The organism is Rhizobium nepotum 39/7, from assembly GCF_000949865.1.
Taxonomy (GTDB): Bacteria; Pseudomonadota; Alphaproteobacteria; order Rhizobiales; family Rhizobiaceae; genus Agrobacterium; species Agrobacterium nepotum.
Window position 1 is genome coordinate 57672 of record NZ_JWJH01000013.1, and the last position, 57384, is coordinate 115055.

A 57384-nucleotide genomic window follows, 5' to 3' on the forward strand; every position below is an offset into this window, starting at 1 on the left:
ACTGGCGGCCATCACCGATGCAGGGCAGCGAGTTGATGCCTTCCTTTAGCAGATAATCCGGCGCGCGCATGTTCACCACTTCCGCCGCACCCGGATAACCGATGGGGCCGGCGCCACGCATGAACAGGACGGTGTTGGCGTCGATGCCAAGCGACGGGTCGTCGATGCGGTGATGGTAATCTTCCGGACCGTCGAACACCACGGCGCGGCCTTCGAAGGCTTCCGGATCGTTCGGGTTGGAGAGGTAGCGGTTGCGGAACTCTTCCGAGATCACGCTCGTCTTCATGATGGCGGACGAGAACAGGTTGCCGCGCAGAACGCGGAAACCGGCACGCTCCTTGAGCGGCTGGTCGAAGGGACGGATGACCTTTTCGTCCTCGATGATGGCGCCACGGCAGTTGTCGCCAATGGTCTTACCGTTGACGGTCATCGCGTCTTCCTTGATGAGCCCCTGGGTCATCAGCTGGTTGACGACCGCCGGAACGCCGCCGGCATGGTAATAATCCTCACCGAGATATTCGCCGGCCGGCTGCAGGTTGACGAGCAGCGGCACATCTTCACCATAGGTCTGCCAGTCATCGACAGTCAGTTCGACGCCGACGTGGCGCGCAAGGCCGTTCAGATGGATCGGCGCGTTGGTGGAGCCGCCGATGGCCGAGTTAACGCGGATGGCGTTGATGAAGGCATCCTTGGTCATGATGTCAGACGGCTTCAGGTCTTCCTTGACCATTTCGACGATGCGCAGGCCAGTGAGATAGGAAATTTCCTGACGGTCGCGGTAAGGCGCCGGAATAGCGGCGGAACCCGGAAGCTGCATGCCGAGCGCTTCGGCGAGCGAGTTCATCGTCGTCGCCGTACCCATGGTGTTGCAATAACCGGTGGAGGGCGCGGACGAGGCGACGAGTTTGACGAAGCCCTGATAATCGATCTCGCCCTTGGCCAGAAGTTCGCGCGCCTTCCAGACAATGGTGCCGGAACCGGTGCGCTCGCCACGGAACCAGCCGTTCAGCATCGGGCCGACGGAAAGGGCGATGGCCGGAATGTTGACGGTGGCCGCCGCCATAAGACAGGCAGGCGTGGTCTTGTCGCAGCCGATGGTCAGAACAACGCCGTCGAGCGGATAGCCGTAAAGCACTTCCACGAGGCCGAGGTATGCGAGATTGCGGTCAAGACCCGCTGTCGGGCGCTTGCCGGTTTCCTGGATCGGATGCACCGGAAATTCGATGGCGATGCCGCCCGCTTCACGGATGCCTTCGCGCAGGCGATGCGCCAGCTCCAGATGGTGGCGGTTGCAGGGCGAAAGGTCCGAGCCGGTCTGCGCAATGCCGATGATCGGGCGGTCGGACTGAAGCTCGGCCTGGCTCAGACCGAAATTCATGTAACGCTCGAGATAAAGCGCCGTCATATCCGCATTGGCGGGGTTGTCAAACCACGCGCGCGAACGAAGCTTGCCTTGGGTTGCGGGCAGATTGTCGGATTTGGTCATGATGCGGTCTCCAGCCGGAAGTGGCCAACGGTAAAATATTACGAAATGCGACAAGCTTATGTTGTGCGCAAGGAAAATGGAATCAGCGTCTCGGAATCACGCATAACCGACAGAGCAGGCCCAGACGAGTGAATTGGGGCTGTTCTTCAGTTTTAGCCGAATATTTTTCGGTGCTTACGACCATACCGGCGCTGCGCAACGACCTCTCCCTCCCTGCCTTGCCGGATTGCGGCTGGCCCCGTGGCCCCACAATCCGTCACGACCTGACTTGCATATTTGTATTACTATTAGATAGCGTCGCGGCCTGTCAAGCCGGATCAGGGCTCATTATGGGCTGGTTCCGAGAGATGGAAAAATAAGAAGAATTTTCATAAGCAATTGATTTATTACAGCATATTATCAATATCCAATAGAGCGGATGTGATACGAATTGAAAATCCGCTAAAAAACCCCTTTTCAAGAGTATTACTATATGCTCATAGTGACGCCGTCACGCTGACATCATTTCTGGGAGGATAAGATGAGAAAAGCTCTTGCGGCAATCACTGTCGCCGTTTCCGCATGCCTTGCATCCAGTGTTTCCGCACAATCGCTGACCGTCGGCTTCTCGCAGATCGGCTCCGAATCTGGATGGCGCGCCGCTGAAACCACCGTCACCAAACAGCAGGCCGAAAAGCGCGGCGTCACGCTGAAATTCGCCGACGCACAGCAGAAGCAGGAAAATCAGATCAAAGCCGTTCGCGGCTTCATCGCGCAGGGCGTCGATGCGATCCTGATCGCACCTGTCGTCGCAACCGGCTGGGACGCCGTGCTGAAGGAAGCAAAGGAAGAAAAAATCCCCGTCATCCTGCTCGATCGCCAGATCGAGGCTCCGGACGATCTTTATCTGACTGCGGTCACCTCGGATCAGGTACATGAAGGCAAGGTCGCCGGCGACTGGCTCGTCAAGGATGTCGGCGCGAAGGACTGCAAGGTCGTCGAGTTGCAGGGTACGACCGGTTCTTCGCCTGCCATCAACCGCAAGAAGGGCTTCGAGGAAGCCATCGCTTCGCACAAGAACATCAAGATCGTGCGCTCGCAGACGGGTGACTTCACCCGGACCAAGGGCAAGGAAGTGATGGAAAGCTTCATCAAGGCCGAAGGCGGCGGCAAGGATATCTGTGCCGTGTACGCCCATAATGACGACATGGCCGTCGGCGCGATCCAGGCGATCAAGGAAGCCGGCCTGAAGCCCGGAAGCGACATCAAGGTCGTGTCCATCGACGCCGTGCCTGACATCTTCAAGGCTATGGCCGCCGGCGAAGCCAATGCGACGGTGGAACTGACGCCAGACATGGCCGGCCCGGCTTTCGACGCTCTCGAAGCCTATCTGAAAGACAAGAAGGCACCGCCGAAGTGGATTCAGACCGAATCCAAGCTCTACACAGCGTCTGACGACCCGATGAAGGTCTACGAGGCGAAGAAGGGTCTGGGTTACTAATAACCTTTTCTTCGGAAGGAGCGGCGCGTCATGCGCGCCGCCCCATCACAGCTTCTTTCATGCAGGGCCTGCGCAATGTCCGAAACGGCACCACTTCTGGAAGCACACGCCATCGGTAAATCCTTTTTGGGGATCACGGCGCTGGACGGCGTCGATTTTTCGCTCGGGCGCGGTGAAATCCACGCGCTTCTCGGCGAAAACGGCGCGGGCAAATCAACACTCATCAAAATACTGACCGGCGTTTACCACCGCGACAGCGGCTCGATCTTTCTGGAGGGCGGCGAGATATCGCCCACCAATGTTGGCGAGGCGCAGGCGCTTGGCATCGGCACGGTCTATCAGGAAGTGAACCTTCTCGAAAACCTGACCGTTGCCGAAAATCTCTTTCTCGGCCGCCAGCCACACCGCTTCGGGTTGATCGACCGGGCCTCGATGCAGAGACAGTCGCAGGCGCTGCTTTCCCAATACGGGCTTTCGATCGACGTCAACGCCCTGCTTTCCAGCTATTCCGTCGCCATCCGCCAGATCATCGCCATCGCCCGCGCCGTCGATCTTTCCGGCAAGGTCCTGGTGCTGGATGAGCCGACGGCCAGCCTTGATGCCCATGAGGTCGAGATGCTGTTCGGCGTGCTGAGGAACTTGCGCGCGCGCGGCATCGGCATCGTCATCATCACCCACTTCCTCAACCAGGTCTACGATATCGCCGACCGGGTAACGGTTTTGCGCAATGGCCGCCTCGTCGGTACGCGCGACATCGGCAACCTGCCGAGGTCCGAACTCATCGCGATGATGCTGGGCCGCGAGCTTCAGCACATCACCCACGAACATCAGGCGACTGACGATACGGTTGCCGAGGGCGAACCGCCGATCCGTTTCGAAGGCTACGGAAAACGCGGCAGCATCGCCCCTTTCGATCTCGACATACGCCCCGGCGAGATCGTCGGTGTCGCCGGTCTTTTGGGCTCGGGCCGAACCGAAACGGCTTTCCTGCTGTTCGGCATCGACAAGCCCGATACCGGCAAGGCCACGATAGACGGAAAGACCGTCGCTCTTTCTTCGCCAGAAGCCGCGATCACCGCCGGCTTCGGTTTCTGCCCTGAGGAGCGCAAGACGGACGGTATCATCGGCGACTTTTCCGTGACCGACAATATTGCGCTGGCGCTTCAGGCCCGTCAGGGCTGGGCGCGGCCGCTTTCGCGCCGGCAGAAGGTGGAACTTGCCGAAAGCTTCATCAAATCGCTCGACATCCGCCCAGCCGATCCCGAGCGGCCGATAAAATTCCTGTCCGGCGGCAACCAGCAGAAGGCCATTCTGGCGCGCTGGCTCGCCACCCACCCCCGGCTTCTGATCCTCGATGAGCCGACCCGCGGCATCGATATCGGCGCCCATGCGGAAATCCTCAAAATGATCGAAAAACTCTGTACCGAGGGTATGTCGCTTGTGGTCATCTCATCCGAACTGGAAGAACTGACTGCCGTTGCCCACCGCGTCGTCGTGCTGTCGGACCGCCGCCATGTCGGCGAATTGAAGGGTAGCGATGTAACCGCCGACAACATCATGCGGGCGATTGCGGATGCTGCCCGCACGGAGGCGGCGTGATGGTGGGTGTGACACGACGGCTGAAAAGGCTTGCTCCCCAGCTTGCGGCACTTTTCGTCATTCTGGCAGCGATTACAATCATTTCGCCCGGTTTCCTCCATGTTTCGTTCCAGAACGGCAGGCTTTACGGCAGTCTGGTGGATATTCTCGTGCGCGCAGCACCCGTGGCACTGCTGACCATCGGCATGACGCTGGTGATCGCAACCAAGGGCATCGATCTGTCGATCGGCGCGGTGATCGCCATCTGCGGCGCGGTGGCGGCAACGCTCATCAGCAACGGCCATTCCATACCCACTGTCATCGCCATCTCGCTTGCTGTCGGCATCGCCTGTGGTCTGTGGAACGGGGTGCTGGTCGCCCTTCTCGATATTCAGCCGATCATCGCCACGCTGATCCTGATGGTGGCAGGACGCGGTATCGCCCAGCTCATCACGGAAGGCGTCATCCTCACCTTTAACGATGACGGCTTCTCCGCCATCGGCTCCGGCTCCTTTGCAGGCATTCCCCTGCCCGTCATCATCTGGGTGGCGGTGGCTCTGCTGATCGGCGCTTTGGTGCGCAAAAGTGCGCTCGGCTTTCTGATCGAGGCCACCGGCATCAATCGCCGCGCGGCAGCGCTTGCCGGGGTGCGGGCGCGCTTCTTGCTGTTTTTCGTCTACGCCGTTTCCGGTCTCTGCGCGGCAATCGCCGGCATGATCGTGACCGCGGATATTCGCGGCGCGGATGCCAACAATGCCGGGCTGTGGCTGGAACTGGACGCCATATTGGCGGTGGTGATCGGCGGCACATCGCTGAATGGCGGCCGTTTCTCCATCACCGCCTCCCTGATCGGCGCGCTCATCATCCAGACCATCAATACCGGCATTCTGGTCTCCGGTTTCCCGCCGGAATTCAACCTCATCATCAAGGCGGGCATCATCATGGTGGTACTGACGCTACAATCGCCAGCTATCATGGCGGTTCTGGGCTTCGTCAGAACGCGCAAGCCGCATGCAAAACCGGCCGCCACAAACGGGATGACCAAGGAAGGAACCGCGCGATGATCCACAGCCGCAATCTGCCGTTCCTCACCACACTGACGATTTTCGTAATCGCCTATCTCCTTTGCGTGCTGCAATATCCGGCGATCCTGTCGACACGGGTGATCGGTAATCTTCTGACCGACAACGCCTTTCTCGGCATAGCCGCCGTGGGCATGACCTTCGTCATCCTGTCGGGTGGCATCGATCTGTCCATCGGCTCGGTCATTGCCTTCACCAGCGTCTTCGTGGCGGTGATGGTCGGCACCTATAATATTCACCCGCTGCTGGCCTTCGCCATCGTGCTTGTGGTTTCGACGCTGTTCGGCTGCCTGATGGGGGCGATGATCCGCTTCCTGTCGATCCCGCCTTTCGTGGTGACGCTGGCGGGCATGTTCCTGGCGCGCGGCGCCGCCTATCTGATCTCCACGCAATCCGTGCCGATTTCTCACCCATTCATCGATGCGATACAGGGCTTTTATTACCGCTTTCCCGGCGGCGGCAGGCTGACCGCACTTGCCATGGTCATGCTTGTTGTTTTCGCAGCCGGCATGCTGATCGCCAGCCGAACCCGCTTCGGCGCCAATATCTATGCGCTTGGCGGCAACCCGCAATCGGCGGAGCTGATGGGCGTGCCGATCGGGACAACGACAATCGGCATCTACGCGCTTTCGGGCTTCCTTTCGGGCCTCGCCGGCATCGTCTACACGCTCTACACCTCCTCCGGTTATTCGCTGGCGACAGTGGGCGTGGAGTTGGACGCCATCGCGGCCGTCGTCATCGGCGGCACGCTTCTGACAGGCGGCACAGGGCTGGTGGCGGGAACCTTAATCGGCCTTTTGATTCAGGGCCTGATCCAGACCTACATCGTTTTCGACGGAACGCTTTCCTCCTGGTGGACGAAAATCGTTATAGGCGTGCTGCTTTTCGTCTTCATCGTGTTGCAGCGCGCAATCATCTGGTATTCAAACAGGAGACTGGCCGGACCACATCCGGCATAACCGTAAACGGAGGCTTTATTGGGGTTGCTCGAAACGACGATAAGCGGACGAAAACGCCGAAACAGCCACGCGCATGTGGTGTCCGAACTCGGCAGCGCCATCGTCTCGGGCAAGATTGCGGAAGGTTCCCTGCTACCCAATGATGCCGAGCTTTCTTTGCGTTTCGGGGTTTCGCGCACCGTGCTGCGCGAGACGATGAAGACACTGGCGGCCAAGCGGTTGGTTGAACCCAAGGCCAAGGTCGGCACCCGCGTTCTCGACCGTTCGAGCTGGAATTTCTTCGACCCGGATGTGCTGGGCTGGCGCTGCGAAGCCGGAATAGACCAGGAATTCGTCACGCATCTGGCGGAAATCCGCCTCGCGCTCGAGCCGGCAGCGGCTGCCGCAGCCGCCTTGCAGGCCTCGAATGACGATATCGTTTCCCTTTACGTCATCGTCGCCAAGTTCGACAATCCGCAGCATACGCCGGAAACCATCGCCAAGGTCGACCTCGAATTCCACCTTGCCGTAGCGCATATGTCCGGCAACCCGTTCATGCGTTCGGCGAGCGGCCTTATCGAAGCAGCACTCGCCATCTCCTTCCAGCTTTCGTCCCCGGCCTCGTCGCCTGGAACGATCGCCGAGATCGCCGCCAACCATCTGCGCATCGTGCACGCCATCGCCGCACGTGATGCCGATGCCGCCGTCAAGGCCATGCGCCATGTGATCGAAGTCGGCAAGGACCGGACGTGGAAGGCAATCAAGACTCCCTGAAGGTGAAAAGATAAAGATCTCTCCTTTCGCCATAAGTTCAGGCCCGCACGAATGCGGGCCCTTTTCTCTCGGCAAGCATCTTACCCCTGCGACGCCTCGACCTGCGGCACCACGCCACGGCGCGACGCCATGAGCGATGCGCCGAGGAGCGCTGCGATCGCCACGAAGACGAAGACCATGGTTGCGCCATGAAGGTCGATCAGCAACCCGCCCAGAATCGCACCGCTGGAAATGGCGATCTGGAAGGTGGTGAGCAACAACGCGCCGGCGCTTTCGGCCTCGTCAGAGGCAACCCTCGTGATGAAGCTCTGCACGCTGACCGGAAGTGCGCCGAAGGCGAAACCCCATGAAGCGATGGCAACGCCCGCAACGACGGGAGATGCACCCGCAATCACCAGAACAGAAGCGGATGCGGCAATCAGCGTAGCGGCGAATGTCACCGCCCATGCCGTGTTTTTCTCGGCGAGGAAACCGCCGAAGAGATTGCCGAAGAAACCGCCGATACCGTAGACCAGAAGAACAAGCGAGATTGCCTCGACGCCAAGCTGCGGCACGTTTTCCAGAAACGGACGGACATAGGTGAAACCAGCAAAGTGCCCTGCGACGATCAGCAGCGTCGTCAGAAGACCGATCCTGACCTGTGGGCGCTGCAACAGCCGGAACATGGTGGAAAGACCGGGCGCACCGGCAGGCGGCAGCGAAGGAATGGTCAGCAATTGCACGAGAAGTGCGAGGACGCCGAGCACGCCGGCAACGACGAAGGCCGACCGCCAGCCGAGAGTAGCCCCAAGCCACGCTCCGACAGGTGCCGCGCAGACGGTGGCGACCGAAACGCCGGTGAGGATGATGGCCATGGCGCGCGGCATCTTATCGAGCGGCACGAGCCTCAACGCCAGCGCCGCCGACATGGCCCAGAAACCGCCAAGGCCGATGCCGAGCAGAACGCGCGATGCGAACAACATGAAAAGACCGTTGGCAAAGGCGGCAAGAGCACTGGAGATGATCAGCAACGTAGTCAGACCGAGCAGGGTCCAGCGGCGATCGATACTGCGCGTGCCGATGACAACGCCGGGACCGGCAACTGCTGCGACTAGCGCAGTAACGGTGATGGATTGCCCGGCAAGACCGGAGCTGATGGAAAGATCGGCCGACAACGGCGTCAGAAGGCTGACCGGCAGAAATTCCGCCGTTACCAACCCGAAGACGCCGAGCGAAAGCGAAACCACAGCGGCCCACTTCGCATCCGGTTCCTTGGTGCGCGGCACATATTCAAGTTCGTTGATTGTCCGGTTGTTCACGAAAATCTCCTGATGCGCATTCTGGGAATGCACCCTGAAACGGAATGACAAAGCGACGAATCTGGTGGGAGCCCGGTTCGTCACCTCCAAATCGATACCTGCAAGCTACGCGTGACAGGCCGGCGTTTCCATGCTAGAAAATCCATATTCCTTAACTAAACGTCCGAATTTGCGAGATGCCATGAACGATGCCCTGACGGAAATGCTGCGCGGTTTGCGGCTTGACGGCGTGGAATACGGCCGCTGCCGCATGGCGACACCCTGGGCCACGGCCTTTCCCGAACAGGAGGCGGCGCGGTTTCATTTCATCGGCGTCGGACAGGCGAAACTGCGCAAACCTTCCGGGGAATGGCTGACGCTGACATGCGGCGATGCGGTGCTTCTGCCCCGCGGTCATGCCCATGTGCTGGGAAGCGGCGAGGATGTGACGCCTGCCCTTTTCGACCGGTTTGGCAAGAAGGAAGTGTGTCAGGGTATTTTCGACATGGAATGTGCCGGTGCGGGCGGCGACACGTTGGCGTTTACCGCGTCCATGCGTTTCAACATGGATAATCTGCATCCGCTGTTGCAGCTGATGCCGGATGTGATGCTGACCAGCGATCTGGCCAAAAGCGACCCGGCCATTCCGCATCTGCTGGAGGCCATGGCCCGCGAGGTGGAACTGAACCGCGTTGGTGCTGGCGGCATTCTGGCACGGCTTGCAGATGTGCTGACGGCAACGCTGATCCGCACCTGGGTAGAATATGGCTGTGGCGATTCCAGCGGCTGGCTTGCCGCCGTGCGCAATCCCGAACTCGGGCGGGTGCTGGCTGCAATCCATCTTACCCCCGAGAAAGACTGGAGCGTGGAGGAGCTTGCCTCCCTGATGGGTGCATCCCGCTCGAGTTTCGCGGAACGTTTCACCCGTGTGGTGGGCGAAAGCCCTGCCCGTTATGTGGTGCGCATTCGCATGCATCAGGCACGGCTGTGGCTGCGCGAGGGTATGCGCGTGACGCTGGCGGCGGAAAAACTCGGCTATGATTCCGAAGCCTCCTTCAGCCGCGCCTTCAAACGCGTGATCGGCGCTCCGCCCAGCCAGTTCCGCAAGAGGGAGATGGCCGGGCTGGAGGATGCGGCATAGGAGGGAATGTCTCTCAGTGGAAATTGCGTGAAATGACCTTTATCCGCTCCACCTCATCGTCATCATGAACAGCAGGCGGCGGATGTTTTTTCATGTCACGACGGTCTTCCGGCGGAACCCCGTGGCGGAAATCGTCGCCACGTCCATGCGGCAGGGGAAAGGCGCGGTTTCGCTCGCCGACACTTGCCAGCGCCTCTGACAGATCGGTCAACCGGTGGGCGACCAGATGCACCACCTCGCCTTCCCGCTGGATCTTGCCGTAAATACCGACCATGCCGGCGGACAACACCACGCGGCGGTATTTTTCAAAGGTCTTGACCCACAGGACCGCATTGGCAATGCCCGTCTCATCCTCGATCGTCATGAAAATCACGCCCTTTGCCGAGCCGGGACGCTGGCGCACCAGCACCAGACCCGCCGTTTCCAGCCATGTGCCATCACGAGCGCGCACCGCCTCCGCGCAGGTCAGGATACGACGGCGGGAAAGATCGCGTCGCAGGAAGGACATGGGGTGTTCGCGCAGGGTCAGTCCCACATGGCCGTAATCCTGCACCACCTCGCCGCCATCCGTCATGGGGCGCAGCGCGACGGAAGGCTCGTCGAGTTCGGCCACAGTGGCATTTTCCCGGCTGGCGGCAGCGGCAAAAAGCGGCAGCGGCTCATCCCGTAACGCCTTGATGGCCCACAATGCCTCTCGTCTGGAAAGCGAGAGCGAGGGCAGAAAAGCATCGGCTTCGGCGAGACACACCAGCGCTGAGGCCGGAACGCCCGCCCTTCGCCAGAGATCATCCACGGAGACGAAATCGCGATCCTGCCGGGAATTGACGATATCGGCGGTATGCTTATTGGATAGCCCTTGCACCATGCACATGCCGAGCCGCACGGCAAAACGCTCGTCGCCCTTGTCATCTTTTTTGCCCGTGGGTTCCAGCGTGCAATCGAAGCGGCTTTTGTTGATGCAGACCGGGCGCACCTCCACGCCATGATCACGCGCATCGCGCACGATCTGCGCCGGGGCGTAAAAACCCATGGGCTGCGAATTGAGAAGTGCCACGCAGAAAATATCGGGGTGATGGCACTTCAGCCATGAAGAGGCATAAGCGATCAGCGCGAAGGAGGCCGCATGGCTTTCGGGAAAACCATAGCTGCCGAAACCTTCCAGCTGCTTGAAGATACGCTCGGCGAATTCTTGCTCATAACCGCGCTCCACCATGCCATCGATCAGATCCTGCCTGAATTTGGAGATGGTACCGACATTCTTGAAGGTGGCCATGGCCCGGCGCAATTGATCCGCCTTGCCGGGTGAAAACCCGGCGCATTCGATGGCGACGCGCATGGCCTGTTCCTGAAACAGCGGCACGCCCAGCGTTTTGCCCAGCACGCCTCTCAGTTCTTCTTTCGGGTAATGCTCATCCTCTTTTTTATCACGGCGGCGTAGATAGGGGTGGACCATATCGCCCTGAATGGGGCCGGGGCGAACGATGGCGACCTGAATGACGAGATCGTAGAATTTTGCAGGTCTCAGGCGTGGCAGCATCGACATCTGCGCCCGGCTTTCGATCTGGAACGTACCCAGTGTGTCGGCCTTTTGAATCATCAAATAAGTGGGGTCGTCATCCGGCGGCACAGTAGCTAGATCGTATTTCACTCCCGTCCGCGCCTCCAGCATATTGAAACCGCGTTTCATGCAGGAGAGCATACCGAGCGCCAGGCAATCCATCTTCATGAATTTGACGATATCGATATCGTCCTTGTCCCATTCGATGATCTGCCGGTCTTCCATGGCGGCGGGTTCGATCGGCACCAGCTCGTCCAGCCGGTCGTGGGTTAGGACGAAGCCGCCCGGATGCTGGCTGTGGTGGCGCGGCGTGCCGACAAGCTGGTTGGCCAGCTCGAAGGCGAGCTTCAGGCGGCGATCCTCCATATTGAGGTTCAGTTCCTTTACCTGCTTTTCATCCACCCCCTCGCTCCAGCGCCAGACCTGCGAGGACAGAAGTTTGGTCAAATCTTCCGGCAGGCCCAGAACCTTGCCGACATCGCGCAACGCCCCGCGTCCCCGATAACGGGTAACGACAGAACAGAGCGCTGCCTTGTCATGGCCATAGGTATTATAGACCCACTGGATGACCTCCTCGCGCCGCTGATGTTCGAAATCCACGTCGATATCCGGCGGTTCGCGCCGTTCTTCCGACACGAAACGTTCGAACAGAAGATCGACCGTCATGGGATCGATGGCGGTGATGCCGAGCACGTAACACACCACCGAATTGGCGGCCGAGCCGCGACCCTGACAGAGAATATCCTCCCCGCGCGCAAATTGGACGATGGCGTTCACCGTCAAAAAATAGGGTGCATATTCCAGCCTACCGATCAGCCCCAGTTCGTGATGCAGGGCTTTCTCGACCTTTTCCGGCAGGCCATGCGGATAACGCCCCGGCGCCGCCTCCCAGACCAGCTTTTCCAGCGCCTGCTGCGCCGTCAGCCCCGGTTGGGTGCGCTCTTCGGGATATTGATAGACCAGTTCCTTCAGCGAAAAGGTGCAGCGTCTGGTGATTTCGAGGCTGCGGGCCAGCGCTTCCGGGTAGCGGGCAAACAACCGGTGCATCTCCTGTGGCGGTTTCATATAGCGGTCGGCATGCCGCTCGCGCCGGAAACCCGCCTCGTCGATGGTGCAATTGTGCCGGATGCAGGTAACGACATCCTGCAGCATGCGCCGCTCCGGCACATGAAACAGCACGTCATTGGTGACCACCGTCGGCACATCAGCGGCTTCAGCCATGTTCGACAATTCGAAAAGCCGCATCTGGTCATTGGGGCGTCGGCGCAGGCTGAGCGCCATATAGGCACGATCCGCAAAAGCCGCCCTCAATCGGCGCAGGCGCAGGGCGCAGATGTCGTCCGCAAGATCGGCGAGCAGCACCACGATCAGGCCTTCGCCATAGGTGACAAGATCATCCCATGTCAGCCGGCACTTGCCCTTGCCGCCCCTTTTCTTGCCAACAGAAAGCAACCGGCAAAGCCGCCCGTAAGCCGGGCGATCCATGGGGTAGACCAGCACGGAAAGATCATCATCCAGATCGAGCCGGCAACCGATGACGAGCCGGATGCCGTGATTGCTCGCCGCCTCGTAAGCACGGGGAATGGCCGCAAGGCTGTTGCGATCCACGATGCCCAGCGCCTCGATGCCGAGATTTTTTGCCTGTTCGAACAGTTCGTCGCAGGAGCTGGCACCGCGCAGGAAGGAGAAATGCGTGGTCACCTGAAGTTCGGCATAACGAGGCGTGCTCATGCAAACACTCCGTGGATGAACCAGCCCTGGGAGCCGGTTTCCGCATGTTCCCCGTCACCGGAGCGGAAAATCCAGAAGCGTTCGCCGCTTTCATTTTCCACCGTGAAATAATCGCGCACGGCGGCCTTTTCCCGGTCTCGCTTCCACCACTCACCGAAAACCCGTTCCGGCCCGTCGGCGCGGCGGACATTATGGCGCACGCCTTTCCAGATGAAATAACGTGGCGGATGGTCCGGTAAAAGCGCCAGCGTCTCTATGGGTTCCGGCCTTGCGAAAAGCCGCACCGGACGTGGCCAATGACCGGGCCAGCCGAGCATATCCTCTGATGCCTGCGCTGCAACGCGGGCAACGGAACGCTCTGGCACGTCGCTTGCCACCGCCGCGTAACGATAGACCCTGTGGCCACGATTGAGGATGACATCGACCGTATCGGCAACCTCAGCACGGTCTTCATCCAGAAGCGAGGAACGCGCCTGCGCGGCCACAAGCGGCTCCGCATGGGTGGCGCTCAGCACCATCATCTCGATGCCGAAACCGGGATCGATGGTATCGATACGGTCGGTCAGGAGCCGGACCAGTTGTTTGACATCGCGCACCGGTCTGGAGGTGCCTGCCCGTATCGCCTGCAAGCCGCTATCCACCCGGTGCAGCACCAGATCGACACGGCGGGCGCCGAGGCCGCGCATTTCCAGTGCTGTGCAAAGCTCCGCAACCAGCTTTTGCGTATAGCGGGCAATCGTCTCGGCCGCCGCGATCGGTTCGGGAAAAGCACGGCGCACCTCCACCAGTTCGGCGATGCGCACCGGCTCGATGGGCTCGCCAGCCTCGCCGAAAGCCTGCGCCAGACGCCTGACCACTTCCGGGCCGAAACGTAGGGTAAGCGGCGCGCGCGGAGCCTCGGCAAGCTCACCGATGGTGCGAAAACCCAGCACCTTCAACCCCGAAACCGTGCGCTCCTCCAGCCGCAGTGCCGCCAGCGGCAAAGCGCTGATCACCGCCCGCTGGCCACCCGGCGGCACGATGTTGATTTCTTCACGGCCGAAACGGGCGAGCGCATGGGCGGCACCCCAGCTATCGGCAATGGCGGCACGGGCGGCGAAACCTGCGGCATGCAGGCGGTTGACCATGCCGCTCAGCATCAACGTTTCATTGCCGTGCAGATGATCGGCACCAGCCGTGTCCAGCACCAGCCCGTCCGGCGGATCGGCGGCGACGATGGGGGCATAGATACGCAGGAAATGAAAGGCGAGCTGTTGCAGAGCACGGGCATCCGCCGCCGCATCAAGATTTTCGACGACGAGACCCGGCACCAGCGCCTGCGCCTTGCTGACGGGTGTGCCGGGCCGGATGCCTGCCGCCCTTGCAGCCTTGTCGAGCGCCAGCACCAGACGGCGGCTGCCCTGACGGCCGATCATGACCAGCGGCTTTTCAACCGGCGGCGCGTTCTGCCCCGAAAGACGCCGGTAGCGATCCGTCGGCCATGTCGGCAGGTAAAGCGAGACGACCCTTTGCATCACAGGCTTCCACTTCAAATTCAGCACTTTCGCCGCCGCGACACCGCAGAAGCTCCAGAAACCAGCGCGGCCTGCCCACCCCCGGCACCGGCAGGGCTGAGGAGGGCCGGACGGAGACGCGCCAGCGCGTGACGGCCGCCGTCGGCTCGCCGAACAGCGCCGCATCGGCCACGCGCCGGAAGCGGCGGATGGCGATGCCTGTCACACCGGAAGTTTCCGCCGCCAGTTGCAGCCGCCGCGAGGCATTCATCGGCAACTTCGCAAGTTCACCCATCACCGCACCGAAACCGTTGCAGCGCAGCCCCTCCTCGAAACAGTCGAGCACGCCTTTTTCATCGCGGCATTCGACGATGATCACACGGTTCTGCGACAGGCCCGCCTGCGCCAATCCCGGCATGAACAAATCCCGCCGGGTGACGCACCATAAAACCTTGCCGGAAAGACGCGACGCGACGCCTGTCGCAAAAAGGGCCGCCGCCGCACCATCGGCGGCGCCATTGCCGCCGCCGCTCACCTCATGCAAACAGCCGAGCTTCAGCCCGCCTCCCGGCAAATGATGGTCGATGGCATCCACACCGAAAGGCAAGGCCTCGTGCAGGCGGGCAGGCCCGCCACCGATCCTTTCCAGCCTTTCACGCAGCTCTTCGACAACGAGCAACTGTTCCGCGCGCTTTTGCATGGCATGACAGGTTTCAATTCCAGATTTTCAATTCTATTGTTCTTGTTTTGTTCTTAATTCAACAAAGAGTCAAGCAATGCCGTGCCGCTCTTTAACAGTTTGCACGGGAAGAGTGGGAATATGGCCTTGCAGCCATGCGTACCGCCGTTAAAACGGAATTGTCCTATGCCGCCTCGTGTTTTTACGAAACCGCCGCACAAGGACCTCAGGGTTTTTGGAGGAAAGCCGCCCATGATCGCCAGCATTCTGATTGCCGTGGTTGCGGCTATTCATATCTACATCGTCATTCTGGAAATGCTGCTGTGGGAAAAGCCGGCGGGACGCAAGGCCTTCGGTCTTTCGGCGGATTTCGCCAGGCAGACGAAGGTTCTTGCCGCCAATCAGGGGCTTTATAACGGCTTTCTCGCGGCCGGGCTGATCTACGGGCTGACGCAAGGCGATGCGGGCCTGAGCTTCAAGGTGTTTTTCCTCACTTGCGTCTTGGTTGCCGGTGTCTTTGGCGCCATCACCGCCAATATGAAAATCCTGTTCATTCAGGCCTTGCCGGCATTGTTTGCGCTCGGCTTGCTCTGGGTCGGAGTATGAACTTATGACCGCATGGAACGACCAACGCGCCAAAGACGCCCTCAACCGGATTTTCATGAGCGCCGTCGCGAGCGCCGATCCCGCAAAGGTGCTGAAACACCATCTCCCCTCGCCACCCAAGGGCAGATGCGTGGTGGTCGGCGCCGGCAAGGCCTCGGCCGCCATGGCAGCGGCGCTCGATGCCGCGTGGGGGCATGTCGATCTCTCCGGTGTCGTGGTGACACGTTATGGCCATGCCGTTCCGGCCGGACGGATCGAGATTATCGAGGCCTCGCACCCCGTGCCCGACGACATGAGCGCGGAGGCGGCGAAACGCATTCTTGCCGCCGTTGAAGGATTGACCGCCGACGACATGGTGATCGCGCTGATTTCCGGCGGCGGTTCGGCGCTGATGGTCGCACCCGCTGAAGGCATGACGCTTGCGGACAAGATGGCCGTCAACCGCGCCCTTCTTGCCAGTGGTGCTACGATTTCCGAAATGAACGCCGTGCGCAAGCATCTCTCCCGCATCAAGGGCGGGCGGCTGGCACTGGCCGCCAAACCGGCCAGAGTGGTTTCGCTGCTGATTTCCGACGTGCCGGGCGATGACCCCTCCGAAATCGCTTCCGGCCCGACTGTCGCCGACCCGACAGATATCGCCACCGTGCGGGAAATCATCTCCCGCTACGGGTTCGATCTTCCTGAGAACGTGCGCAAGGTACTGGAAAAAGGCGAGGAAACCCCGAAGGCAGGCGATATCGAGGAGGATATCAGACTGATCGCGGCCCCTTCGCTCGCCTTGCAGGCGGCGGCGGACGAGGCGGTGAAGCTCGGCCTTACACCGCTCATCCTCGGGGATGCGCTGGAAGGCGAATCCAGGGACGTTGGTGCAGTGATGGCCGGCATCGCGCTATCCGCCAGCCGCAAGGGTCTGCCAATCAAAGGTCCGGCGGTACTGCTTTCCGGTGGCGAAACCACGGTGACGATCGGCAAGGGACCAGCCGGCAAGGGCGGGCGCAACACGGAATTCCTGCTGAGCCTTGCGCTGACGCTGAAGGGTGCAGACGGCATCTGGGCCATTGCCGGCGATAGCGACGGCATAGACGGCGTGGAGGATGCGGCCGGCGCACTGGTGACGCCGGATACGCTTATCCGCATGCGCAATGCCGGTGTCGACCCGCGTCAGTCGCTTGTAAGCCACGACAGCTATACCGCATTCAGGGCAGCTGGGGACCTTGTGGTGACAGGCCCGACTCTGACGAATGTAAATGATATCAGGGCGATTTTGATCGGGTGAAAGCGGGAGAGTTTGAGCCTGCTATGGCCGCCCGGTGTGCGCATCATTGAGGGAGGCCGTTTTGACTATACCATCGGACAGGTATAATCTGGCGGTATATCCTTTGGAGCCTCAGCCATGCGTCTTGGAGTGCTCGTATTTGGCCTGGTCATGGCCCTGATTCCTACTTTGGCGGATGCCCACAATTGCAAATGCCGAAATCGCGGTGTCATGTTCCAACTCGGCCAGACATCCTGCTTGAAGGTCGATGGCGGCTCCTATCTCGCGCGTTGCGAGATGAAGCTCAACGTCTCGTCCTGGACCAAAATCCAGGACGGTTGCCCCGTGACAGAACGGGCGCAGGCGCAGTCGACACGCGTCAATTGATCACGTTGTCAGGTGGTGTCAGGCCGGGTTCTTTGATCAATGTTTCCTGAGCTTGGGGCAGAGCGATGACGAAGAAGCAAGCGCGTGCAGCTTGTTTCTTCTCCCCGCCGGGGAGAAGGTCGCGGCAGCGGGATGAGGGGGCGACGTCAGCGATAGACCGAGAGCTTGCCCCCTCATCCGACCCTTCGGGCCACCTTCTCCCCCGCCGGGGAGAAGAAATGCGCCGCGACGCCATGTCCAGTCTTACAGCTTTACCCAGCCGCCATTCTTCTTGCCCGATTCGATGCACGCCGTAACGAAGGCAACGCCTTTGACGCCGTCATCGACGGTCGGATAGATGACCGCCTTGTCCAGTGCTGAACCGGTGCGGCGGGCCTCGATGGCATGGGCGGCTTCGGTATAGATGGTCGCGAAAGCTTCGAGATATCCTTCCGGATGGCCCGATGGAATGCGGGTGACGCGTGCAGCTGCGGCCCCTGCCCCGGCGCCGCCGCGGGTGATGAGCTGCTTCGGCTCGCCAAGCTTCGTGAACCAGAGATAGTTTGGATCGGCCTGCGTCCACTCGATGCCGGCCTTGTCGCCATAAATACGGATTTTCAGCCCGTTTTCATGACCGACGGCAACCTGACTGCACCAGAGCAGCCCCTTGGCCGCCTGCTTACCATCCCTGGCCTTGAAGCGCAGCATCACATGCGCATTGTCGTCGAGACGACGGCCTTCGACGAAGGTGTGCACATCCGCCGCCAGCTCATCCGCTTCCAGACCCGAAATGAAGCAGCCGAGATTATAGGCGTGAGTGCCGATATCGCCGGTGGAGCCACCAACGCCGGATTGTGCCGGATCGGTACGCCAGACGGCCTGTTTCGCGCCGGTCTGTTCCACCGCTTCCGTCAGCCAGTCCTGCGGATACTCCATCTGCACCAGACGGATAGTCCCAAGCGCACCGGTTTCCACCAGTTCACGCGCATGCCGCACCATCGGATAACCGGTGTAGTTGTGGGTGAGGATGAACAGCGCATCGGCCTTGTCCGCCACGTCCTTCAGCTTTTTGGCATCCTCCAGATTGGAGGTCAGCGGCTTGTCGCAGATGACATGGATGCCGCGTTCCAGAAACGCCTTCGCGGCCGGATAATGCACATGGTTGGGCGTGACGATCGCCACCGCCTCGATACCATCCTCGCGAAGCGCTTCCTTCTCGGCCATCTCTTCAAACGAGCCATAGCAACGCTCTGGATCAAGCCCAAGCTCACGGCCGGAGGCGAGGGATTTTTCCGGTGTCGAGGACAAAGCCCCAGCCACGAGATCGAAGCGGTTGTCGAGCCGCGCCGCCATGCGGTGAACGCCACCGATAAATGCACCCGAACCGCCACCGACCATGCCCAGGCGAATCCGCGTGTTCGCCTTGTCGGTTGTTTTTCCTTCAATAGCCATAATGTCTCCTCAGCATTTTCTAAGCGCATTTCCTGAGGGAAAACCGCTTCACATTTTTTCTGGAAATGCTTTCAAAGCCCAAGCATACGGCGGTTGGCCGCGTCGTCGGTGCCACCAGATGCAAAATCATCAAAGGCTTTTTCCGTGACGCGGATGATATGGTGTTTGACGAACTCGGCCCCTTCCCGGGCGCCGTCTTCAGGATGTTTCAGCGCGCATTCCCACTCGACCACGGCCCAGCCATCAAAATCATTGGCCGCCATTTTCGAGAAGACGGCACCGAAATCCACCTGCCCGTCACCCAGCGAGCGGAAACGGCCCGCGCGGTTGACCCAACCCTGATAACCGCCATAAACACCTTGGCGACCGGTCGGGTTAAACTCCGCGTCCTTGACGTGGAACATCTTGATGCGGTCTTTGTAGATGTCGATATTGTCGAGATAATCGAGGCATTGCAGCACGTAATGCGACGGGTCGTAGAGCATGTTGGCGCGCTTGTGGTTCTTCACACGCTCCAGGAACATCTCGAAAGTCACGCCATCGTGCAGATCCTCGCCGGGATGAATTTCGTAGCAGACATCGACGCCCTGCTCATCGGCATAATCGAGGATCGGCGTCCAGCGTTTCGCCAGTTCGTCGAAAGCGGTTTCCACCAGACCGGCCGGACGCTGCGGCCACGGATAGATGAAGGGCCAGGCAAGCGCGCCCGAAAAGGTCGCATGTGCGTTGATGCCGAGATTTCTCGAGGCTTTCAGCGCAAGCTTCACCTGCTCCACCGCCCATTGCTGCCGCGCCTTCGGATTGCCGCGCACTTCGGGTGCAGCAAAACCATCGAAAGCTTCGTCATAGGCCGGGTGAACGGCAACCAGCTGGCCCTGCAAATGGGTGGAAAGCTCGGTCACCTCGACGCCGTTCTGACGCGCGACGCCGGCGAACTCGTCGCAATAATCCTTGGATTCGGCGGCTTTTTTCAGATCGATCAACTGTCCGGCCCAGGTGGGCACCTGCACGCCGGCATAACCTTTTTCCGCCGCCCATTTGGTGATGCCATCCCATGTATTGAAAGGCGCCGCATCCCCTGCAAACTGACCGAGAAAAAGACCCGGTCCCTTGATCGTCTTCATAAAAATATCCTCCTGTATCGATACAGTTCAGCGGTAAAACCGCTTTGGCTCCCAATTTGCCAAGCTAACCACTCGTCGTTTTCATACAAGCCCCAAAAGTCGGCGGGACGAGAGAATTTCGCTATTTTACTTAAAAAGCGAAAGGCGGCTAAAGCGCCAGACCGCTTGCCCTGTCGAATACATGCACACGCTCGTGGTGAACGGTGGCGGCAAAGGGGGTGTTGACCCTGACCGGCTGCTCGCCATCCACCACCGCCGTCACCTGATCGCCAGCCAATTCGAAGACCACATGTGTCTGCGCGCCTGTCGGCTCCACCAGCACCGTCCTGCCGGAGAGCGAAATATCGCCGCCGACGGTCGAACCGATATGTTCCGGTCTCAAGCCAATCGTGACAGGCTGGCCGCGCTTGACCTTTCTGGAAGCGGCAATACGGATCGCGGTTCCGTCCTTCAGTCGTGCAGCAGGCTGATCGCCCTCACCGTCAACCATGCCTTCGATGAGGTTCATGGCCGGCGAGCCGATGAAGGCGGCAACGAAGAGATTGGCCGGCGTCTTATAGAGTTCGAGCGGCGTGCCCTGCTGTTCGATGCGACCGTGATTGAGCACTACCACCCGGTCCGCCAGCGTCATCGCCTCGATCTGGTCATGGGTGACGTAGATGGAGGTCGTACCAACTTTCTGGTGCAATGCCTTGATTTCGCTGCGCATCTGCACGCGAAGCTTGGCGTCGAGGTTGGACAGCGGCTCATCGAACAGGAAGACGGCCGGGTTGCGTACCACGGCGCGGCCCATGGCGACACGCTGGCGCTGGCCGCCGGAAAGCTGCGAGGGCTTGCGGTCCAGAAGCTGACCGAGATCAAGCATGCGGGCGGCTTCCGCCACGCGCTCATCAATGACGTTTTTCGGCTGGCCGGCAAGCTTCAGGTTGAAGCCCATATTCTCGGCAACTGTCATATGTGGATAAAGCGCATAGGACTGGAAAACCATGGCGATGTTGCGCTCGCGCGGCGTCATGTCGTTGACGACGGTGCCGCCGATGAGGATGTCCCCATCGGTGATTTCCTCCAGCCCGGCGATCATGCGCAGCAGGGTGGACTTGCCGCAGCCCGAAGGCCCGACCAGCGCGATGAATTCGCCATCCGTAATATCGAGCGAGATGCCGTGAATGACATCGAGCGCGGCATAGGACTTGCGGATATCCCTAAGTTCGACGGAAGCCATGTTTTGCTCCTTTCAAGTCACGATTTGACGGCACCGGCCGTCAGGCCCGCGATGATGTGTTTCTGTGCGAGGAAGAAGACGATGACGGTCGGCAGGATCGTCAGCGTGATAAAGGCGAGCACGAGCTGCCATTCCGTGCCGAATTCGCCGCGATACACCATGATGCCGAGCGGCCAGGGATATTTCGATTCCGAATTCAGCATGATCAGCGGCAGGATGTAGCTGTTCCAGCTGCCGACGAAAGACACGATGCCGACGGTGGCCACGATGGGCCGCGAAAGCGGCATGGAAATATGCCAGAAGAACCGCAGATAACCGCAGCCATCCACGAAGGCGGCCTGAAACAGTTCATCCGGCAGATTGCGGAAGTAATTGCGGAACAGAAGAATGCTCATGCCAAGCCCGAAGGCCACCTGCGGCAACACTACGCCCCAATAGGTATCGAGCAGGCCGAGATCGCGGATGCGGATGAACAGCGGCAGGATGGCGGTCGCCGCCGGGAACATCAGCCCGAGCAGGAAATAATTCAGCAGGAAAGACGAGCCGAAGAATTTCACATGCGCGAAGGTAAAGGCGGCCATGGCCGAGACGGTCAGCGTCAGGAACACCGTCAACAGCGCGATGACAAGCGAATTGAAGATTTGCAGCCAGTAGCGCTTGCCGAAGAGGATGTCGCCGTAATTCGCCCATTGCCATTCGGCCGGCACGCCGAACGGATTGACGCGCAGGTCCCCCAGCGTCTTGAAGCCGCCAAGCGCCGTGGTGAACAGCGGGATGAGCACAATAGCCGCGATCAGGCTCAGCGATATGTAAAGATAAAGCTTCGTTTGCAGCGGCATGCGGACGGAAGTGGATGTATCAGTCATGGCGCATGAAAATCCTTTTGTAACCGAAGGCAAGCGTTACGCAGATGACGAAGAGAACGACGCCGACCGCGCTGCCAAGCCCCACCTGCATGCGCATGACGCCGTAGGTGTAGAGGAAGGTGACCATGGTCTGCGTGGAATTGGACGGGCCACCGCCGGTCAGCGGCATGATCATGTCGAACAACTGCAACGAGCCGATCACCGCGAAGAAGACGGACAGGCGCACCGTGGAACCGAGCATCGGCAGTGTCACGTAGCGGAACTTCTGCCAGCCGGAAGCACCATCGATTTCGGCCGCTTCCAGCACGTTCTTGTCGACGGATTGAAGGCCGGCAATAAACAGCATCATGTGGAAACCGAAATATTTCCAGACGATGACGCCAAGCACCGCGTAGATCGCGACGTCCTTGTCGGCTAGCACATAAGGGTTGGCGAAACCGAAGAAATTGGAGATGGCCGCGAACAGACCGTAATCGCCGTCATAAACGAAACGCCAGATCAGACCGGCTGCGACATCCGCCAGAACATAGGGCAGGAAAAAAACCAGCCGGAAGGCGACGACGCCGGGAAGCCGGTGCGCCAGCATCATGGCGAGCCAGATCGCCAGCGGTATCTGGATCAGAACGGAAATCAGGATGATGATGCCGTTATTCATCAATGCCTGCGAAAAGGCGGCATTGCCGAACAGCACCTGAAAATTCTTCAAGCCGACGAAATCGGTCGGTGTGCCGTAGCCGTTCCAGCGGTAAAGGCTGTACCACGCCGCCTCGCCCATCGGCAGAATGACGAACAGGGTAAAGAGCAACAGCGCGGGCGGCAGGAAGACCAGAAGGGTCAGCGCCCGATCATGTGCGACCGAGCTTTGCTTGCGCTTCGTCTTCGATGCGCGCGCCGGTATGGACGCAGAAGTCATGGAAATATCCGTCATCTCTATCCGCTTTCATTCAGGCAGATACTGCGGCGCCGCGTCCCGCGCGGCGCCGTCATGGAACCGAAGATCAGCGAAGCTCGAAAGCGTCCTGAATTTGCTGGGCACCCTCTTCCGCAGTCATCTGACCGGAGACGATCTCGACAGAGACATCGTTGACGACACGGCCGACGGCAGCCCCCAGCGTCTGGTCGAAGAAGTTCTGGTGCCAGGTGGAGCCGGCAAGCTGCTTTGCCGAATCCGCCAGCAGCGGGTTTTTGACCGCACCGGCAGCACCGGTCGCAACCGGCAGGATCATGCCAGCAGCCGCCAATTTCTCTTCGCTTTCCTTGCTGGTGAGGAAGGCCGCGAAATCGATCGCCTCCTTGGAGGCATTTTTCGTAACCGCCCAGCCGTTCAGCCCGCCCAGCGTATCGGTGGCCTTGCCGGCACCGCCCTCTACGACGGGAAATGCGAAGCGTCCGATATTTTCAGGCGCCAGCCCCTTGCCGTCACCGGCATTCTTGCGCTGGTTGGCTTCGGTATTGTCGAAACCGAGGATCATCGCCGACTTGCCGTCACCGAAGACGCCAAGCGCCTGCGGCCAGGTGGAGCCGAGATAACCGGGCTGGAAGGGTTCGAGCTTGCCGAATTCGGCCAGTTGCTCGCCCGCCTTGATGATAGCCGGATCCATGAAACCTTCGCCCTCGCCCTTGCGGGCGGCATCGAACACGGCCTGCCCGCCATTGCGCATGACGAGATAGCTCCAGTAGAAGTGGATCGGCCATTTTTCACCGCCACCACCGGCAATCGGAACGATGCCCGCTTCCTTGATTTTCTTGACCGTAGTGCCGAGATCGTCCCAGGTCTTGATATCTTCGGCTTTCACGCCGGCCTTGGAAAACAGCGCCTTATTGTAGAAAAAGCTGACGAGGCTGACGCGGTAAGGCACGGCCCAGACCTTGCCGTCAAACGACAGGCCATCGATTGCGGCCGCGCTATAGGCCTGGCGCAGCTTGCCGCCATCGGCATCGAAAACCTCGGTCAGGTCCTTCAGCGCACCGGTTTTGGACTGTTCCTCAAGAACGCCGCCACCCCAGCTGTAAAAGAAATCGGGAACGTCGTTGGATTGCAGCAGGGTGGGCAATTTTGCCTTGAATGCTTCGTTTTCAAGAAACTGCAACTGCACATCCACACCCGGATGCTTGGCCTCGTATTCCTTGGCGATCTCCTCCCAGACAGCCACGGATTTCGGGTCCAGCTCCACATGCATCCATTTAACGACCGTTGCGGCCGAGGCGCTTGCTGCGCCGAGCATGAGAGCAATGCTTGTCGTTGTGGCAAAGCCTATCAGCCTGCCGCTCAGGCTTGCGCCTGCGTGCCTAATGGTCATGATCGTGATCCTCCCTCGGGGATTTCCTCATTTATTCCCCAATGCGGATTAATTCACATTAGCCCTCGCACATTGTCAAGGCACCGTGCCGATTTTTTGCGCGAATGGCTTGACACACCCCTCCCCTACACCGTTATTTAATCCGTATTCCGACATAAATCGGTTTTCGAACCGGCATTGATCGCAGCAGGACCCCATGAAGACCGCAGACCCAGAACTGATGCGCGCGATCAACAGGCTGAGCGTGCTGGACAGCATCCGCCGCCACGGACCGATCTCCCGGGTGGAGATCAGCGAAAGAACGCAACTTTCCACCACCACCGTTTCGGCGATCACCGCATCGCTGCTGGACGACGGGCTTATTCTCACCCGACATCTCGGGGACATCCGCACCGAGGGCGCGCGCGGCAGGCCACGCGTGATGCTGGAGTTGAACCCGGATGCAGCCCGCGTGGTGGGCGCCAAGATCGCGGCAAGCCGCATGGTCTTCGTGGTCACCGATTTCTGCGGCAACGTGCTGTCCACGCTCGCGCTACCGATCCGTGTAGACCGCCAGCCGATCGGCGTCATTGCCGATCTGGTGGAAGACGGGGTACGGCGCTGCGTGGTCGATGCCGGGCTTTCCCTGGAAGATGTGGACATGGTCTGTCTTGGCCTGCCCGGCGTCATCGAACACCGCACCGGCAGGATCCGCAGCAGTCCCATCCTGCGCGAAGTGAACGTCGATTTCGCAGAGGAAATGACGGCGCGGCTGAATTCGCCCACCATCATCGAAAGCGACGCCCACGCCATCACGCTCGCCCACCACTGGTTCGGCCATGCGCGCGATCTGGAAGACATGGTACTGATCTCGCTCGAGCAGACGCTTGGGCTTGGCGTGCTGCATCAGAACCAGCTGTTTCGCGGCGCTGGCGGCCTCAGCCACAATCTCGGCGATCTCGTGATCGGCCTTGCCAGCGAAGGAACCGTGCGGCTGGCGAGCCAGGCAGGCGAAAATGCCATTCTCGGTACCCGCCCGGTGGACGGGCGTTTTGCCGAGGCGATCCGGCTTGGTCGTGGCATGCAACATGCACATGCGTTGATTGCGGCAGAGGACAACGATCTGATCACGGCGGCTTTGCGCGCCGGTGCCGCGCTCGGCCTGACGCTTGCCAATATCGTCACGCTGTTTGCGCCGCCACGGGTCATTATCACCGGCTCCAGCCTCGAACTCGGTGAGCCCTTCATTGCCGCCATTCGCAACAGTTACAACGCCGCCGTGCCGCCATCGCTGGCCGGCGTCGCCGAACTGGTTTTTGACGTTGCGAGCGATGAATTATGGGCGCAGGGGGCTGCGGCCGTCGCACTTTACGAACTTTACGAATCACCATGGAACACAACGGGGCCAGCGCTCTAGCCGACACGGCTAGGAAGCAGACTTCGACATTTCTGATTTACGGGAGGAAATCACATGAACAAGGTCGGTATCGGCATCATCGGCTGCGGCAACATCTCCAGCGCCTATCTCAAGGCAATGGCGTCGTTTCCCATTCTCGATATTCGCGGACTGGCGGATATGAACGAGGAGGCCGCGAAGGCGCGGGCGGACGAATTTGGCCTTCAGGCAAAAAGCATCGACGCATTGCTGGCCGATCCCTCCGTGGAAATCATCGTCAACCTGACGATCCCCAAGGCGCATGTGGAGGTGGGTCTGCGCGCGCTCGAGGCTGGCAAACACGCCTATTCGGAAAAACCGCTCGGCATCAATTTCGCGGAAGGCAAACGCCTTGCGGATGCGGCAAAGGCGAAGGGCCTGCGCATCGGCTCGGCCCCGGACACTTTCCTCGGTGGCGGCCACCAGACCGCGCGCCGGCTGATCGACGAGGGTGTGCTGGGTCAGCCCGTCGGCGGAACTGCCACCTTCATGTGCCCCGGCCATGAGCGCTGGCATCCCAACCCCGCCTTTTATTACGAAGTCGGCGGCGGGCCGATGCTGGATATGGGACCCTATTACATCACCGATCTCGTCAACCTGTTCGGCCCGGTCGCCAAGGTGGCGGGTTTCGCCTTTGCGCCGCGCAACGAACGCCTCATCACCAGCGAGCCGAAGAACGGCGAGAAAATCCCCGTCCATGTCGCCACGCATGTTTCCGGCGTACTGGCTTTCCAGAATGGAGCCGTGGTGCAGGTGGGCATGAGCTTCGATGTGGCCGGCCACAAACATGTGCCGCTGGAAATCTACGGCACGGAGGGCACGTTGATCGTGCCTGATCCGAACCATTTCGGCGGCGAGGTGCAACTGCTGAAGAAGGGCGGCCAGTTCGAGCCGCAGGCGCTGTCGTCGCCCTATGCCGATGGCAATTACCGCTCCATCGGCGTCGCGGACATGGCCCATGCGATCCGCGAAAACCGCCCGCACCGCGCCAATGGCGATCTTGCCCTGCATGTGCTGGAGGTCATGGAAGCCTTCCAGACGGCATCGGACAGCGGCGCCACCATTTCCATCACCACCGAGGTGGAGCGCCCTGCTCCCCTTGAAACTTCGCTGGTCGACGGCCAGCTCGGCAAATAATCCCGAGGAGGAAATAAATGCGCGAAGCACTCATCGTCTGGGGCGGCTGGAGCGGCCACGAACCGCAGGAATGCGCCACCATCGTCAAGGACATATTGGAAGAGGATGGCTTCAAGGTCTATGTGGAGCACAGCACGGAGGCTTTCGCCGATCCTTCCGTGCATGATCTGAGCCTTGTCGTGCCGATCGTCACCATGTCGAAGATCGAAAAGGAAGAGATCAAGAACCTCACCGCCGCAGTGGAAAACGGCGTCGGCATCGCCGGCTTTCACGGCGGCGCTGGCGACAGTTTCCGTGACTGCGTCGAATACCAGTTCATGATCGGCGGACAATGGGTCGCCCATCCCGGCAATATCATCGACTATCACGTCAACATCACCCGTCCCGATGACCCGCTGATGGAGGGAATTTCCGATTTCCCCTACACGTCGGAGCAATATTACATGCATGTCGACCCCTCCAACGAGGTGCTGGCAACGACAAAATTCACCGGCGACCACGCCTGGTGGATAGACGGCGTGGTGATGCCGGTGGTCTGGAAACGCAAATACGGCAAGGGCCGCGTCTTCTATTCGGCGCTCGGCCATCAGGCCAAGGAATTTTCCGTACCGCAAATGAAGACCATGTTCCGCCGCGGCGCCAACTGGGCGGCGCGATGAGACTATAGGTGGAGGCGGCCAAACAAGGCCGCCTTTTCCTTCATCAACCCCGAACGATCTCTTCCGCAGCCATCGCCGCGCCCAAAACATGGTCATCCGTGCCGTGCAGGCCTGAAAGCAGCAGGCCAACGGGCATTCCCGCCTCACCGGTGCCGCAGGGTATGGAAACGCCGCAGAGATCGAAAAAATTGCCGATCTGGGTGTTGCGCAGGGTCTTTGCATTCATGGCGAAGAAAGCCTCGTCATTCTCGACAAGCGGCGCGACCTTGGGCGCGGCATGCGGCAGTGTCGGCGACACCAGCAACTCGTTCTTGCCGATCATGCCCGAAAAAGCCGCTGTCATGCGTTCGCGCGCCTCGATAATGGCGATGTAATCCGGCATGGAGATATTCGCACCGAGTCTGGTTCGGGCGACCACGCGCGGATCCATGCGCGCGGCATCCGCACCTTCCAGCCGCCCTTTGTGCAGGGCGAAGGCTTCCGCCGTCACCAGCGCACCCTTTTCCTTGATGAGATCGAACAATTGCGAAAAGATCGGAAATTCCTGCCGCCGGACCGAAGCACCGGCGCGGGAAAGGCGTTCCACCGCCTGCTCGAACGCGACGGCGACACCCTCCTCAATGCCGTCGAAAAACACCGTTTCCGGCACGACCAGCGACAGGCCGGACAACGGCGCACGCATCGCATCGGCAGCGGTCTTGCCGCGCATGGCGGCATCCACCCACACGGCGTCCTGCACGGTGCGGGTGAGTGGCCCGAGTGAATCGAGGCTTTTCGAAAGCGGATAAACGCCGCGCATCGAATAACGGCCACGGCTTGCCTTGTAACCCACCACGCCGTTGAAGGCGGCGGGAATGCGCACCGATCCGCCGGTATCCGTACCGATCGCCACCGGAACCAGACCAGCGGCAACCACAACGCCCGCGCCGGAGGAAGAACCGCCCGGCAGCCGATGGCCGTCCGTGGAGGCGGGATTGCGCGGCGTGCCGTAATGCGGGTTGATACCGAGGCCGGAAAAAGCGAATTCGCTCATATTGGTGCGACCGACGCAGACCATTCCAGCCTCCTTCAGCGCTGTTACCACATCCGCGTCACGGGACGCGGGCGCATCGTCCGACAGCACCGTCGATCCGGCGGTGGTCACTGTGCCTTCAAGATCGAAAAGATCTTTCCAGGCCACCGGAATGCCGTCGAGCACGCCACAGGAACGGCCCTCGCGAATGCGTTTCGAGGCACCTTCCGCCTCCGCCATGGCCCGCGCCGCCGTCAGACCGACAAAGATCGCTCCATCTTCCGATTTTCCGATTGCATCGAGCGTCTCCTCCGCCAGCGCGCGCGGATCGAGATGGCCGCTCTGGATGAGAGTGGAAAGCTGCGCGATGTTTTTGCCCGTGTGAGCCATGATATGTTCCTTGAAACCGGTATGTTGCACACAACATGCCGGTTATCGGCCGCTTGGCAAGGCCAATGGCCACAACCTTTACAGCCGGAAACTGGTTTGGGGAGCGCGCAGAGGAGGCCATAAAGCATCTGCGAAGCCGGCGTCTGCCTCCCGTTTCGCACGACCTGATTTTTCAACCTAAGGTATAGGTACGCCGCACCTTATATAAGCGACGACTATAAAAAGACGGATTAATTCTTAATCGCATCTAAACTTTGTTGAATTATTTAGCAGACATCGCTGAAATACATGCCCTATAAAAATTCCATAAAACAATCATAACGCGACATCGCGGGGGAATATCGCGAATGGAAGAGACTGCCTATCGGGGGATAGATAGACAGGTTGAAGCCGGCCAAACGCTTCACTCAACGACGCAGCCGGCAACAGGCCGATTTTCGCGGCGGCGTTCGCTCGCCAGCAAGATAACCATGATATTTCTGGGCGGCGTGATCTTTTCCTACAGCATTGGTGCGCTCGTCGGCTGGTACATGTTCGTTGCCGCCGCCAGCGAGCAATGGCTCAACCAAGCCCGCGTCAATTCGCAGATTGCTAGCGCCACCCTGCGCAGCATCTATACCTATGTCAGCGTCACCGCCGACACGGACGGACAGGTGAACGGCATATTGACCGACAAGCCGATTGGCGACGACGCATCCATTCTCGTTACCGGCTTCAACCCCAGCGACGTTCTCGCCCTCATCGGCGCGCAGACCAAGAACGCCGTTTGGCTTTTCCGTTACGACGAGACCGATTCCGGCTTCCGTCAAATCGCGGCGGCCTTCGACAACGCCACCGACGACGACGAAAAACCGATCGCCACCGATCCCATCTTCTCCAGAGACGCGGTCGCCGCGCGTTTCGCTACCGGCTTTGCGACGATTGGCGATTCCAGTCACTTTATCGGCCTGCTGCCGATCATCAGTACGGAAACGAAAAAACCGATTGGCGCGGTCGCCGTCAGCATCGGCGGTTCGGATGCGCTCTATGGCGCGCAGCGCAAGCTGATCTACAATTCGCTCGTCGCCCTGATCGTGGTTCTGACCGTCACCGGCGTCCTCGTGACGCTGATCGCCAGACACTTTCTGAAACCGGTTCCGGCTCTGGTACAGGCGACACTCAGGATAGCCCGCGAGGAAACCGATGTCGTCACACCGTTTCAGGAGCGACGGGACGAAATCGGCGACATGGCCACCGCCATCGAAACGCTGCGGGAGGCGGTTCTGGAACGCGGACGCCTCCGGCAGATACGCGACATGGCGCAGCAGCTGGAACATATGGCCCATCACGATGCGCTGACCGGACTTCCCAACCGCGTGTTGCTGATGAAGACGCTGGAAAACCGTCTCGAACTTCTTTCCACCTCCGGCCAGCCGTTCAACGTCATGCTGCTCGACCTCGACCGGTTCAAGGCCGTCAACGATACGCTGGGACATGCGGCCGGCGACGCGCTGCTTGTAGCCGTGGCCTCGCGGATTTCCTCCGTGCTCGGTGAAAACGACATGGTAAGCAGGCTCGGCGGCGATGAATTCGCGATCATACAATCGGTGACCGACGATTGTCGGGAGGATGCGGGCGCGCTGGCAAAGCGGGTTGTGCATGCGGTTTCGCGCAGCTTCGGCCTCGAAGGCAGCCATATCAGCGTCGATACCAGCATCGGCATCGCCTGCGCACCCGATCACGGTACTTCCGGCACCCAACTTCTGCAACATGCGGATCTCGGCCTCTACCGGGCGAAATCCATGGGATGTGGCTTCTTCGTCTTTTACGAGCCCGGCATGGACATGGCGGCGCAACATAAGCACGCGCTCGAAATAGACATGAAATCCGCCCTCGAAAACCACGAATTCGAACTGCATTACCAGCCTGTGGTCAACTTGCAGAGCGGCCGCATCGTCGCTTACGAGGCCCTTGCCCGCTGGCGGCACAGCAAGCTCGGCATCATCACGCCGGACCGTTTCATCTCGCTTGCCGAAGAAAACAATTTCATCAAGCCTTTGGGCGAATGGGTTCTGGCGCAGGCCTGCATGGACGCCATGACCTGGCCGAAGGATATCCGGCTCGCCGTCAATCTTTCCGCCGTGCAGCTTTACAATGACGATATTGTTCCGATCGTCGGCAAGGCGCTTGAAACATCCGGCTTTCCGGCAGAGCGACTGGAACTGGAAGTGACCGAAACCGCGATGCTGGAACGCGACAGCAGCGCCAGGGCTCTGAAATTACTGAAGGAAAGAGGCGTCCGCCTCGTACTCGACGATTTCGGCACCGGTTATGCCGGCTTGAGCACGCTGACCCATGTTGCCTTCGACAAGATCAAGATCGACCGTGAATTCGTTTCCGGCCTGCCGGAAAACCCGATGTGCTCGGCTATCGTCAATACCATCATCGACATGGCGGAACAGATCGGCCTGAAGGTCACCGCCGAAGGCGTGGAAAACAAGGAACAGGTCGAGGCGCTGAAGCTTTCCGGATGCGACGAGGCGCAGGGTTATTATTTCGCCGAGCCGGCGCCGCTTGCCCGGATATTCAAGAACCGTACCGTCATCGCTCAGACCGGAAACGAGGAGCAGTCGCCTCACGACGCCGGTCTACCGATGCAGGAAACCTATTATCCGCCACAAAAAGCGATTTGAGAAACCGGCCCGCCAGCCAAGAGGACATAAAATGCGTATTTCAGTATTTTGCCTTTTCCTCACATGCTTTGTCCCCGCCACCGCGTTGCAGGCCGCCGGCGAAAGCGACACGCTTCGGCAGATCGCCAAGACCGCAAAAATCCGCATCGGTTATCGTGAAGCCGAGCCGCCCTTTTCCTACCAGCTGCCGGACGGGGAAGTCACAGGTTTCTCAACCGATCTCTGTCATGCGATCAGCGAGGATATCCGCAAGCAGCTGAAGCTCGACAAACTCGACATCGAATATGTGAAAGCCACGCCCGCGACCCGCTTCATTCTCGTGCGCAGCGGCAAGATCGATATCGAATGCGCGGCGACGACCAACAACACCGAACGCCGGAAAATGGTGGATTTCTCCTATCCGAATTTCATGACCGCGACGCAGTTCCTCTCGCGCAAGCAGGACAATCTGAAAAGCCTTGCCGATCTGGCCGGAAGGTCGGTCACATCCGCCTCGGGCACGGTCAACATCGAGCAGCTGAATGCTGTGAACCGGCAAAAGAACCTCAATATTTCGGTGATGCCGACGAAAACCAACGAGGAGGCCTTCGAACTCGTGGTTGCCGGGAAGGCTTCCGCCTTCGTCATGGACGGCATATTGCTGGCGGCGCTGGCGGCGACATCCGAAAATCCTGACCTCTACGCGCTTTCCGACGAAACGCTGAGCGCACCGGAGCCTTACGGCCTGGTTTTCCGGCGCAACGACCCGGCCTTCAAGGCGGCGGTCAACGAAAGCCTGCGGCAGATCTTCACCGGTCCCGCAATTTATGACCTTTATGAAAAATGGTTCACCAAGCCCATTCCACCGAACGGCATGAACCTGAACCTGCCGATGACGACCTCTCTGAAACAAGCCTATGAACATCCAAGCGAATACCGGGACTGAGGGCGTAAAGCCCCCACCATGCCTCTATTTTTATGAAAACGTTTTGACAGATAATTTTGGCTGGAGATGCGCGATGCAGAGATCGACATTGTGGCTCATACTGGGGATTTTAGGTCTTCTGCCCACCATTGCGGCGGCCGACGACACCCAACCGCCTACACTCGAAACCATTGCCCGAACCGGCACCATCCGGCTGGGTTATGCCGACCGCAATCTTCCCTTCTCCTATCTGGGCACAGGCCCGGAGCCGATCGGCTACAGCATCGAGCTGTGTTTGAAGGTGGCGGACTCCATCAAGAAAAAACTGGGTCTGACGGAATTGAAGATCGATTTCGTCAAGCGCACCCCTAGCAACCGCATCACGCTTCTCAATGACGGCACGATCGACATGGAATGCGTGGCGAGCACAAATACGGAGGAAAGGCGCAAGGCCGTCTGGTTTTCCTACAGCCACTTCATCACCGGCACCCGCTATGTCGCGCTGAAATCGAGCGGCATGAACAGCGTCGGCGATCTTGCCGGACGAACCGTGGTGGTGACGACGGGAACCATCAATATCAGCCAGCTGAATGTGCTCAACAGAAAACTGGGACTGAACATCGCCGTTCTGCAAAATGACAGCACCGAGGGCAGTTTCGACATGGTGACGGAAAACCGCGCCTCGGCCTTCGTTATGGACGACATCCTTCTGAGGTCCTTCGTCGCAGAAACCGGCAGGCCGGACGACTATTCCATCTCAAACGAGTACCTCGCGCCGCCGCAGCCCTATGGCCTGATGCTCCGGTACGGCGATACCGACTTCAAAAATACCGTCAACGAAGCGCTGGGGCATATCTATGCAAGCGGTGAAATCGAGAGAATCTACGACAAGTGGTTCAACGCTCCGATTCCGCCGAACGGCATAAACCTCAAGCGCCCGCTTCCCGGCGATCTGGCCGAGGTATTTCGAAAACCCCTCGATACGACGGCCGAATAAAAAAACGCCGCCCGGCAAGGGGCGGCGGCTTTCTTAAAAAACGTCACGCGGCGCGCAGGTCGGCACTCAAGGGGATTTCGACATCGATCTCCAATATGGAGACGTGCTCGTCGCGATCCATCTTCACATGCACCCGGTCGTTGTCGATCTGCACATGTCTGGCGATCACTGCGAGAATTTCTTCCCGGAGGACGGCGACGAGATCGGTTCCCGACGACGCCCTTTCGTGAGCGAGCAGCACCTGCAGGCGCTCACGCGCAAGCGGTGCCGACTTCTGTTTACGGAACAGGGCGAAAATGCTCATGCAGCCCTCCTTGCAAAGATCTTGGAGAAGATACCCCGCTTCTCGCCCGGAATGACCATCGGAATTTCCTCGCCGGCTAGGCGACGGGCAGCATCGAAATAGGCCATGGCCGGCGCGCAACGGGCATCCGCCAGCGTAACCGGCGCGCCGACGTTGGAGGCGCGCAGCACATCCATGCTTTCAGGAATGATGCCGAGCAGCGGGATGGACAGGATTTCCAGAACGTCGTCGACCTTCAGCATGTCGCCGCGCTCGGCGCGGGCCGAATCGTAACGCGTCAGAAGCAGGTGCTTTTCCATGCGTTCGCCGCGTTCGGCCTTCAGCGTCTTGGAATCGAGCAGGCCGATGATGCGGTCGCTGTCGCGCACCGAGGAGACTTCCGGATTGGTGACGACGACGGCCACATCCGCATGGCGCATGGCCAGCGTCGCACCACGTTCGATACCGGCCGGGCTGTCGCAGATCACCCAGTCGAAATGTTTCTTCAACTCGGCAATGACCCACTCGACACCTTCCGGCGTCAGATTGTCCTTGTCTCGCGTCTGCGAGGCGGGCAGCAGGAACAGCGTCTCGAGGCGCTTGTCGCGGATCAGCGCCTGCGTCAGCTTGGCGTCGCCCTGGATGACGTTGACGAGATCGTAAACCACCCGGCGTTCAGCACCCATGACGAGATCGAGGTTACGCAGGCCGACATCGAAATCGACGACCACGACCTTCTGCTTGTTCTGCGCCAGCGCGGCGCCAAGCGCTGCGGTCGAGGTGGTCTTGCCAACCCCGCCCTTGCCGGAAGTAACAACGACTACCTTCCCCATACGGCTCTCCTGTTCCTGTGTTGTTTTCTCTATGTCGTCAGCCAAGTTTTTCGGCCTTTATCGTATCGTTTTCCAGCCACAGCTGAACGGGCTGGCCGCGCAGCTTTTCGTCAATATCCTCGGCGACCTTGTAGACACCGTCTATCGCCAGCAGCTCCGCCTCCAGCTTGCGGCAGAAGATGCGCGCCGAAACATTGCCGAGCGAACCGGCCATGGCACGGCCGCGTAACGCCCCGTAAATATGTACCGAACCGCCCGCGATGATTTCCGCACCCGAGGCGACCGAACCGATGACGGTCACATCGCCTTCGGGAAACATGATCGACTGGCCCGAGCGTACCGGCTCGTTGATGACCAGCGACTGTACGACGGCGCGAACCTCGCTTGACGCACGCGGCTTCTCCTCCGACAATTCGGCGGAAGCGACGGCGACCGGCTCAACCTCGACATCGGAAGCGGGCTTTCCGCCCTTCAGCGATGGCGGCATACCCGGCTCGATCATCGAGGGGCGAACGCCCTCGATCCCCATGATGCCGACATTACGCTCCGTCAGCGCCGCCAGCAGAGCCTTCAGCCCGGCCTTGTCGAGCGACAGATCAGAGGCATCCAGAACCACCGGACGCGACAGGAAGAACCCGGCCGAACGCGCAGCAAGATCATCCAGCCGTTCCAGCCATTGATCGAGCGGAGCTTCAGGGGACAGAACGACCGCGAGGAAGGAGCGGCCTTTGATACGGATCGAACGCTGGTCTGTTAGCACTTTGGTCATCTTGGTAAACAAATCATTGACAATTAGGTACCTCGGATATGGTTAACAAATGGTTAACGACACCCCTAAACCGACGGTTTCGTTAAGGGAATTCCGCCACGAAATTTTTCGTGCAGAACATTCAAAAGTATCGTCTACCTTTTGATTTTACTTATTTTTGTTTATTTTCAAAACTCACAATAGCAGATGATCCTTGCTGCAACCTGACGCCCCGCATGGCTTGATGGAGGGGGCCGTCTCCCCGCCTCTTCCTGCCGACTCGCAGGCAGGGCGAACTGACCGATTCCGGAACAATATCCATGGCTGACCGACAGGCCGCCGTTTGGCGGAAAAACGATTCCGTTATGCCTGCCGATACTATAGACACGAGACAGCCCCATACATCCAACGGAAGAATGCAATGCACAGCAAAGTCCCACCGACCTTTTCTCGCGAGTATGCCGCCTTCCTGTTCGACATGGATGGAACGCTGCTGAATTCTATTGCGGTGGTAGAGCGGGTCTGGCGCGAATGGGCTGTGGATAACGGCATAGAGCCAGAGGCCTTCCTGCAGCGCATCCACGGCATGCGCGCGTCGGAAGTGGTGCGTCGCGAGGCGGTTCCGGGCCTCAATGTCGAGGAACAGGCAGATATGCTGCTGCAAAAAGAAATGAACGATGTCGACGGCATTCTCCAGATCCCGCAGACAGCCGCCTTTCTTGAAAAATTGCCGGTCGGAAAATGGGCCATCGTCACCTCCGCGGCCCGCGCACTCGCCGAACGGCGGCTGGCCGCAGCCGGCCTTACACCGCCTGCGGTGATGATCTGCGCCGAAGACGTGGTGAATGGCAAGCCGGATCCCGAGGGATACAAAAAAGCGGCGGAAAAACTTGGCGTCGCGCCTGAAGACTGCGTCGTGTTCGAGGATGCGCCCGCCGGCATTCAGGCGGGAGAACGCATGGGCGCGACAGTCGTCGTCATCAACGCCACCCATTCGCACCCCATCGAAACACCGCATCTTTCCATCGGTGGGTACGATGAGCTGGAGGTTACCATCGGCAGCGATGGCGGCTTAAAGCTCGCATATGACAAAGGCTGAAACATCAATGAGGCAGCAGACGGAACAATGATTTCGTGTGCAAGCCAAACGGTATGCCATACGCTTTTCCGCCAATCCCGGATTGACAGCACCGCATAAATGCTTCCTAATAAAATTGGTAAGACAATCTTACCGCTTGCGCGATGGGAGGAGACCTTCGCGCTGGGAGGATATCATGTTTGTGGCTCTGGAGCCGCGCCGCCTTTATCGGCTGGTCGCGGAACAAATTCGCTTGCTCATAGAGAGCGGGGAACTGGTGGATGGCCAGCGCCTGCCGGCGGAACGCGACCTTGCGGAACGCTTCGGCGTATCCCGCCCGACGGTGCGGGAAGCCCTGATCGTTCTGGAAGTGGAAGGCCACATCCATATCCGCATGGGTTCCGGCGTCTACGTGAATGCGTCCCGCAAGGCAGATAAGGAAAAGCCGCCGGTACCGGACGCTCACGGTCCATTCGAAATCCTGCAGGCGCGCTGCATCATCGAAAGCGCAATTGCAGAGGAAGCAGCGCGGCTTGCCACGCCCGCATGCATCGCCAGGCTGGACGATATCATCGAACGCATGGCCTGTGCGCTCGACAACTCGCCGCAGGCCCTCAACCTCGACCGCGCCTTCCACACCGCCATCGCCGATATCATCGGCAACTCGGCGCTGAACCGTTTCACCGGCCTGATCTACGACGAGCGCAGCCTTTCGCCCTATTTCGAGAAGCTAGCCAGCTATTTCGAGGGACCACACACATGGATCCTTGCCGTTCAGGAACACCGGTTGATCCGCAACGCGATCGCCGCGAATGATCCGGAAGGCGCGCGTGAAGCGATGCGGCAGCATCTGACGCTGTCGCAAAAGAGATTTTCCGAGAGTTTCGGGGAGGAACCGATCGGAGAGGAGTGACCGCCGCCAAGACCGGCGACGGGGAAATACTGAAATCTGTCTTTAATTCGGGAGGAATTAAGAATGAAAATCAGATTGTCGACTTTGATGGGCGCGACAGCCGCAGTTCTGCTTTCGGCTCTGGCGGCCCAGGCGCAAACCGCGCTCAAATGGGCGCATGTCTACGAAACATCCGAACCGTTCCATACGGATTCGGTCTGGGCGGCGGAAGAGATCGCCAAGCGCACCGATGGCCGCTACAAGGTGGATGTTTTCCCTGCCTCGCAGCTCGGCAAGGAAGCGGATATCAACCAGGGCCTTAAGCTTGGCACGGTGGATATCATCATCTCCGGCTCAAGTTTCGCCGCGCGGGATCACAAGCCGATCGGCGTTACCTACTTTCCCTATATCTTCCGTGATCCGAGCCATTTGATCGCCTACACCAAAAGCGATGTCTTCAAGAAGCTTGCACAGGGCTACGAGGAAAAGACAGGCAACCATATCGTCGCCGTCAGCTATTACGGAACGCGCCATACGACCTCCAACAAGCCGATTGAGAAATGCGCCGACATGGCCGGCCTGAAAATGCGCGTACCCGATGTTCCGGCCTATCTCGCCATGCCGCGCGCCTGCGGCGCCAACACGACGCCCATCGCCTTTGCCGAAGTCTATCTTGCGCTTCAAAACGGCACCGTCGAGGCCCAGGAAAACCCGCTGACGACAATAGAGGCGAAGAAATTCTTCGAGGTTCAGAAGAACATCGTTCTGACGGGCCACATCGTTGACCATCTCAACACACTTGTTTCCAAAACCCGCTGGGCCAGCCTGTCGGACGAGGACAAAAAAATCTTCACCGAAGTGATGCAGGAGGCGGCGGCCCGCACAACGAAGACGATCGAAGCTCGTGAAAAGGCTCTGGTCGACGAGTTCAAATCCAAGGGCATCACCGTGGCGGAAGTCGACAAGGCAGACTTCGAGAAGAACGTCATCGACAAGGTGAAGCTTGAAGACTTCGGCTACGAAAAAGCCGACTGGGACGCTATCCGCGCCATCAAGTAACGCGTGAAGCTGTCCCGGCGCTATCCGGCGCCGGGACAGCTCAACCGAGACCCTCGGACTGGAGTTCCCGCCAATGACCGATCCTCACAACGCGCCCATCAGCGTGGAAGAAATGGCGCATGCCTTCGAAGAAGACACCGGCCCCGTCGATCTTTCGCCCTATGCGGTGGAAGACTGGATAACCCTTGCCGTGTTCTGGGGCATGGGTCTGAGCGTCTTCCTGCAATTCTTCACCCGTTACGTGTTGAACGACAGTTTCGCCTGGACGGAAGAAATCGCCGCCAATTGCCTCGTCGTCGTTGTCTTTCTCGGCTCTGTCATGTGCGTGCGCATGTTTCGGCATATTCACGTCGACCTGATCTATCGCTTCGTGCCGAAACCCGTCGGACGGCTTCTGGAACTGATCGTTGACCTCATCACCATCGGTTTCTTCGCTTACATCACCTGGCTGATGTGGCGTTATCTGGAAATCGTCGGCGATGAGCGCATGGTCACCGTCGACCTGCCGCGCGGCATTGTCTTCTACACCGTTTTCGCCGCTTTCGCGCTGATGTTCCTTCGTGCACTGCACAATTTCATCAAGGATCTCACCGGCAAGCAAACCGTGCGTGAAAAGGCTCAGGAAGCCGTAAACACACAGGGAATCTAGACCATGCTTTTGCTCATCGGCTCCTTTCTTCTGCTTCTTATCATCGGCACGCCGGTGGCCGTTTCCATGGCCGTCAGCTCGCTTCTTTATCTCATCATCTACAACGTCGCGCCCGATATCATCGCCGCGCAGCGCATGATTGCCGGCGTAGAAAGCTTTCCGCTTATCGCCGTTCCGTTTTTCATCCTTGCCGGGAATCTGATGAACATTGCCGGCGTCACAAGCCGCATCTACCGTTTCGCGCTTGCGCTCGTCGGCTGGATGAAAGGCGGTCTCGCCCAGGTCAACATCATCGGCTCGGTGGTTTTTTCCGGCATGTCGGGAACCGCGCTCGCGGACGCCGCAGGCATCGGCACCATCGAAATCAAGGCCATGAAGGATCACGGTTATCCTGTCGAGGCGGCCGTCGGCGTCACGGCAGCTTCGGCGACGCTCGGCCCGATCTTCCCGCCATCTCTGCCCTTCGTGATCTACGGCATGATGGCCAACGCGTCGATCGGCGCGCTGTTTATGGCGGGCATCATACCAGGCGTCGTCATGACCGTGCTGATGATGGTGACGGTCTATATTTTCGCAAAACGCAAGGGCTGGGGCTCCGACACGCCCTTCGAGCTGAAGCAGCTGCTTTCAGCAGCGCTGGAAATAGTGATCGTCTTCAGTTTCCCCGTCGCTGTCTATCTGATGATCCTTGCCGGCGTCTCGCTCAATGTCGCGGTCCTTGTCGGCCTCGCGGTGCTTGTCGCACTCGACTGGTATTATGATTTCTCGGCCGTGATGGCGTTGATGACGCCGGTTCTTCTGATCGGCGGCATGACGATGGGCTGGTTTACACCGACCGAAGCAGCCGTCGCCGCAGTGCTTTGGTCGCTTTTCCTCGGCTTGGTTCGCTACCGCACCATGACGTTCAGGACATTGGCCAAAGCCAGCTTCGACACGATAGAAACGACGGCGTCCGTTCTTTTCATCGTGACAGCGGCATCGATCTTTGCATGGTTGCTGACGGTCAGTCAGGCGGCTCAGCTGTTCTCCGACTTCATGTTCGCGATGACGGATAACTGGTGGACCTTCCTCATCATCGTCAACATCCTGCTTCTGATTGTCGGCGCGTTTCTGGACACCATTGCCGCCATCAGCATTCTTGTTCCTATCCTGATGCCGGTTGCCGCCCGATACGGCATTGACCCTGTCCATCTCGGCCTGATTGTGACGCTCAACCTGATGATCGGCCTTTTGACCCCGCCTGTCGGCATGGTGCTGTTCGTCCTGTCGCGTATTTCGAAAATGTCGGTGGAGCGAACCACGCTCGCCATCCTGCCCTGGATGATCCCGCTTTTCGTGGCTCTGGCGCTGATCACCTTCATACCCGCGATCACGCTCTGGCTGCCCACCCAGCTCGGCCTTATCCGCTGACCGAAAAGAACCTGCGCGACCCCGGCGTCGCGCAGTTCTCCAACAGGAATGCAAATGAAAGGACCCCGTCATGCAGACACGCGTGGCACGTTTATACGGCGCTAAGGACATCCGCGTCGAAACGCAGGACCTTGCCGCCCCCGGTCCCGGCGAAGTGCTGCTTACCATGGCGGCGGGCGGCATTTGCGGCTCCGATCTTCATTATTATCAGGATGGCGGTTTCGGTCCCGTCCGGGTGCGCGAGCCCATCATCTGCGGCCACGAGGCATCCGGGCATGTGCGGGCACTGGGGGAAGGCGTCAGCGGGCTTACTATCGGCCAGCTCGTCGCCGTCAATCCCTCGCAGCCCTGTGGCCATTGCCACTTTTGCCTGAAGGGCCAGCCGATCCATTGCCTCGAAATGCGCTTCATGGGCAGCGCCATGCGCCTGCCGCACGAACAGGGAATGTTCCGCGACCGGCTCATCGTGCCGGTGACACAGTGCTCGGCTTTCAAAGAGGGTACGTCGCCAGCCGAGGCCGCCTGCACCGAGCCGCTCGCGGTTTGCCTGCATGCCGTCGCCCAGGCGGGAAACCTTGAGGGCGCAAAGGTGCTGGTGACAGGTGCAGGGCCTATCGGCCTCCTGACCATCGCCGCTGCCCGCCATGCTGGCGCGGACATCATCGTCGCGACGGATCTGACCGACGCCGCGCTGGAGCGGGCGCCCGCCATGGGAGCCGACCGCACGATCAATGTCGCCAAAGACGCCGAAGCGCTTCTGCCCTATCAGGACAATAAGGGTTATTTCGACGTCATTTTCGATTGCTCCGCCGCAGCGCCGGCGCTCCGCACGGCATTTGCCTGCGTGCGACCGCGCGGCACCATCGTGCAGGTGGGCGTCACCGGAGACATCACCATTCCGCTCAACGCGCTGGTCGGCAAGGAAATCCTCTGGCGCGGCTCGCAACGTTTCCACGAGGAGTTCGCCATTGCTGCAGGGCTGATTTCCACGCGGGAGATCGACGTGCGGCCGATCATTTCCCACAGCTTCCCGCTTTCCGAGGCGAAAGCCGCATTCGAACAGGCGGGAGACCGCTCCGCCGCCTGCAAGGTACAACTGACATTCTCCACAGAATGATATTTGAGGATTAAAGATGAGACACACATGGCGCTGGTTCGGTCCGGTGGACAAGGTCACGGTTCAGGATGCGGCTCAGGCGGGAGCGGAAGGCATCGTCAGCGCGCTGCACCACATCGCAACTGGTGATGTGTGGCCGGTGGATGAAATCGCCAAACGACATGAAGCGATCAAGGCCGGTGGACTTTATTGGGACGTTGTCGAAAGCGTACCGGTTTCCGAAGAGATCAAGACGCAGACGGGCGACTGGAAAAACCATATCGCCAACTGGCAGGAAACGCTACGCCGCCTCTCCGCCTCCGGCATCCGCACCGTCTGCTATAATTTCATGCCGGTGCTGGACTGGACCCGTACCGACCTGCGCTGGGAAACAAAGCACGGCGCAAAAGCGATGCGTTTCGACCTCACCGATTTCGCAGCCTTCGATATTAACATTCTGAAACGCCCCAACGCGAAAACCGATTATCCCGACTGGCTGATAGAGGCTGCGGCAAAACGTTTCGCCGAAATGCCGGACACGAAAATCGCCGCACTCGGGCGCAATATCGGCGCGGGCCTGCCCGGCTCGGCGGATGGTTACACGCTCGACCAGCTTCTGGAAAAACTCCGCTCCTACCATGGTATCAACCGTGAGAGGCTGCAGCAAAACCTGATCGATTTTCTCTCGGAGGTCACACCCATTGCCGAGGAAGTCGGCATCAACATATGCGCCCACGGCGACGATCCGCCGTGGCCGCTGCTCGGCCTGCCGCGTATCCTCTCAACTGAGGCAGACTACGCCCATATGTTGTCGCAGGTCGATAGCCGCGCCAATGGCGTGACGCTGTGCACCGGTTCGCTCGGTGCGCGGGCCGACAATGACCTGCCCTTCGTCGCCAGCCGTTTTGCCGATCGCATCCACTTTGTGCATCTGCGTAATGTGACGCGCGACACCGATACCGTGCCCTGCTCCTTCTTCGAGGACGAACATCTGGAAGGCGGAACGGATATGGTGGCCGTTATTGCCGCCCTTCTGTCGGAAGAAGCCAAGCGCCGCGCTGAAGGACGTGAAGACCACACCATTCCAATGCGGCCCGATCATGGCCAGGAAATCCTTGATGACCTGACGCGCGGGGCGCAACCCGGTTATCCCGCTATCGGCCGCCTGAAAGGGCTCGCTGAACTGCGCGGTATCGAGCGCACGCTGTCGCATGGCCGTTTCGGATTGGCGAAGCAGGCGCATTGAGCGGAAATATTGGCCGCCGGCAGCTCCTCAACTTGCGGCCAATCGCGTCCTGAACACGAGATATGAACAGGCGGCAAGCCCGCCAGCGATGGCACCTGCGGCTTTCACCACCGCATCCATCATATGCGGATGCCGCGTCGGCGACAGAAATTGCAGCGCCTCGATGCCGAAAGCGGCCGCGACACCCGCCGCTATGACGGCAAGCCAGTAACGCGGATAGGCCACCACAAAGGCGGCAGAACAAAAGGCAAAAGCGGCGGCGCGGTCCAGACCGACCGTGGTCAGCGTGTGGGGCCGAAGTCCGATCGGGCAAACCGTGACAATCACGATCAGCAAAAAAATTGACCAAGCGACGTATTTCGGAAATCTGTTTGTCATCATGGCGTCACAATAGAGCGCCGTGCGCGTAAACGGAAGATCGTCTTTTTCTTTCACCGCCCAATAAATCACACTTTTTGGACGGATACTGCACAAACCGGCTTTCGCTGACGCCCTACTCGGGCTAAGGCAGAGGGCGACCGGACAAGGATCGCGGCTGATGGCCATGAGGCTGTCGCCCTTCGGTCCGGTTTTACGGTATCGGGTGGATTTTCCACACAGGATCAGATTTTTCAGGGAAGAGCACAATGAGTTTCAAGCCGCACGGCAAACATCTGGTTGCAGGAGAATGGGTCGCTACGGATGCGAAATTCCGCAGTGAGCCTGCACATGGCGAAGCTTTCGATTTTTCGGTCGGCACCGTCGATCTGGTGAATGCGGCCGCAGAAGCAGCCGAAGAAGCCTTCTGGAGCTATGGTTACACCACCCGCGAAGAGCGCGCTGCATTCCTCGACACCATCGCCGATGAAATCGAGGCCCGCGCCGACGCCATCACGGAAATCGGCTCGTCCGAAACCGGCCTGCCCGCAGGACGCCTGCAGGGTGAGCGCGGCCGCACCACCGGCCAGCTTCGCCTGTTCGCATCGCATATCCGCAAGGGCGACTATCTCGACCGCCGCCACGACGAAGCGCTGCCGGATCGCCAACCGCTGCCGCGCCCGGATATCCGTCTGATGCAGCGCCCGATCGGCCCTGTCGCAGTGTTCGGCGCTTCCAACTTTCCGCTTGCCTTCTCGACCGCCGGTGGTGACACCGCCGCCGCTCTCGCAGCTGGCTGCCCGGTTGTCGTCAAGGGCCATTCGGCCCATCCCGGCACCGGTGAAATCATTGCCGAAGCGGTTCTCGCCGCCGTCAAGAAGCACAATCTGCATCCCGGCGTCTTCTCGCTGATCCAGGGCGGCCGCCGCGATGTCGGCTCCGCGCTCGTCCAGCATCCGCGTATCAAGGCAGTCGGCTTCACCGGCTCGCTCGCCGGTGGCCGCGCGCTGTTCGATCTCTGCGCCCAGCGCCCCGAGCCGATCCCGTTCTTCGGCGAACTCGGTTCCGTAAACCCGATGTTCCTGCTGCCGGAAGCCGTTTCCGCGCGCGGTGAAGCCATCGCCAAGGGCTGGGCCGGTTCGCTCACCATGGGTGCCGGCCAGTTTTGCACCAATCCCGGCATCGCCGTCGTTCTTGCTTCGCAGGCGGATGCAGTGGCGGAAACTGCCCGTGCAGCTCTTTCCGAAGTCGGCCCGCAGGTGATGCTGACCGACGGCATCGCCTCAGCCTATCGTGACGGTCGTGACCGCATCGCCGCCGGTAGCGGCGTGCGCGACGTGCTGACCACAAGCTGCGACCTGCGCAATGCGACACCCTATCTGTTCCGCGTTTCCGGTAAGGACTGGGTTGCGAACCACGCGCTTTCCGAAGAGGTCTTCGGACCGCTCGGCCTGATCGTGACGGTCGACAGCGCCGAGGAAATGATCGAAGTCGCAAAGAGCTTCGAAGGCCAGCTGACGGCGACCATGCATCTCGACGCCGGCGACGCCGAACTCGGCCGCAAGCTTCTGCCGATCCTCGAGCGCAAGGCTGGCCGCGTTCTCGCCAACGGGTTCCCGACCGGCGTAGAAGTCTCCGAAGCCATGGTGCACGGCGGCCCTTATCCGGCCTCGACGAATTTCGGCGCAACCTCGGTCGGCACAATGTCGATCCGCCGCTTCACGCGCCCGGTTTCCTACCAGAACATTCCTTCGGACGTTCTGCCGCAGGATATCCGCTGATCAAAAAATGGGAGGGCGCTCACGCGCCCTCTCATTCATTGAATAAAACCAGGGCTCAGGCCGACTGGATGGCCTGTATCTTCTCGACGCCGCCGACCGTGCCGGCGAAATCCTGCCAGACACCCTGCGCGCCCTTGCGCCATTCATCCAACGCTTCCGGCTGCAACACCTTGCCGCCCTTCGAGACCGCAAGCTCCACCGATTTCGCCTCATCCTCAACGATCAGCTGGTTGAAATAGAGCGCGCCTTCGCTGGAAGCCTCCGAGAGAACCTTCTTCTCCTCATCGTCAAGCTGGTTCCAGAAAGCCGCACCGTAATAAACCACGCCAGAGGCCCAGATATGGCCGGTTTCGGTCATGTAGGGCACAACCTCGTAAAGCTTGAACCCGGCATAGGCCGACTTGGTCAGATCCATGGCGTCGGCCACGCCGGTTGACAGCGCATTATAGGTCTCGGTGATCGGAATACCAACCGGCGTGGTGCCGAAGGCGCTCCACAGCTTGGTATGTAGCGGGCTCTGAATGACGCGGATCTTCTTGCCTTCCAGTTGCTCCGGCCGGGTCACCGGCTCCTTGGTCAGGAGATGGCGCGCGCCGTAATTGATGAAGTCCACGGCAACGAACTGCTGCGCGCCAAGCTTGGTCTTCAGCTCGCTGCCGGTCTCGCCCGTCACCACTTTGCGCACATGGTCGGCATCGCGGAACAGGAAAGGCAGATCGAGGATTTGCAATTCCGGAACCCAGCCGGAGAGCGAGGAGACCGTGGAAAGGCTCGCCTGAACCGATCCGAGACGGATGTTTTCCGCCACTTCCTTTTCACCGCCCAGCGCACCGCTTTTGACAATGTTGAAACGGAAACGGCCGGGCAGCTTCGCCTCCACCAGCTCGCTGATCTTCACCCAGATTTTCGTCTCCGGCTTGTCGTCGGCAAACAGCGAGGCGACCGTAATGTTACGGGTCCTGGCGTTTGCGGTGCGGACGAAGGCGGGCGCGGCAAGTGCCGCTGCGCCTGCTGCGGAGAGCTTCAGGAGATTGCGACGATCGATAATAGTCATGAATAAAACCCCGAATTTAGAAGACAATGGCCCAGGCGCACAGAATGGCGAGGGAAACGAGAAGGGATAAGAGATAGGGAACGACGGCCTGGAAAAGCGCAGTCGCCGGAATGCGGGTGACGCCGCTGACCACGAAGATCAGCATGCCGAGCGGCGGCGTCAGGCCATGGATCATCAGATTGACCACCAGAATGACGCCGAAATGGATCGGATCGATACCTGCGGCAACGGCTGCTGGCAGCAGGATCGGTCCGAACAGCAGGATGGCCGCACCGATATCCAGCACCAGCCCGACCGCGAGCAGGATGAGATTGGAGAGCAGAAGCACCGCAATCTTGCTGCCGCCAAGCAGGGTGACGAAGTCCGTGACGAGGCCTGAAACATTGTCTACCGCGAGCAGGAAGGCGAAGGGACCCGCCGTGCCGATCAGAAGGCCGATGGCCGCCGCCTCCCCGGCCGATTGCCGGAAGGTTGCGAAAATACGGCCCGCTCCCAGCCGGTAACCGAAACCGAGAAGCAGCGTATAAAGCGCAGCAAGTGCGGCGGCTTCCGTGGTGGTGACGACGCCGATGCGGATGCCGACCACCACGATGACGCCGAGACCGAACGCGGGAATGGCCGCCACGGCCGAACGCCAGCGTTCGCTACCCGTGGCGCGCGGCAGCGTATCAACGCTGCGCACGCTCAAATGGATCGCCACCGCAAGGCAGATCGCCATCAGCCCGCCGGCGAAGAAGCCGCCGACCAGCAGCGAACCGACTGACAGATTGGTGGCCGTTGCAAGGATCAGGAAAGCGATGGAGGGCGGGATGACGTTGTCGAGCACCGACGTGGCGGCAATGATCGCACCCGCCTGTGCCGGCGGATATCCGTGTTTCACCAGTTCCGGCTGGAAGGTGGAGGCACCGAAGGCGGCGTTGGCGACCGAGGAACCGGATGCGCCAGAAAACAGCACGCTGGTCAACAGCGTCGTTTGCGCCAGTCCCGCCCGGCGATGCCCGACCATCGAAGCTGCGAACCGGACCAGCTGGTTGGCGACGCCCGATTCCGTCAGCAGGCTTCCGGCCAGCAGGAAGAAGGGGATGGCGAGCAACAGGAATTTCGACATGCCTGTTACCGTCGAGGACACGATGGCCGGCTCCGGCAAGGTGCTGCCGAAGGCGATCGCCACATAGGCCGCAGCGAGAAAGGCATGGGCGAGCGGTGCCGCCAGCACCAGCCCCACCGCCGCCGTCAGCGCCAGAAACAGGCTGGGCGGCAGGCTGGTATCGACGAAGACTTCCGGCAGGCCGACATAGGCCAGAATTGCGATGGCGAGAGACGCGAGAACGGCAAGCGCCTTGCCTTCACTGACACGTTGAAGCGACAGGTAAAGAAGGATCAGCGCACCGCCGGCACCCAGAAAGCCGAAACGCACCCATTCCGGCAGACCAAGTGTCGGAGAGGTGCCGCCCAGCATCGCCGCGATTTCAACCCCGCCGAAGGCGAGGATGAGCGCCGCGACGAAGGAGAAGGCATCGGCCAGAACTTCGGTTGCGGCATGAAACCGCTCAGGCAAAAACCGCACGAAAACATCGAGCCGCATGGCCAGCGCGCTTTTGAGGCTGAGCGGCGCGCCAACCGCGATCATGGCCACATGCAGCCAGATACCGAGGTCTTCCGCGCCGATGAAGCCGGTGTGAAACAGATAACGCAGGGCGACATTGACCAGCACCACCACAAGAAGCGTGGCAAGGATGGCAGCGGCGACCGCGCCGAGCGCCTTGTCGAGAAGGGCAAGCGCCCGCTCCGCCACGCGCTGCGAGCCGATGCGCCGTTGTGCAATTGTTGTTGCCGGACTTGCCGTCATGTCTTTTTTCTCCACTCCCGGGCCATGCTCAGGATGCCTTGGCCGAGAGGTCGCGGTCGAACAAAGTCGACCAGGTGAATTGTTTTGCCGCTGACACCTCCCGCGATACATCGAGACGCGGCAGGACCTTTTCGCCGAAGCGGAATGCCTCTTCCAGCAACGGCATACCGGACAGAATAAAGGTATTCACGCCCGCCTTTTTATAGGCCTCCAGCGTGCGGATGACTGTATCGGGCGAACCGACGATGGCGGTTCCCGGTCCCGGCCGGACGAGGCCGATGCCGGCCCAGAGGTTGGGCGCAATTTCGAGATCACGCAGGTTCTCCGGTTTCTGCCCGCCATGCATCGCCGTCATGCGCTGCTGGCCGACGGAATCCGTCTTGCCAACGAAACGCTGGTTGGCGGCAATGGCACGCTCGTCCATGCGCCCGTAAAGATCGGCGGCGGCAGCCCATGCCTCTTCATCCGTATCACGCACAATAACATAGAGGCGAATGCCATATTCCAGTTCGCGGCCGAGTTTCTCCGCCCGCGCCTTGACGAGATCGACCTTCGCCCCGATCTGATCGGGCGTTTCGCCCCAGGAAAGATAGGTCTCGACATGTTTGGCCGCAACGTCGATCGCCCTTTCCGAAGAGCCGCCGAACCACAGAGGCGGCGGCTCTATGCCCTGCCCTACCGGCAGCGCGAGCTTTGCGCCTTCCGTCTGGAAATGCCGGCCCTTGAAATCGACCGTCTCACCGGCAAAAAGACGGTGCCATATCTGCAGATATTCATCCGCCATATCATAACGCTCGTCATGTGGCATGGTCATGCCGTAAGCGCCGAGCATCTTGGCATCACCCGAAACGACATTGATCAGCAGGCGTCCGCGCGAAAATTCCTGAAGCGTCGCCGCCATCTTGGCGAGCAGCGTCGGTGCGATAAGCCCTGGATGAATGGCGACCAGAAGCTTCAGCCGCTCGGTATAGGAGAGCAGCGCGCCCGCCAGAACCCAGACGTCATGCGCGCCAGTGGCAAACAATGCGCCGGTGTAACCAAGCTGGTCGTAAGCAAGCGCCAGCTGCTTGTAATAACCGAGATCGACCTTGCGGGATCCTTCCGGTTGCCAGGGATAGGCGCCATCGGGTGCGCACATGTACCAGAAAACGTTCATCTGTCGCCTCCCGCGCTGGCTGATTGTGCGGCCGGGCTTTGCCCGGTCAGAACCGGTAAAGAGAAATGGCCGTGCCTGTAAAGCGTATCAGCCTCCTCCTGCTGTTCGGCAAGGATATTTTCGGCGGCGGGCACTACCGAAAGATCGCGTGAGCGAAGCACCTTTGCCCATGACTGCGCGTCGCCCTCGCTGCCCGGCTCGGCAGCGAGAAGGGCTGCGGCCTTGTCTATATCCGCCATGACGGCGCGGCCGACGCGGTCCAGTTCGGCGGCAATCGCCTGCCTCGTCTCAAGTGTTATATTGTGACGCGCAAGTGTCCAGAACAGCGAGCGGTTGGGAATGGTGGAGCCGCAACGGACGAGAAGGCTTATCTCGTCATGGGTAAGGGCTTTTTCCAGCCGTGGCGACATCGTCACCCAGGCGTCGACGCGGCCTTCCACGAGATCGCGCAGGCTATCGCTGTCACCGCTTTCGATGCGTGTCACATCCGCAAGACCAAGCCCCGCTCCTTCCAGGCTTCGCGCCAGAAGATAGGTGTGAAACGATCCGTCGATCAGCGATATGCGCTTTCCCTCGAGATCGGCGGCGGAGCGGATCGGACTATCCCGCCGCACGAGGATCGCGCCATTTGCAGGCCTCGGGGTCGAGGCGGCGATATAGACTACGGAAAGCCCACGCGCATCCGCTTCGATGGGTGGCGTCGAACCCGTGCCGCCGAAATGAATGTCGCCCTTCTCCAGAAGCGCCGCCGTATCGCGCCCTTCACGATAGGGCACGAATTCCGGATCGAATTCCTCAAAGGCGCCGGGCCAGAGCCGGGCGAGCCGCAAATGCAGATTGTTGGGATGGACCCCGATTTTCATGTCGACACCTCATTTCGCAATCAATCTACTTTTTTATAGAGTGTTTTCGAGGAACGTTTTGGCGATCCTTCACCGGAATGCGAAAGAGAAATCTACCAATCCTGTAGATTTTAAAAAATGCTCGATCCAGCCAAAGTGGAATCTCACCAAGCCATTGAAATTTATCGCCAGACAATTTACTTTTTTATAGTTTGAAAAAATGGGCCTGTAATCGTGACGAAACCGGTTTCCAATCTCATCTGCCGCAGCGTGGTGGAAGCGAGCGAACTTTTGAAGCTTCTCGCCAATGCCAATCGCCTGGCCATCGTCTGTTATCTCATGGAAACAGAAGCCTCCGTTTCCGCGCTGGAATATGAACTCGGCATCCAGCAGCCAACGCTTTCCCAGCAGCTTGCCGAATTGCGCGACGCGGGTGTGATCGAAGGCTCGCGCGAAGGTAAGCAGGTGATCTACCGCGTCACCGATCCGCGCATCATCCAGCTGGTTCTGACATTGCGTGGTCTTTATACGGACCTTGCCGACGTGACCGGCAAGAAAGGCAGGCGCGCTTTGCCCTTAGATGAGGCGATGTTCGATTAACATGATCGACCTCTACACCTGGATCACTCCGAACGGCCTTAAAATCTCGATTGCGCTGGAAGAACTCGGCCTGCCCTATGTCAGCCACACCATCGACATCGAAAAGGGCGAACAATTCTCAGCCGACTATAGCAGCATCAATCCCGGCTCGAAAATCCCGGCGATCGCCGATCGTGATAACGGAACCGTTCTGACGGAATCGAACGCGATCCTGATCTATCTCGCTGAAAAGACGGGCCAGCTCATGCCCGCCTCCGCCGCCGCACGGCTGACAGTCGTCGAATGGCTGATGTGGCAGGCCGGCAATTTCGGCCCGACACTCGGCTATGCCCATTATTTCCTGACCTACAATGCCGGACAGGCCCCCTTTGCCGAGACGCGTTTCGCATCGGATACCGAGCGCCTCTACCGCACATTGAACGAGCGGCTGACGGGCCGGGAATTCATCGCCGGAGATTTCTCCATAGCCGATATCGCCATCTGGCCATGGGTCTCGCGTTTCGCACGCCACAAAATCGACCTCGACGATTTTCCGGCAGTACAGCAATGGTATCGCCAGCTCGGACAACGCGAAACCTTCCGGCGCGGTTACCGCGTGCCTTTCGCGACCTCTGACGTACCGGGTCTTTAATCTGCTTTAACAGGCGACAAGGTGGCCGGGCGAAACCTCGCGATACTCACGCGGTTTCACGACATAATCGACCGCGCGGATCGGACTTTTCAGCTCGTCATTTGCCGCACCGCGCCGGGTGTTGCGGCGGTCCGGGTCCGGCACTGGCACGGCGGCCATCAGCTTGCGCGTATAGTCATGCTGCGGATTGTCGAACACCGCCGCGCGCGGGCCGATCTCAACGATTTCGCCGAGATACATCACCGCCACCCGGTGGCTGACGCGTTCCACCACCGCCATATCATGACTGATGAACAGGAAGGCGAGATCGAGGCTTTGCTGTAAATCCAGCATCAGGTTGATGACCTGCGCCTTGATCGAAACGTCGAGCGCCGAAACGCTCTCATCGGCGACGATCACCTTCGGGCGGAGCGCAAGCGCGCGGGCGATACAAATGCGCTGGCGCTGGCCGCCAGAAAATTCATGCGGGTAACGCGCCGCCATGTCGGGTGCCAGACCAACCTTCTCCAGCATGTCGGCAACCACATCCTTCGCTTCACGGGCGCTTCCCATGCGATGTTCCAGAAAGGGTTCGGCAATCGCCGCACCCACCGTGATACGCGGATTGAGCGAGGCATAGGGGTCCTGAAAGATCATCTGCACCGTTCTGCGCATTTCGCGCATGCCGGATTTGTCGAGAGCGAGAATATTTTCACCATTGACCATCACCGAACCTGCATCCGGCTCGATCAGCCGCATGATGGCACGCCCGGTGGTCGATTTGCCGCAACCGCTTTCGCCCACCAATGACAATGTTTCACCAGCCCTGAGATCGAAGGAAACATTCTCCACCGCATGCACGCGGCCACTGAGCCGTCCTAAAAGGCCAGAGTGAATGTCGAAGCGCTTGGTCAGCCCTTCGACCTTAAGCACCGGCTGGGCGCTCGCGTCGACGGTATCGCCCGGGCGCGCCGGCTGCTGCGTTTCGCCTGTGGTGGTATCGACGATGGGAAACCGGAGCGGTCTTTCCTCGCCCGTCATCGAACCCAGAACCGGAACGGCGGACAAAAGCGCGCGGGTATAAGGATGCTTGCCGCGATGGAAGATATCGGCTGTCGCACCGACTTCCACCTGCTCGCCGCGATACATGACGACGGTGCGGTCGGCGATTTCCGCCACCACGCCCATATCATGGGTGATGAACAGGACGGAGGTGCCTTCCTCCTCCTGAAGCGTCTTGATGAGGTCAAGAATCTGGCCCTGAATAGTCACATCGAGCGCGGTCGTCGGCTCGTCGGCGATCAGTAGCTTCGGCCGGGACGCAAGCGCCATCGCAATCATTACCCGCTGGCGCATGCCGCCGGAAAAACGATGCGGATATTCATCGAAACGCGATGCGGCGGACGGTATGCGGACCTTTTCGAGGAGGCGAACCGTCTCCGCCCTTGCCTCGGTTTTCGACATCGGCTGGTGGCACAGCAAGGCTTCGGAAATCTGGTCGCCGATTGTGAACAGCGGGTTGAGGCTGGTCATCGGCTCCTGAAAGATCATGGCAACCTCGTTGCCCCTCACCCGCCGCATGGCATCTTCGGAGAGGGACAGCAGGTTGCGCCCACCCAGCAGGATTTCGCCCTCTACCCTGCTGCTTTCCCGATCCAGCAGCCGCATGATGGAAAGCGACGTGACGCTTTTGCCCGAGCCGCTTTCGCCGACGATCGCGACCGTCTCGCCCGGCCCGACATCGAAGGAAACATCGCGAACCACGGGTTTCCAGCCGCCATCCACATGAAAGGATGTCGTGAGATTGCGGACGGAAAGCACGGCGTCTTCGGCACCAAGGGGTGTTGCCTGCGGCATGGTCATGATCGTTCCCTTTATTTGTTCTCGTAACTATTCGGGCGCGGCGTCGCGGCTCGGTTCTTCTCCCCGCCGGGGAGAAGCCGCCGGGGAGAAGAAACAGGCGGCAGCCGCTCGTTAACTCAATCCGGCCAGCGCAGCATGCCGTCGAAGCGATGGCGGCTGCGGTCATCGAACGGCGTTGCGATCACCTCGTTGGAGGCGCGCGCCTTGTTCAGTTCCTCCGCCAGACGGGAAGCCACGATGGTTTCCTGGCCCGGATGCAGGTTGCATGGGTCGAGATAGAAATAACGGTGCTCCACCTCATGATCGCGGGTAATGATCGGAGGATTTCCTTTCGCCAGCGCCGTCGTCAGGTCCCATGCCGTAATATGCGCTTGCTCGGCATCGATGATGACGCGCAGCCGGTCGAGCGGGTTATTAGTCGGGTCCGGCTCGATCAGCGCCGTGACGCCGGGGCGTCCATCCAGCGTTTCCTTCCAGAGATGGAGATAGCCGGTTTCACGCTCACGTATGCCGGCATGGTCGCGTTTTTCCCAGGCTTCCAGCGCCGCCATGACGCCGTAGATGCTTTCCTTGCCGACCTTCATGCCGCGGCCGATGCCCATATTCTGCAGGAAGGCATAGCGGACCAGCTCCTTCTTGCCGGCCACGATGCCGGAGGTGGGGCCGCCGAGGAACTTGTGGCCGGAATAGAGCACCACATCCGCGCCCGTGGCCAGAAACAGCTCCAGATCATATTCGGAAGCCGCATCCACGATAACCGGCACGCCCTTGGCGTGGGCGATCTCGACAAATTCGGAAAGATGCAGCAGACCGTAATCAACCACATGGTGGGAGACGACATAAACCGCCGCCGCCGTCTTTTCGGTGATGGCGTTTTCCATGTGATAGCGATGGGTGGATGTCGCCTGCCCGATCAACACCACCTTGCCGCCGCCGAGCCGGATGGCCTGATCCACTGGCGCGCCGTAGCTCACCACATGTCCCATCTGCACCAGCACCTCGTTCTTTTCCGGTGCGGTATCAGGCAGCTTTTCGATGGCCAGAAGATTGTTGCCGGTAATGGCCCCCGCAACCGCAAGGCTGATGCCGGAAGAACATGACGCCGTGACGAAACCGGCCTCGCCGCCCGTCAGCCTTGCGATGATTGCGCTCGCCTTGCGTTGCAGATCGTTGATCTCGACGAATTGCGGCAGGATCGCCGCCATGGCCTCAACCGCTTCCGGAACGACGATGGAAGCACCGAGCGACGTCATGGTGCCCGAGACGTTGATGACCGGGCGAAGGCCGATCCTGCTTCTGATATCCTCGGTCATGTCTTTCTCCTGTCTTTGCGATGCGATGGGCATCGACATGTATGCCATAATAATGTAATAACTTCTCAAGATTCATGAGGAGCCGGAAATTGGACGCCCATAAACTGGACGAATTGTCTTCACCCGCCCTGTCCCCGACCGAGGAAAACCCGGACGCCAAGGCGGCCAAGCGCTCGCGCGTCAGCGGCATTGACCGCACCCTTCAGGTCATTGATTATCTTTACGAAACCGGATCGCCAGCCGGCGCTTACGCCATTGCCAAGGCAATCAAGGCGCCGCTTTCCACCGTCTATGTGATCGTCGAAGATCTCGTCGAAAAGAACATGCTGGCGCGCAATGCCGACGGCAATATCTGGCTCGGCGCGCGGCTTTATCACTATGGTCTTGCCTATGCCCGCTCGCTGGATTTCATGGGTGTCGCCACCCACGAAATGCACGATCTCTGCCGCCATGCGGGTGAAACCGTGCAGCTTTGCGGCCGCGATGGCGACCATATGCTGGTGCTGGCAATGGCGGATGGCCCAAGTCATTTTCAGGTTGCGTCGCGCGTCGGCACTCGCGTTCCACTGAACTGGACGGCGTCCGGCCGCCTGCTCGTCGGGCATCTGCCGGAGCAGGAACGCGTCGAACTGTTCAGACGATGCGCCCGCACGTCGCCCACCGGCCGCGCGGAAATCAACCCGGAAGCCCTTTCGCAATCGGCAGGAGCGGCGTTCCGTGACCGGCTGTCGATACAGGTCGCTGAGTCCGACTATGCCGTCGCCTGCATCGCCTCGCCGATCTGCGACCGCAGCGGTGAATGCGTGGCGACGATTTCCATCGTTCTGCCGGAACAGAAGGTGCTGGCGAACGAGAACCACTATACCGAACAGGTCAGGGTTTCGGCCGAGAGGATCGAGAAGCTTATGGGCTGGCGCAACCATTGAACGGCCTCAATCCCTAAGCGCGATGATCGCTTCAATCTCAACGGTGATGTTGCCCGGCAGCGAGCCGAACCCCACGGCGGAGCGGGCGTGCTGCCCGGCATCGCCGAACACATCGATGAAGAGATCCGAACAGCCGTTGATGACGCTTGGATGATCGCGGAAATCGCTGACGGCATTGACCATGCCGAGCAGCTTGACCACCTTCTTCACCCGCGACAAATCCCCCAGCGCCTCATGCATGACGGCAAGAAGATTGATGCCGGTGAGGCGCGCATGCTGGTACGCTTCATCCAGCCCGATTTCCGCGCCGACCTTGCCGGCGTAAAGGTGTCCGTTCTTCTCCCTCGGGCCCTGGCCCGAAAGATAAAGCATATTGCCTTCCACAACATGCGTGACGAAATTGGCGATCGGCGGCGGCGGTGGCGGCAGCGAGATGCCGAGCGCGGCAAGCCGGTCGTAGGGCGAATGACGCCCATCTGCCTCAAGCGAAGACTGTTTCACGCGAATTCCTCATAATGCCGGGACGGGTATCCCATAATCTCTGCGGAAGGCGGAGAGCATCCCTCCCCGCCGTTCCAGTCGGGTCAGCGCCAGGAATAGCCATGGCTGTGGCGCACCAGCTTGCGCGCCCTTGGAATGTAACGGCTGGCGGCAATGGCTTCGGCGCCGATCACCGCATAACGCGGCTCGAACAGGCGCTTGAGACGCGAAACATCGCCGTTGGAATCGGTCGCCTCCAGATCGGCATCCACCAGATCGAAAACCGTGAAATCGGCACGGGTACCGACATCGAGGCGGTTTTCCATGTCGAGGCGGATGACGGAGGCCGGATTGCGGGTGACCGCCTCAACGACTTTTTCGAAAGGCATCTCTACCGACAGCAGCTTCGACATGGTCGTCGCCAGGTCCCAGACCGGGAAATTCATCGAATGGCTGTGCAGATCCGTAGAAATCGAGAATGGCAGCAGGCCGCGTGCAATCGCCGCTTCCGCCACCTTGAAAGAGAAGGATGCGCCGCCATGGCCGATATCCAGCCGGATGCCTTCCCCCGCGCAGCGTTCAGCAAGGTTGAACAGGTCCTCGTCTTCCATGATGCTGGAGCCTGACTTGCCGTTGAAGCAATGGGTCACGACATCGCCGGGGCCGAGAATTTCCAGCACCTCGTCGTAAAGTGCCGGCGGTTCGCCGACATGCACCATCATCGGCACTTTCAGAATTTTTGCGATCTTCTTGCCGAGTTTGACCGGCGTGACACCCCAGGAGCCGGTGATGACATGGCTCGCCCGCACCTTGATGCCGACGATATGCTCGCTGTTTTCAGCGTAACATTCGAGGATGCGATCGAGATCGATATCCTTGATATCGCGCAGTTCGGGCACCCGGTTGCAGGCGACAAGCCCGATGGAGCCGAGATTGAGGAAGGCCTTGATGCGTTCCTTCGAGGGTTCGATGATATATTCGCGGAAACCGTGGAAGTTCGCCTCGCCTGCAGAACCAGCATCCACCAACGTCGTCACACCGCGCTCTGCCCCGCATTCGGAGGGACGGATGGAGATATCGGTGCCGCCATGCCAGATATGCACATGCAGATCGACCCAGCCGGGCGAGATGAACGCGCCTTTGGCATCGATGCGCAGCGCATCCGTCGGCGCTTCAAGAGCAGGTCCAACCGCCGCGATCTTGCCGTCGCCGCCGATCAGAATATCGGTCGCACCCTCAGGCGCGCCCTTTCCGAAACCAACGGGCTTTACATTGGAGAGAAGAATGGGAGCTTGAAGAGGCGTTTTTGCCTTTTCACCGGATATCATCTTACAAATCCCTTCGCAGTCTTGGGTCGAGCATGTCCCGCAGCCCGTCGCCGACCATTTGCAGCGACAGCACGGAAAGAATAATGGCAAAGCCGGGGAAGTAGGTCATCCAGTCCGCCTGGCCGATATATTGGCGGCCGGCGGAGATCATTGTTCCCCAGGTTGGAATTTCGGGGCTGACACCAAGCCCCAGAAACGAAAGACCGGCCTCGGCCAGCATGGCGCTGGCAAAGAGGAAGGTGCATTGCACGAGGATCGGCGAGATCAGGTTGCGCAGCACATGCCGGGTCATGATGTGGAAGGTGGAGATGCCGAGCGCTTTTGCCGCCTCCACATAG

At 59.9% G+C, this 57384-nt stretch carries 51 protein-coding genes (2 of these 51 running past the window's edge); 26 read left to right on the forward strand and 25 right to left on the reverse strand.

Annotated features, from left to right (window positions below; genetic code table 11):
* On the reverse strand, positions 1–1486 hold the 5' portion of the coding sequence (locus RS75_RS15085) for an IlvD/Edd family dehydratase (RefSeq protein WP_045021853.1). It extends 326 nt beyond the left edge of the window; 1486 of the gene's 1812 nt are visible here — the first part of the coding sequence; its start codon is at positions 1484–1486; its stop codon lies off the left edge, out of view.
* Between the two features lie 520 nt (positions 1487–2006).
* Between RS75_RS15085 and ytfQ the strand changes: the two genes are divergently transcribed.
* The 5 genes from ytfQ (at position 2007) to RS75_RS15110 (ending at position 7338) form a co-directional block, all read left to right on the forward strand.
* Positions 2007–2966: a galactofuranose ABC transporter, galactofuranose-binding protein YtfQ gene (ytfQ, locus tag RS75_RS15090; protein ID WP_045021854.1), complete on the forward strand. Its 960-nt coding sequence runs from the start codon at positions 2007–2009 to the stop codon at positions 2964–2966.
* A gap of 75 nt (positions 2967–3041) precedes the next feature.
* Positions 3042–4565, forward strand: a complete 1524-nt coding sequence (locus RS75_RS15095) for a sugar ABC transporter ATP-binding protein (RefSeq protein ID WP_045021855.1) — start codon at positions 3042–3044, stop codon at positions 4563–4565.
* The gene (locus tag RS75_RS15100; RefSeq protein WP_045021856.1) at positions 4565–5608 is read left to right on the forward strand and encodes an ABC transporter permease; all 1044 of its coding nucleotides are present in this window, start codon (positions 4565–4567) and stop codon (positions 5606–5608) included. The genes RS75_RS15095 and RS75_RS15100 overlap by 1 nt, the downstream gene beginning before the upstream one ends.
* Positions 5605–6585 carry a galactofuranose ABC transporter, permease protein YjfF gene (gene yjfF / locus RS75_RS15105; protein WP_084686941.1) on the forward strand — a complete coding sequence of 327 codons (981 nt, stop codon included), beginning with the start codon at positions 5605–5607 and terminating at the stop codon, positions 6583–6585. The genes RS75_RS15100 and yjfF overlap by 4 nt, the downstream gene beginning before the upstream one ends.
* Positions 6586–6603: 18 nt before the next feature.
* Positions 6604–7338 (forward strand): FadR/GntR family transcriptional regulator, encoded by a 735-nt coding sequence (locus tag RS75_RS15110; protein WP_045021857.1) that lies wholly within the window; start codon positions 6604–6606, stop codon positions 7336–7338.
* Positions 7339–7418: 80 nt separating this feature from the next.
* On the opposite strand, the gene RS75_RS15115 is transcribed toward RS75_RS15110, so the two are convergent.
* Positions 7419–8636 (reverse strand): MFS transporter, encoded by a 1218-nt coding sequence (locus RS75_RS15115; protein WP_045021921.1) that lies wholly within the window; start codon positions 8634–8636, stop codon positions 7419–7421.
* Positions 8637–8817: 181 nt separating this feature from the next.
* Between RS75_RS15115 and RS75_RS15120 the strand changes: the two genes are divergently transcribed.
* A complete protein-coding gene (locus RS75_RS15120) occupies positions 8818–9756 on the forward strand; it encodes an AraC family transcriptional regulator (protein ID WP_045021858.1) in 939 nt (312 codons plus the stop codon).
* Positions 9757–9769: 13 nt separating this feature from the next.
* Here the strand turns inward: RS75_RS15120 and RS75_RS15125 are convergent, their stop codons facing one another.
* The 3 genes from RS75_RS15125 to RS75_RS15135 are packed head-to-tail and all read right to left on the reverse strand — an operon-like array spanning position 9770 to position 15238.
* Positions 9770–13045, reverse strand: a complete 3276-nt coding sequence (locus RS75_RS15125; protein WP_045021859.1) for an error-prone DNA polymerase — start codon at positions 13043–13045, stop codon at positions 9770–9772.
* A complete protein-coding gene (locus RS75_RS15130) occupies positions 13042–14559 on the reverse strand; it encodes a Y-family DNA polymerase (protein ID WP_045021860.1) in 1518 nt (505 codons plus the stop codon). The genes RS75_RS15125 and RS75_RS15130 overlap by 4 nt, the downstream gene beginning before the upstream one ends.
* The gene (locus RS75_RS15135; protein ID WP_045021861.1) at positions 14474–15238 is read right to left on the reverse strand and encodes an ImuA family protein; all 765 of its coding nucleotides are present in this window, start codon (positions 15236–15238) and stop codon (positions 14474–14476) included. Before RS75_RS15135 ends, RS75_RS15130 begins: the two co-directional genes overlap by 86 nt.
* Before the next feature lie 231 nt (positions 15239–15469).
* On the opposite strand from RS75_RS15135, the gene RS75_RS15140 reads away from it, so the two are divergent.
* From RS75_RS15140 to RS75_RS15150, 3 genes are all read left to right on the forward strand, one after another.
* Complete coding sequence (locus tag RS75_RS15140) at positions 15470–15823, forward strand: DUF1304 domain-containing protein (protein ID WP_045021862.1); 354 nt, start codon at positions 15470–15472, stop codon at positions 15821–15823.
* 4 nt (positions 15824–15827) lie between these two features.
* Positions 15828–17099: a glycerate kinase type-2 family protein gene (locus RS75_RS15145; protein WP_045021863.1), complete on the forward strand. Its 1272-nt coding sequence runs from the start codon at positions 15828–15830 to the stop codon at positions 17097–17099.
* 117 nt (positions 17100–17216) lie between these two features.
* On the forward strand, positions 17217–17465 hold the full coding sequence (locus RS75_RS15150) for a hypothetical protein (protein WP_045021864.1): 249 nt from the start codon (positions 17217–17219) through the stop codon (positions 17463–17465).
* Positions 17466–17708: 243 nt separating this feature from the next.
* Here the strand turns inward: RS75_RS15150 and RS75_RS15155 are convergent, their stop codons facing one another.
* From RS75_RS15155 to RS75_RS15180, 6 genes are all read right to left on the reverse strand, one after another.
* A complete protein-coding gene (locus tag RS75_RS15155; RefSeq protein ID WP_045021865.1) occupies positions 17709–18896 on the reverse strand; it encodes a Gfo/Idh/MocA family protein in 1188 nt (395 codons plus the stop codon).
* 71 nt (positions 18897–18967) lie between these two features.
* Complete coding sequence (locus RS75_RS15160) at positions 18968–20020, reverse strand: sugar phosphate isomerase/epimerase family protein (RefSeq protein WP_045021866.1); 1053 nt, start codon at positions 20018–20020, stop codon at positions 18968–18970.
* Between the two features lie 148 nt (positions 20021–20168).
* Positions 20169–21242: an ABC transporter ATP-binding protein gene (locus RS75_RS15165; RefSeq protein ID WP_045021867.1), complete on the reverse strand. Its 1074-nt coding sequence runs from the start codon at positions 21240–21242 to the stop codon at positions 20169–20171.
* 17 nt (positions 21243–21259) lie between these two features.
* A complete protein-coding gene (locus RS75_RS15170; RefSeq protein ID WP_045021868.1) occupies positions 21260–22108 on the reverse strand; it encodes a carbohydrate ABC transporter permease in 849 nt (282 codons plus the stop codon).
* Complete coding sequence (locus tag RS75_RS15175; protein ID WP_045021869.1) at positions 22101–23036, reverse strand: carbohydrate ABC transporter permease; 936 nt, start codon at positions 23034–23036, stop codon at positions 22101–22103. Before RS75_RS15175 ends, RS75_RS15170 begins: the two co-directional genes overlap by 8 nt.
* A 70-nt stretch (positions 23037–23106) precedes the next feature.
* Complete coding sequence (locus RS75_RS15180; protein WP_045021870.1) at positions 23107–24408, reverse strand: ABC transporter substrate-binding protein; 1302 nt, start codon at positions 24406–24408, stop codon at positions 23107–23109.
* A 196-nt stretch (positions 24409–24604) separates the two neighbouring features.
* Here RS75_RS15180 and RS75_RS15185 point away from each other — a divergent pair, with 196 nt between their 5' ends.
* Genes RS75_RS15185 through RS75_RS15195 form a run of 3 tightly spaced genes read left to right on the forward strand, consistent with a single transcriptional unit; the run spans position 24605 to position 27618 of the window.
* The gene (locus tag RS75_RS15185; RefSeq protein ID WP_045021871.1) at positions 24605–25804 is read left to right on the forward strand and encodes an ROK family transcriptional regulator; all 1200 of its coding nucleotides are present in this window, start codon (positions 24605–24607) and stop codon (positions 25802–25804) included.
* A gap of 54 nt (positions 25805–25858) precedes the next feature.
* Positions 25859–26959, forward strand: coding sequence for a Gfo/Idh/MocA family protein (locus RS75_RS15190; protein ID WP_045021872.1), 1101 nt, complete (start codon positions 25859–25861; stop codon positions 26957–26959).
* Between the two features lie 17 nt (positions 26960–26976).
* Positions 26977–27618, forward strand: coding sequence for a ThuA domain-containing protein (locus tag RS75_RS15195; RefSeq protein WP_003510737.1), 642 nt, complete (start codon positions 26977–26979; stop codon positions 27616–27618).
* 43 nt (positions 27619–27661) lie between these two features.
* Here the strand turns inward: RS75_RS15195 and RS75_RS15200 are convergent, their stop codons facing one another.
* A complete protein-coding gene (locus RS75_RS15200; protein WP_045021873.1) occupies positions 27662–29020 on the reverse strand; it encodes an amidase in 1359 nt (452 codons plus the stop codon).
* Positions 29021–29367: 347 nt separating this feature from the next.
* Between RS75_RS15200 and RS75_RS15205 the strand changes: the two genes are divergently transcribed.
* The 3 genes from RS75_RS15205 to RS75_RS15215 all read left to right on the forward strand — a co-directional run bounded on the left by RS75_RS15205 (position 29368) and on the right by RS75_RS15215 (position 33593).
* Positions 29368–31692 carry an EAL domain-containing protein gene (locus RS75_RS15205; RefSeq protein ID WP_045021874.1) on the forward strand — a complete coding sequence of 775 codons (2325 nt, stop codon included), beginning with the start codon at positions 29368–29370 and terminating at the stop codon, positions 31690–31692.
* A 31-nt stretch (positions 31693–31723) separates the two neighbouring features.
* Positions 31724–32617, forward strand: a complete 894-nt coding sequence (locus RS75_RS15210) for an amino acid ABC transporter substrate-binding protein (RefSeq protein ID WP_045021875.1) — start codon at positions 31724–31726, stop codon at positions 32615–32617.
* Positions 32618–32690: 73 nt separating this feature from the next.
* Positions 32691–33593 (forward strand): amino acid ABC transporter substrate-binding protein, encoded by a 903-nt coding sequence (locus RS75_RS15215; RefSeq protein ID WP_045021876.1) that lies wholly within the window; start codon positions 32691–32693, stop codon positions 33591–33593.
* A gap of 43 nt (positions 33594–33636) precedes the next feature.
* Here RS75_RS15215 and minE read toward each other — a convergent pair whose 3' ends face one another.
* From minE to minC, 3 genes are read right to left on the reverse strand one after another with little or no spacing between them, the layout of a single operon-like run.
* Entirely contained in the window at positions 33637–33897 is a 261-nt protein-coding gene (gene minE / locus RS75_RS15220; RefSeq protein ID WP_045021877.1) for a cell division topological specificity factor MinE, read from the reverse strand.
* Positions 33894–34709, reverse strand: coding sequence for a septum site-determining protein MinD (gene minD / locus RS75_RS15225; RefSeq protein WP_045021878.1), 816 nt, complete (start codon positions 34707–34709; stop codon positions 33894–33896). The genes minE and minD overlap by 4 nt, the downstream gene beginning before the upstream one ends.
* Positions 34710–34746: 37 nt before the next feature.
* Complete coding sequence (gene minC / locus RS75_RS15230; protein ID WP_045021879.1) at positions 34747–35478, reverse strand: septum site-determining protein MinC; 732 nt, start codon at positions 35476–35478, stop codon at positions 34747–34749.
* A 400-nt stretch (positions 35479–35878) separates the two neighbouring features.
* Here minC and RS75_RS15235 point away from each other — a divergent pair, with 400 nt between their 5' ends.
* The 7 genes from RS75_RS15235 (at position 35879) to uxuA (ending at position 42887) form a co-directional block, all read left to right on the forward strand.
* Positions 35879–36556 carry an HAD family hydrolase gene (locus RS75_RS15235; RefSeq protein ID WP_045021880.1) on the forward strand — a complete coding sequence of 226 codons (678 nt, stop codon included), beginning with the start codon at positions 35879–35881 and terminating at the stop codon, positions 36554–36556.
* A 175-nt stretch (positions 36557–36731) separates the two neighbouring features.
* Positions 36732–37448, forward strand: a complete 717-nt coding sequence (locus RS75_RS15240) for a FadR/GntR family transcriptional regulator (RefSeq protein WP_045021881.1) — start codon at positions 36732–36734, stop codon at positions 37446–37448.
* A gap of 63 nt (positions 37449–37511) precedes the next feature.
* Positions 37512–38486, forward strand: a complete 975-nt coding sequence (locus RS75_RS15245) for a sialic acid TRAP transporter substrate-binding protein SiaP (RefSeq protein ID WP_045021882.1) — start codon at positions 37512–37514, stop codon at positions 38484–38486.
* A 73-nt stretch (positions 38487–38559) separates the two neighbouring features.
* Positions 38560–39135 (forward strand): TRAP transporter small permease, encoded by a 576-nt coding sequence (locus RS75_RS15250; RefSeq protein ID WP_045021883.1) that lies wholly within the window; start codon positions 38560–38562, stop codon positions 39133–39135.
* A gap of 3 nt (positions 39136–39138) precedes the next feature.
* Complete coding sequence (locus tag RS75_RS15255) at positions 39139–40545, forward strand: TRAP transporter large permease (RefSeq protein ID WP_045021884.1); 1407 nt, start codon at positions 39139–39141, stop codon at positions 40543–40545.
* A gap of 70 nt (positions 40546–40615) precedes the next feature.
* A complete protein-coding gene (locus RS75_RS15260; RefSeq protein WP_045021885.1) occupies positions 40616–41662 on the forward strand; it encodes an L-idonate 5-dehydrogenase in 1047 nt (348 codons plus the stop codon).
* A gap of 16 nt (positions 41663–41678) precedes the next feature.
* Complete coding sequence (gene uxuA / locus RS75_RS15265) at positions 41679–42887, forward strand: mannonate dehydratase (protein WP_045021886.1); 1209 nt, start codon at positions 41679–41681, stop codon at positions 42885–42887.
* A 27-nt stretch (positions 42888–42914) separates the two neighbouring features.
* On the opposite strand, the gene RS75_RS15270 is transcribed toward uxuA, so the two are convergent.
* Positions 42915–43268, reverse strand: coding sequence for a hypothetical protein (locus tag RS75_RS15270; RefSeq protein ID WP_045021922.1), 354 nt, complete (start codon positions 43266–43268; stop codon positions 42915–42917).
* Between the two features lie 245 nt (positions 43269–43513).
* Between RS75_RS15270 and RS75_RS15275 the strand changes: the two genes are divergently transcribed.
* The gene (locus RS75_RS15275; protein WP_045021887.1) at positions 43514–45025 is read left to right on the forward strand and encodes an aldehyde dehydrogenase (NADP(+)); all 1512 of its coding nucleotides are present in this window, start codon (positions 43514–43516) and stop codon (positions 45023–45025) included.
* A gap of 55 nt (positions 45026–45080) precedes the next feature.
* Here the strand turns inward: RS75_RS15275 and RS75_RS15280 are convergent, their stop codons facing one another.
* Genes RS75_RS15280 through RS75_RS15295 form a run of 4 tightly spaced genes read right to left on the reverse strand, consistent with a single transcriptional unit; the run spans position 45081 to position 49947 of the window.
* A complete protein-coding gene (locus RS75_RS15280) occupies positions 45081–46079 on the reverse strand; it encodes a TRAP transporter substrate-binding protein (RefSeq protein WP_045021888.1) in 999 nt (332 codons plus the stop codon).
* A 16-nt stretch (positions 46080–46095) separates the two neighbouring features.
* Positions 46096–47928 (reverse strand): TRAP transporter large permease, encoded by a 1833-nt coding sequence (locus RS75_RS15285; protein ID WP_045021889.1) that lies wholly within the window; start codon positions 47926–47928, stop codon positions 46096–46098.
* 28 nt (positions 47929–47956) lie between these two features.
* Positions 47957–49084, reverse strand: a complete 1128-nt coding sequence (locus RS75_RS15290) for an LLM class flavin-dependent oxidoreductase (protein ID WP_045021890.1) — start codon at positions 49082–49084, stop codon at positions 47957–47959.
* Complete coding sequence (locus RS75_RS15295) at positions 49081–49947, reverse strand: ABC transporter substrate-binding protein (RefSeq protein ID WP_045021891.1); 867 nt, start codon at positions 49945–49947, stop codon at positions 49081–49083. The genes RS75_RS15290 and RS75_RS15295 overlap by 4 nt, the downstream gene beginning before the upstream one ends.
* A 213-nt stretch (positions 49948–50160) precedes the next feature.
* Between RS75_RS15295 and RS75_RS15300 the strand changes: the two genes are divergently transcribed.
* The gene (locus tag RS75_RS15300; RefSeq protein WP_045021892.1) at positions 50161–50526 is read left to right on the forward strand and encodes an ArsR/SmtB family transcription factor; all 366 of its coding nucleotides are present in this window, start codon (positions 50161–50163) and stop codon (positions 50524–50526) included.
* A gap of 1 nt (position 50527) precedes the next feature.
* Positions 50528–51157 carry a glutathione S-transferase family protein gene (locus RS75_RS15305; protein ID WP_045021893.1) on the forward strand — a complete coding sequence of 210 codons (630 nt, stop codon included), beginning with the start codon at positions 50528–50530 and terminating at the stop codon, positions 51155–51157.
* Between the two features lie 6 nt (positions 51158–51163).
* Here the strand turns inward: RS75_RS15305 and RS75_RS15310 are convergent, their stop codons facing one another.
* Together RS75_RS15310 and RS75_RS15315 are read right to left on the reverse strand one after the other, a co-directional pair.
* The gene (locus RS75_RS15310; RefSeq protein WP_045021894.1) at positions 51164–52999 is read right to left on the reverse strand and encodes an ABC transporter ATP-binding protein; all 1836 of its coding nucleotides are present in this window, start codon (positions 52997–52999) and stop codon (positions 51164–51166) included.
* Between the two features lie 116 nt (positions 53000–53115).
* Positions 53116–54312 carry an aminotransferase class V-fold PLP-dependent enzyme gene (locus RS75_RS15315; protein WP_045021923.1) on the reverse strand — a complete coding sequence of 399 codons (1197 nt, stop codon included), beginning with the start codon at positions 54310–54312 and terminating at the stop codon, positions 53116–53118.
* Between the two features lie 89 nt (positions 54313–54401).
* Between RS75_RS15315 and RS75_RS15320 the strand changes: the two genes are divergently transcribed.
* Positions 54402–55238 carry an IclR family transcriptional regulator gene (locus tag RS75_RS15320; protein WP_045021895.1) on the forward strand — a complete coding sequence of 279 codons (837 nt, stop codon included), beginning with the start codon at positions 54402–54404 and terminating at the stop codon, positions 55236–55238.
* A 6-nt stretch (positions 55239–55244) separates the two neighbouring features.
* On the opposite strand, the gene RS75_RS15325 is transcribed toward RS75_RS15320, so the two are convergent.
* The 3 genes from RS75_RS15325 to RS75_RS15335 form a co-directional block, all read right to left on the reverse strand.
* Positions 55245–55739 (reverse strand): RidA family protein, encoded by a 495-nt coding sequence (locus RS75_RS15325; RefSeq protein WP_045021896.1) that lies wholly within the window; start codon positions 55737–55739, stop codon positions 55245–55247.
* A gap of 83 nt (positions 55740–55822) precedes the next feature.
* A complete protein-coding gene (locus tag RS75_RS15330) occupies positions 55823–57046 on the reverse strand; it encodes an amidohydrolase/deacetylase family metallohydrolase (protein WP_045021897.1) in 1224 nt (407 codons plus the stop codon).
* A 1-nt stretch (position 57047) separates the two neighbouring features.
* Positions 57048–57384, reverse strand: the 3' end of a protein-coding gene (locus RS75_RS15335; RefSeq protein WP_045021898.1) for an ABC transporter permease. It continues 539 nt past the right edge of the window; only the last 337 of its 876 coding nucleotides appear in the window; its start codon lies beyond the right edge, outside the window; its stop codon occupies positions 57048–57050.

Bases quoted from the DNA above. Each gene is read 5' to 3' on its own strand.
- RS75_RS15140 (WP_045021862.1), top strand. From the start codon at position 15,470: ATGATCGCCAGCATTCTGATTGCCGTGGTTGCGGCTATTCATATCTAC.
- RS75_RS15195 (WP_003510737.1), top strand. From the start codon at position 26,977: ATGCGCGAAGCACTCATCGTCTGGGGCGGCTGGAGCGGCCACGAACCG.
- RS75_RS15285 (WP_045021889.1), bottom strand. From the start codon at position 47,928: ATGACGGCAAGTCCGGCAACAACAATTGCACAACGGCGCATCGGCTCG.
- RS75_RS15310 (WP_045021894.1), bottom strand. From the start codon at position 52,999: ATGACCATGCCGCAGGCAACACCCCTTGGTGCCGAAGACGCCGTGCTT.
- yjfF (WP_084686941.1), top strand. From the start codon at position 5,605: ATGATCCACAGCCGCAATCTGCCGTTCCTCACCACACTGACGATTTTC.
- minE (WP_045021877.1), bottom strand. From the start codon at position 33,897: ATGAGCATTTTCGCCCTGTTCCGTAAACAGAAGTCGGCACCGCTTGCG.
- RS75_RS15170 (WP_045021868.1), bottom strand. From the start codon at position 22,108: ATGACTGATACATCCACTTCCGTCCGCATGCCGCTGCAAACGAAGCTT.
- RS75_RS15155 (WP_045021865.1), bottom strand. From the start codon at position 18,896: ATGGCTATTGAAGGAAAAACAACCGACAAGGCGAACACGCGGATTCGC.
- RS75_RS15215 (WP_045021876.1), top strand. From the start codon at position 32,691: ATGCAGAGATCGACATTGTGGCTCATACTGGGGATTTTAGGTCTTCTG.
- RS75_RS15150 (WP_045021864.1), top strand. From the start codon at position 17,217: ATGCGTCTTGGAGTGCTCGTATTTGGCCTGGTCATGGCCCTGATTCCT.
- RS75_RS15235 (WP_045021880.1), top strand. From the start codon at position 35,879: ATGCACAGCAAAGTCCCACCGACCTTTTCTCGCGAGTATGCCGCCTTC.
- RS75_RS15100 (WP_045021856.1), top strand. From the start codon at position 4,565: ATGGTGGGTGTGACACGACGGCTGAAAAGGCTTGCTCCCCAGCTTGCG.
- RS75_RS15270 (WP_045021922.1), bottom strand. From the start codon at position 43,268: ATGATGACAAACAGATTTCCGAAATACGTCGCTTGGTCAATTTTTTTG.
- RS75_RS15245 (WP_045021882.1), top strand. From the start codon at position 37,512: ATGAAAATCAGATTGTCGACTTTGATGGGCGCGACAGCCGCAGTTCTG.
- RS75_RS15145 (WP_045021863.1), top strand. From the start codon at position 15,828: ATGACCGCATGGAACGACCAACGCGCCAAAGACGCCCTCAACCGGATT.
- RS75_RS15210 (WP_045021875.1), top strand. From the start codon at position 31,724: ATGCGTATTTCAGTATTTTGCCTTTTCCTCACATGCTTTGTCCCCGCC.
- RS75_RS15255 (WP_045021884.1), top strand. From the start codon at position 39,139: ATGCTTTTGCTCATCGGCTCCTTTCTTCTGCTTCTTATCATCGGCACG.
- RS75_RS15135 (WP_045021861.1), bottom strand. From the start codon at position 15,238: ATGCAAAAGCGCGCGGAACAGTTGCTCGTTGTCGAAGAGCTGCGTGAA.
- minD (WP_045021878.1), bottom strand. From the start codon at position 34,709: ATGGGGAAGGTAGTCGTTGTTACTTCCGGCAAGGGCGGGGTTGGCAAG.
- RS75_RS15125 (WP_045021859.1), bottom strand. From the start codon at position 13,045: ATGAGCACGCCTCGTTATGCCGAACTTCAGGTGACCACGCATTTCTCC.
- RS75_RS15130 (WP_045021860.1), bottom strand. From the start codon at position 14,559: ATGCAAAGGGTCGTCTCGCTTTACCTGCCGACATGGCCGACGGATCGC.
- RS75_RS15240 (WP_045021881.1), top strand. From the start codon at position 36,732: ATGTTTGTGGCTCTGGAGCCGCGCCGCCTTTATCGGCTGGTCGCGGAA.
- RS75_RS15295 (WP_045021891.1), bottom strand. From the start codon at position 49,947: ATGAAAATCGGGGTCCATCCCAACAATCTGCATTTGCGGCTCGCCCGG.
- RS75_RS15200 (WP_045021873.1), bottom strand. From the start codon at position 29,020: ATGGCTCACACGGGCAAAAACATCGCGCAGCTTTCCACTCTCATCCAG.
- uxuA (WP_045021886.1), top strand. From the start codon at position 41,679: ATGAGACACACATGGCGCTGGTTCGGTCCGGTGGACAAGGTCACGGTT.
- RS75_RS15095 (WP_045021855.1), top strand. From the start codon at position 3,042: ATGTCCGAAACGGCACCACTTCTGGAAGCACACGCCATCGGTAAATCC.
- RS75_RS15180 (WP_045021870.1), bottom strand. From the start codon at position 24,408: ATGACCATTAGGCACGCAGGCGCAAGCCTGAGCGGCAGGCTGATAGGC.
- RS75_RS15120 (WP_045021858.1), top strand. From the start codon at position 8,818: ATGAACGATGCCCTGACGGAAATGCTGCGCGGTTTGCGGCTTGACGGC.
- RS75_RS15160 (WP_045021866.1), bottom strand. From the start codon at position 20,020: ATGAAGACGATCAAGGGACCGGGTCTTTTTCTCGGTCAGTTTGCAGGG.
- ytfQ (WP_045021854.1), top strand. From the start codon at position 2,007: ATGAGAAAAGCTCTTGCGGCAATCACTGTCGCCGTTTCCGCATGCCTT.
- RS75_RS15290 (WP_045021890.1), bottom strand. From the start codon at position 49,084: ATGAACGTTTTCTGGTACATGTGCGCACCCGATGGCGCCTATCCCTGG.
- RS75_RS15185 (WP_045021871.1), top strand. From the start codon at position 24,605: ATGAAGACCGCAGACCCAGAACTGATGCGCGCGATCAACAGGCTGAGC.
- RS75_RS15205 (WP_045021874.1), top strand. From the start codon at position 29,368: ATGGAAGAGACTGCCTATCGGGGGATAGATAGACAGGTTGAAGCCGGC.
- RS75_RS15165 (WP_045021867.1), bottom strand. From the start codon at position 21,242: ATGGCTTCCGTCGAACTTAGGGATATCCGCAAGTCCTATGCCGCGCTC.
- RS75_RS15280 (WP_045021888.1), bottom strand. From the start codon at position 46,079: ATGACTATTATCGATCGTCGCAATCTCCTGAAGCTCTCCGCAGCAGGC.
- RS75_RS15315 (WP_045021923.1), bottom strand. From the start codon at position 54,312: ATGACCGAGGATATCAGAAGCAGGATCGGCCTTCGCCCGGTCATCAAC.
- RS75_RS15190 (WP_045021872.1), top strand. From the start codon at position 25,859: ATGAACAAGGTCGGTATCGGCATCATCGGCTGCGGCAACATCTCCAGC.
- minC (WP_045021879.1), bottom strand. From the start codon at position 35,478: ATGACCAAAGTGCTAACAGACCAGCGTTCGATCCGTATCAAAGGCCGC.
- RS75_RS15175 (WP_045021869.1), bottom strand. From the start codon at position 23,036: ATGACGGATATTTCCATGACTTCTGCGTCCATACCGGCGCGCGCATCG.
- RS75_RS15305 (WP_045021893.1), top strand. From the start codon at position 50,528: ATGATCGACCTCTACACCTGGATCACTCCGAACGGCCTTAAAATCTCG.
- RS75_RS15260 (WP_045021885.1), top strand. From the start codon at position 40,616: ATGCAGACACGCGTGGCACGTTTATACGGCGCTAAGGACATCCGCGTC.
- RS75_RS15250 (WP_045021883.1), top strand. From the start codon at position 38,560: ATGACCGATCCTCACAACGCGCCCATCAGCGTGGAAGAAATGGCGCAT.
- RS75_RS15275 (WP_045021887.1), top strand. From the start codon at position 43,514: ATGAGTTTCAAGCCGCACGGCAAACATCTGGTTGCAGGAGAATGGGTC.
- RS75_RS15330 (WP_045021897.1), bottom strand. From the start codon at position 57,046: ATGATATCCGGTGAAAAGGCAAAAACGCCTCTTCAAGCTCCCATTCTT.